The following is a 47,946-nucleotide window of genomic DNA, read 5'->3' as shown; positions in this document are numbered from 1 at the left end:
ACTCACCCGTCCGCCGCTAGCTTACCCCGAAGGGTAAACCCGCTCGACTTGCATGTATTAGGCACGCCGCCAGCGTTCGTCCTGAGCCAGGATCAAACTCTCCATAATAGTTTGGACAATTGCTTGTCCGTATATCTGAAAGCTTAATTGCTCATTTGCGTTGCTAGCGAGATTTTGCAATCTCTTTTTGAACGATTTCTCGTTCGTGCTTACTCACTCGTTGTTCAGTTTTCAAAGATCAATTTCTTTCACTCACTGCCGTGTTACCGAAGCAGCGAGAAGTAATATACCACAGAACGTTTCTCAATTGCAAGCATTTTTTTCTTGTCAATTGTTGTCGGTGTCTGTCGGAAAGTCATCTTACCATACCTCATTGTCGGAAAGCAAGTCCACTTTCATTTCGTTCGTGGTTGTTTGCTTCAGAACAACGAGGACTAATGTACCATGCCTACAAATCAATTACAACCCCTTTGGAAAAGTTCCACTATTGCCATTGTTTCGAATTGTTCCTACAAGTATTCGGAACTAAAAAAGGATGCCTGCACGGCACCCTCTCCCCATTTAATATTCCATTGTGATAATTGGTGTCCCTACGGTTATACGCCAGAGTCCTGAAGTCGTATCTAGATGAAGTGCGATTTGGACATTCACCTTTTGGTTACCACTTTGTATAGAAGCTTCGAATTCAGATGAAGCAAGCGACGTACTGAAGGTCGTGGCATCTTCGTAGCTTTCAACAACGTTTCCTTTATAAGCATGAACTAGCTCAGCTAGGAATTCCTTGGGGCTATTTTGTAATGAGATATCCTCAGCAGTATTTCCTTGTGTCATCACATTCCATATGCCTTGAATACCCTGTTCCTTTAATTGTGTGCTCATTTGCTCCTGCCATTTCAAAAGGCGGTCCTGTTCCACATTTCCCAAAGCATCCAATCGCAACACAGCATAACAAGCTGATTGACCCACAGGACTGGCAACCGTTAGTGTCATCACCGCGCCTGCTTCAACTTCTGATTTTACTGAATAGATACCGCGTTGGGAGGAAAGTTGCTCCTTATTCATTGGCATAAAGCCCAGATCTTGCGACAAGCTTTCGCCAGCGGCCATTACCTTGGCATCCACACCATCACACGTTCCAAAATAGCCTGTATATTTAAAGGTAATATGTTGATTCGATTTCATAAACGGCTTTGCCACACTCAGTAATAACCGCGCATCTTGTTCGGCCTGAGCATCTACATGACGGATCCACCCGAAGAAGAGGCCAAGGATGGTTGCACCTATCAACATTTGTGTCCAAACCTTTGACATGAAAAAAGCACCTCTTCGCTAGAATCTATCACTCTAGTAAAAGGATGCCCTAATCTAGCAAATGCTAAACCTATCCACGCGTTGATTGGAAAAATTCAATTCGCTCGCCATCTAACCCATTAAAGAAGAAATACCTAGAACCGTTCGGCAGTGTTGTAATTTCCGTATCCAGCTGATTGACCTCTAGGCCTTGAATTCTTGCGAATTCGGCTTCCACATCATCTACAGTAAAAGCCAAGTGATGCACTTTGCCTTCCTGCGGCAGGTTGGCATTATACCCTTCGATCAGTTCAACTTCCGTTTCACCTTGATTATCAAAACCAAGAAACCCAAGTCTAATTACGCCATTGGTATGAAGCAACGTATCTTTGTGCTTAAGTCCGATCACATTTTCATAAAATGCAATAGATGCCTCTAAGTTTGCTACCATGACACCCACATGCTCTAATTTCATTACCGCCATAAGTAAGTACCAACCTCCTTAATCTAACCCTCTTCATTGTAGCGAAAAATAGTGAGAAGGGCTAGACGGCGATCATGTCATTAAAATTGTCTCCATTTCTCCGTTCAGAGAGAAGAGGGTTACCTCGGTATTCGTTGTGTGAACTAATCCCAGGTTATCAAATACGCTCCTCACCTGAGCATTCGTGAGATGTTTCGTTATGGTTTCTACGGCTCGCTGTGAATACTCTTGGTACATAGATTCGAAAAAAATGAGAACTTCTTTTTCCCCGATTAACACTTTTGTGTGTAGCATCTAGCAGCACCTCCGATTCTGATAAGTCAATTGTATAATTTGGGAACTAGGAAAGTATGAGGACTTCTTTAGGTTTATGTTAGGTTTTCAATCTTCGCAAAAAAAGAGGTGTCCGTGTATAATAAATACGAAAGCAAAGACGGGAGGGCTCCAGCATGAGGTTGTTAAAGCTACTGCAAATCTATGAGGTGGATGGGATTACCCCCAAGCATCGGTCAGATCGATTCGATTTCGATGAGATTCAAGGGCAAACATTTCTTGAAGTGAACCCGACCGAAGTTGGATGTCCAATGACATTATCCGGGGTTAGGCAACCTACACCATTCAAAACAACACGCGTGCAAGCGATCGATCAAGACGGACTGGATTTCCGAGTATTGACGCGCAACACCATTTACCATTTTGAGGTTCATACAGAACGAAATGTGCTGTGACACAAAAGACCTTTGACTACTCCCTAAGTGGAAGTTATTCAAAGGTCTTTCTGTTTCTATTTACTCAACCAAACATGCATAAGAGTGAGCAGTTGGCTTACATGCAGCGGCTTGCTAATATAATCGGAAGCACCAGCCTGCAAGCAGATTTCCCTGTCCTGTTTCATGGCCTTGGCAGTGAGGGCAATGATTGGGACCTCGGCATATTGCTGATTTTTCCTAATCAAACGCATCGCTTCATACCCATCCATAACCGGCATCATGATATCCATGAGGATTAGCTCAATGCGATGCTCCTTTGCCAACAGTTCAAGGCACTCTTGTCCGTTCTGAGCAACGCTCACAATGATGCCCATTCGCTCAAATGCATTACAGAGCGCAAATACGTTACGCACATCGTCATCAACAACAAGCACTCTGCGATCTTTAAAAAGCTTGCTATTCTCAATGTCAGAGCATTCCTGACCGGAGTCCCGAAGCAAATATTCACTGATTGTGGCCGTGGATGCAGCGGCAGCTTCCAAATGCATGGAGGTGGTTTCCCCCAACAGATGCGGTAAAGACGGCACAAGTACAGTAAAGGTGCTGCCTTTGCCTTCCTCACTTTGCATATAGATGCAGCCTCCAAGAAGCCTCGCCAACTCTCGGCTAATCGACAAGCCCAAGCCTGTCCCTCCATATTTCCGATTCGTTGTGCCATCCGCTTGACGGAACGGTTCGAAGATAACCTCTTGCTTCTCAAGCGGTATACCTATACCGGTATCCCTGACGGTAATAGCCATAACCTGTGTGGGCTGAATTGAAGGCAGCAGCTCCTCAATTTGATCCACACTGCACAGCCGAATATCCACTTGTACAGAGCCATCATGGGTGAACTTAAATGCGTTGGAGAGCAGGTTTTTCATAATTTGACTGAGTCTCTGTTCATCTGTATAGAAGATTTTCGGGAGATGAGTATCCAATTCAATCTGAAATTTAAGCTTTCGCTGTTCGGCTATTTTCTCAAATTGACTTTGCATCAGCTCCGGAAGCCAGTTAATATGCAGCTCGCTAATATGAATATCCAATTTACCTGCTTCAACTTTGGACAAATCTAGAATATCATTGATCAGCAGCAGTAAATCGTTCCCTGAAGAATGAATAACTCGGGCATACTCCTTCTCGTCCTGTGTCAGGGTTCGATGATTGTTCTCTTGGAGCATCTGGGAAAGGATCAGGATACTGTTAAGCGGCGTACGCAGCTCATGGGACATGTTAGCCAAAAACTCCGATTTGTATCGCGAGCTCATCTCCAATTGAATAGCATGTTCTTCAAAGGAGGCTTTCATGTGCTCCAGCTCCCTCGACCTTTCATCTGCGTAGCGATTTCTTTCCTCCAATTGTTCATTGGTTTTATGCAGTTCTTCTTGCTGACATTGAAGCTCCTCGGTCATGACCTGATACTCTCTCAGGAGCCGCTCCAACTCAACACGTGTTTGCACGCTATGTACGATCGTTCCTAACACTTCTAGAATATCATCCAGCAAACTTAACTGAAGTGACGTAAATTTCTCAAAAGAAGCCAGCTCCATAATGGCAATGACTTCTTGATTATGGATAATCGGAACAATAAGCACACTTTGCGGGCTTGCCGACCCCAATCCTGATTTCAAGCTGATATAGGTTTCAGGAACGTGTGTAAGATGAACGATTCGCTTCTCAATCGCACACTGACCAACTAAGCCTTCCCCAAACTGGAAATACGGTTTCCCTGCTTCAGCACTCTCGCCCATCGCCGCATAGGCCGCCAACCTCATCATACTTTCCTTATCTTCGTGTACGCTTCGAATGTAGAATACACCGAAGGATGCACCAAACAATTCCGCCGCTTTGCGGATAAAGGATGTTCCTAACGTTTCCAAATCAGAAATACCTTGCAGCATATGGACCACTTCTGTCAACTTCCGCTGCTGCCACTCGATCTCTTCTTGACTCTCCAGCAAGACGTTCGTGGCGTCAGCCAAATCTTTCACTTCATCATTCATCGTGACATGAATGCGCTTCGAACGATCCCGCTTCATGGAACTGAGCTTGATGATGCTCTTGGTGACCTGCTTAATCGTCCCAACAATCGATCGCGAGATAACGATCGCGGTAATCAATGAGAAAATGAGTACGAGTCCCAGCATGACAAATAACGAGTTGGTGAGCATCTCATTCTGTGCATCAAGATGTGCCGCCCGATCCCTGACATACCCCATTTCCAGGGTGCGAAATCGACTTAATTGCGAGCGAATATCGAGAATATTTTGATGGGTGACAAAGAATGTAAATTTAAAATAACTCTCGTTTTCCAAACCATTTCTCATCGTGGGGATAGTCCCACCTGTTTGTATAAGCCAATTTTCAATCGAGTGTTTGAGGGTGGCCAGATTCTTCTCCTGCACAGGATTATCATTCGTTAATTCTTCTAATCGGTTATAAGAATCTCTCCACTTGACCTCTCCAGTGGTATAGGGTTCTAAACATTTAACATCCCCTGTGAGTGAGTAGCCTCTTTGCGCATTTTCCATATCCATGACATATTTCTCAAGAAGATTCGATTCTCTACTGACGGCAAAGTCGTGCTCGATCACATAGTTGCGATCTCTTTGCATGGAGGCCAACTGATGATTAACAAGTACAAATGATAGCGTTAAACAGAAAATGATGAATGCATATCCAATCATAATTTTGGCACGAATACCGAATCTCATCTTCCTCATCCTGCTGCCATCCCTTCTCTATGAAGAACACCTATAATTTGTATCATATACCAAACTACCATTAACTGGGTACGCAAACTTTTCACTTTACTACTTTACCAAGTTAATGTACTATCTAAATAAAGTAATTTAAAGAGAAGGAGCGGTGCATATGAAAGGTCCAGGTATCGAAAATATCAAGACCCGCAGCATTTTATCTTCAATGAAACCCTACACGCCCGGTAAACCTATTTGGGAGGTTCAACGCGAATTCGGGGTCACACAGGTTACGAAATTAGCCTCTAATGAAAATCCATTAGGCCCTTCCCCTCTTGCTCTGGAGGCTATTCAATCTTATGTATGTGACATTCATCGCTATCCGGATGCGGAGACTGTTCAACTTCGAGAGGTTATTGCAGAAAAACGCGGATTCACGCCTGATCAGGTTCTGGTTACCAATGGAGGAGATGAACTGATAACACTTCTCTCCGAAACTTATTTAGAGCCTGGCGATGAGGTCATTGTTCCCTCACCGACATTTAGCGAGTACGAATTTGGAGCCAACTTACTTGGAGCTAGCATTATTCGCGTACCTCTTGGTGAGAACTATCGCTATGAAGTAGAAGCTATTCTCGAAGCCGTAACTGAACGCACCAAAATGCTCTATATTTGTTCTCCAAACAATCCGACAGGCACATATATTGCAAAAACAGACTTGCACCGACTTGTAAAAAGTCTTCCCTCTCATGTACTTGTGATCTTCGATGGCGCGTATAGCCATTTCGTAACCGCTGAAGATTACTGCGATGGCCTTACGCTAGTCCGTGAAGGCTTTCCGGTTGTCGTGCTGCAAACTTTTTCCAAAATATATGGCTTGGCAGGCATACGAGCGGGCTACGGCATCGCCGATGCTGGTATTCTGGAGCGAATTCGTCAGGTCAAAGAGCCTTTCAATGTAAACATGCTCGCACAGGTTGCCGCTGCTGCAGCCATCAAGGATGATCAGCATCTCGAGTCAACACGTTCGAATAATGTAAAGGTGAAGGAAGAACTCTATACCGAATTGCGCGCACTATCTATCCCTTTCACGCCAAGCATGAGTAATTTTGTACTCGTCGATCTGGGGCCGCAAGCCAAAACCATATATGACAATTTGATGCGTCGCGGGGTTATTGTACGATATGCCGGGGGCTGGAATCTTCCGAATCATGTTCGGATTTCGATTGGGACTTCCGAAGAGAATGCTGTGCTTGTTCAAGCTTTGAAGGAGATTATTGGTGTGAGGGTGTAGGCAGGGCACGTCCGAGGGTAGATTAGGCACATATGAACCCCTTTCTATTATAAAAAATCGTCCCAAAAATCGGTTAGAGCGCATTTGTTTGGGCTCTATCAACTATGGTACAATGCTATCAATCATAGTCTCATGGGGGTACATCATGCTAAAAGAATTCAAAGATTTTGCATTCAAAGGAAACATGCTCGACCTTGCAGTCGGGGTTATTATCGGCGGGGCTTTCGGTAAAGTCATAACGTCAATTGTGAATGATTTGGTCATGCCGCTCGTTGGTTTGCTTATTGGTAAAGTGAATTTCAATAATTTGTTTTTCGCATTAAATGGGGAACATTACGCTACATTGGCAGACGCTATTAAGGCTGAAGCTCCTGTTTTTAAATACGGTCAATTCCTATCAACCTTCTTAGATTTCCTGATCGTAGCGTTCGTTATTTTCATGGTTGTTCGTCAAATCGGCAAGTTCCGCAAGAAGGAAGCACCGAAGGAAAAAGCAGTTACAACCAAAGATTGTCCTCATTGTTTATCTGAAATACCTGCGCAGGCTTCACGCTGCAAGTTCTGTACCTCTGAGCTTTCGGCTGGAGGCAAGGTTAGCGGCAGCATTCAATAGATACGTAGAGAGAGAGAGCCCGTGTCGGATTACGACACGGGCTCTTTGGTGCGCAAGTCGGCGACCTCGCCTTGTTGGAATGCGTTCGCTTGCAGCAAGTACAACAGCTGCTTAGCGGTATCTTCGGGTAAGCGCAGCTCGCCTTGCTTTTTGAGCTGGACGAACCGGCCCACCTGCGGGAAGTCCTCTTCCGAAGCAGCGCGAATCTCCCGCTGCATATCCGTGTCTACCACACCCGGTGCCACGGAACAGATCAGCACAGGGTGTTGCTCACGCGCTTGCTCGGTGCCGACGCAGCGCGTGAGCATGTCCAACCCGGCTTTGGCGGTGCAGTAGGCACCCCAGCCGGGGTAGGGCTTGCGCCCCGCGCCCGAGGAAATGCCGACGACCCGCTTCATGATCGGCCACGCTTGCGTGAGCCGAATGAAGCTATTCGTCAGCACCGCGAGTGAGACGAGATTGACCTGCAAGCTGCGCTGCAGGTCGCCTGTGGCTGCTCGGCCGATCGACGTCATCGGCTCGAGCATGCCCGCGTTGTTGATGAGCGTGACGGATGCCACGCCATCCTGTTTGGAGAGGATTCGCTCCATGAGCGAATCGAGGCCTTCGGTTTGCGCCAAGTCGTAAGCGTGGAAGGTCAGCTGACCTTCCACGCGCAGCGCCTCTTGGTGCAAGGTCTCGTTCTCGCTGCGGGAAATGTAATGGACCGCAGCTCCTTGCTCTAGCAGCTGCCGGATGAGGGCAGCGCCGAGGCCTTTGGAACCGCCAGTAATGATGTAGGTATGCATGTATGCCTTCCATTCCTTTTGAGATGAGTCTACTATATCGTAGCCTTGCTCTTAAATTGCTTGTTTAATCCTATTCATGCTGGCTTATTGGCAGAAAGCTATTATCCGCAGCTCACTGTGCCAACTCCACTTTTACCGACTTATACTTCGTGAAATCGCCCTTGCCAACAAACACCGCAAAAGGCATGATTCCCCGAGGCTTCTCCACCCCTAGCGTCGTGGTTGCCGTCCCCAGAACACCGCCCTTTTCATCATAAAACGTAACAGCAATCGGTTTATTCGCAGGTATCTCCTTGTCTACCACACTGTCTAAAAAGCCCCTAACAATGGTATATTCCCCACTCTTCAGAACATCAACCAAACCAAAGGTGACCTTATTGGAAGTATCCTGAATGAAAGCTGGCGCTGTATACCCAGGCATACGTGCAGGAGAAGGCGTGTTGCTTTCTAATGTAACCATTTTATAAGCAGAAATATCGGTTTGACTCGTTGTTTGGAAAGAAATGATTTGCTCCTTCAGTATCGGTATTTGATTGATCACATAAGGTAACTTCTCCATCAACTCGCCTTTATCGTTCCAGAAAGCAAGGTTGCCTGCTGCATCTGTTTTGCTTAAATCGACACCTGGATTCAATGACTGATAAGCTTCAATATACTTATAATCCCATGCATCATGGCCGATAAACAGTTGTCCCTTAATGACTGAATGGGTACCCTCTTTCTGAATAGATATGTGCCCTGCACTCATCCCAGGATTATTAATATCCAGAATCGTAAAGCCGTCATCGACAACTATGGTTTGCGTTGCTTCATCGTAGGCCACTTTATTCCCCATGTTCTCCGCAATAAATCGTACAGGAACGTACACATGCCCATCATAATTCAACGTTTGATAGCCATCCGTACTTTTCTTTTCACCATGAATGATGAACTTAGCTGGAAAAAGGTACGTCTGCACCATATCCGACGCATACACACCCGTAGCCGCAGTCAACCCAATCCCGCATGCTAAGCCTAGAATAAACTTTTTCATTTCAACACTCCTGTTCATGCTATCTCTATTTCAAATCTGTTCTGACTTAGACGTTAGAGACCCCGTGCAAGTTGCGTAGTCTATGTACGACAACCACTAGCTAATGACTTTCCTCTTTTTACATAAGCCTCTATACTTTCCCTATACACTTCCCCCACCACTTCAGGCAAATGGTGCACATCAAAATATCGCAAATCCCTGCTTTCAGCTGTTTCTATAGCTAACTCACCTGTAGCTTCACTTGCCATATAGGCCACGGTTACCGCAAAAAATTCATCACCATTCGAAAGGGTGCAATGATACTTAGGGCCAGAAAACACATCAACTAATGACAACTCACCAAGTGTCAAACCAGTTTCTTCAAAAAATTCGCGCCTAGCTGTATCTTCAAAGGACTCTCCCAAGTCCATAAGCCCTCCTGGCAACCCCCAGGTTTCATTCGGCCTTTGCTGCAAGAGAACTTCCCCAAGCTCATTGACCAAGATCACGACTGCTCCAGGCAAAATGATGGGATTATGCCCAACGAACTGTCTAAGCTGCTTGTAATACTCCACGATAGCCACGCCTCCAACCGCAAGGATTTGAAAATATTCCCTTATTTTAACATAGTGTGCATCCGTATAAATAAGAAAAGCTGCTATTGAAGCCCTTCGAGGATGAGTGACCGCGCTTTAAAGCGGAGAGACTTTGGTCTCCGACCAAAGATCCCTATATATGGTAGTATTGAGGCAGGCAACCTCCAAGCTGCAAACGACAACCAGCTTACTCTTTCTATCGGCTGAGAAATGCAAAAGTGCATCTTTTCTCTATCAAATACACGATTTCAGATTAAATTGATGCAAAAAGGCATCAATTTCTGTATTTTCCGCTCTGATTAATCTTTTACGACCCCAAAAGATGCCTTTTTGCATTTATTCAAAACGTTGAAGTGAATTCCTCTGAAAAGGATGCTCTATTGCATTTTTGCCATCACATATGAACCGAACATAATGAGAAAAACTTCTATCGAAGCCCTTCGAGGATGAGCGACCGCGTTTTAAAGCGGAGAGACTTTGGTCTCCAACCAAAGATCCCTATATATGGTAGTTTTTATCGCCAATAAGAATATGTTCTTCCGAGTACCGGAAACTTATAAATTCTTATGTGGTAAAGTAGGGAAAGCTTTGCTTACCCCAAAAACTTATAAATTCCGAGATGTCAAAAAAAATCTGCTGCGCATCGCAACAGATTCCCTTCAGCTTTCGCTCAATTATATACACCCAAGCTGCTAAGCTCGGCTTCCATCTCTTGTTTGAACATGATTTTATCGCACTTTCCCATAAAAGCCGCCTCCACACCATTCATGATAAGCTTCACTAGCTCCGGTGTTGTAAAAGCAAATCGCTCCGCGAGCGCACGATACTCATTGGTTATATTAGTACCGGATACGCTTGGATTATCGGTATTAATCGTTACGATCAGCCCTTGATCCAAGTACTCCCGGATCGGGTAAGCCTCCCACGAAGCTACGGCCTTCGTTTGGATATTGGAGATCGGACACATCTCTAGCGGGATACGGCGATCCTTAACCATTTCCAAAATTTCCGCATTCTCCTTCAGCCTCACCCCATGCCCGATGCGTGTGGCACCCAGATGTGTGACCGCCTCGTAGACGTTAATCGCACCTGCCGCTTCACCTGCATGAATGGTAACAGGAATGCCCAGTTTATGTGATCTAGCGAACACTTCTCGGAAAAATTCAGGAGGATAAGTCGCCTCATCGCCAGCCAAATCAACAGCAACGACGCCCTTTCCTACAAACTTTGCCGCTGCTTCAATAACTTCCAAGTTATCGGCACAAGCGTGATTTCGCATACAAATGGCAATGACACCGAATCTCGTTCCAAAATCGCGTTGCGCACGCTTCAACCCTTGGGTAACGTAGTGGAACGTCTCTTCCAAAGTTAACCCCATGTTGCGATGCAGCTGAGGCGCGAAACGAACCTCAACATATCGACAATTGTGCTCCACGGATTGCTCTACCACTTCATAAGCAACACGTTCTAAGGCTGCCCCTGTTTGCAGGAACTTTGTCGTAAAATCGAATTTACCTAAGTATTCAATAAGACTGCCGCAATTGTCAGTCACTCGCATATGCGGGATGAGTCCATCTTTATCGTAAACAGGTAATGATATGCCTTGTTGGAGAGCGAGCTCCAGAATCGTCTCGGGCTTCACACTTCCATCCAAGTGTAAATGAAGATCCACCTTAGGTAATCTCGCTAACAAATCAGTTGTTCGCATGTGAGCCATCTCCCATCTCTCCCTTTGCCTCTCTGTGGCGCCAGCACGCTAGAGAAGAATTTTAATTACTTTAAACGAATGTTAGAATTATGTCAATATATATGACAATTAATTTATTGTTTTAGTATATGCGTCATGTTATCTAACATTTACATTAGATTTATGAAAATAAAAAAAATCCACAGCAGGCTGGTAGGCCCACTGTGGATTTCTATGTTTTGCCTCTTACGAAGCCCTCTTACGAAGCCCTCGTCCGAACTAGTAAATACAGAAAATAAGGCGCTCCGATTACAGCGGCTACGATACCTGTCGGAACCTCTGTTGGCTGAAACATCCCTCGCGCGATCGTATCCGCGACAATAAGCAGCAGCCCACCTGTGAGTGCGGAGGCTGGAATTAAATATTGATGCTTGGGTCCAACTAGCCTTCTGGCCAGATGGGGACCAGTCAATCCTACGAAGCCTATTCCACCGCCGACAGCCACACATGCACCTGCAAGAGCAACGGCTGCAGCCAATAATCCAAGTCGTTCCCGCTCCATCCGTATTCCTAAGCCAATGGACGTCATCTCCCCTAGGTTCAGCACATTCAGCACATTCGCTTTGAACATGACGTAAGGAATGAGGATGACAATCCACGGTAATAAGGCCAGTACAAACTTCCAATTCGTACCCCATATACTTCCGGCTAACCAGACCTGTACGAACTGATAATCCGTCGGATCCAAGCGAATGCTGAGCAGCAGCATCAGGGAAGCAATACCCGCGGAAACTGCGATCCCGACAAGGAGTAGACGGGATGACGAGATGCCTTTACCTTTTATGTACGAAAGGGTATAAATCAATAGCGCGGCCAAGCCTGCCCCCAGCATCGCGATCATCGGCATGAAGAACAATGGACCTGAGGCATTATTTTTATAAAAGGATACGACCAGAATGATCGCAAGTCCCGCTCCTGCATTGATACCTAGTATCCCTGGGTCGGCCAGCATATTTCGCGAGATTCCTTGCAGGATGGCGCCAGAAACCGCTAGCCCCGCTCCAACTAATATCGAAATGACGATACGCGGCAACCGGAAATCAAAAAGGATAATCCCCTGCTTTGCAGTCCCGCCTCCAACGAACGTTCGCAGCACCTCAAGAGGGCTCAAACGTATGACGCCTGTGTTCATACTTATAATAAAAACAATGATAATAAGTACAGCTAATACCGACATGACCGTAATTGCTTTTGCCGATCTTGTTTTTTTCATGCTTGCATGCTGCATCGTTGTCATGATTAATCCCTCCCCTTTGTACGCGCAAGGTAGAGGAAGAAGGGCACACCAATCAGAGCAATAATGGCACCAATCGGCGTCTCAAAAGGAGGATTCACCATACGGGCTCCAATATCTGCCGCCACGACCAACAACGCGCCTAATACAGCCGAGGTCGGAATAATCCAGCGATAATCAACGCCAACGAGGTAGCGAACAATGTGCGGAATAATAAGACCAATGAATCCAATCGCTCCTACGGCTGCTACAGACGCACCAGCCAGAACTAGAACTAGCACGAATGCCGCTAGCTTAACAAGCCCGGTCCGTAAACCAAGGCCAGTTGCAACATCTTCCCCCATACTTAACACCGTAACCCAAGGTGAGATGACAAAAGCGAATAATAAAGCACCGAGAATCCAAGGTGCCATGATGTCAACCTGGGGCCATTTCGTACCCGCAACACCGCCGGCAAGCCAAAAAGCGAGATCCTGGCCGATATGGTGAGTAATCGCAATCCCTTCACTTAGCGCCAGCAGCAAAGCACTGACGGCTGAACCTGCCAGAACGATGCGAACAGGCGTAACGCCTCCCCTAGCGATCGCGCTGATGCCATATACAAGCCCCGTTCCTATTGCAGCCCCGAGAAAGCAAAATAGAATGACGTAGTGAAACGGAAGCTGCGGTAAAAAGGCAAAACACAGGGCAAGCGTAAAGCCTGCACCTGCGTTTATACCTAGTATACCCGGGTCTGATAAAGGATTGCGCGTCACACCTTGCATAATCGCTCCTGCTACAGCAAAAGCTGCTCCAACCAACGCTCCTGCAATCGCTCGCGGAAGCCTTAATTGTTGAATAATCAAGTGCTGTGTGGAATCAGAATTAAAATGAAAGATGGCTTGCCATACCTCACCGAAGGAGATATCTGCCGCCCCTACCGAAATAGAAGCAATAAGGCTAATCAGCAGCAAAGCCAGCCCGCCTAAAATAATACCTGAAGCAGCTAAAGGACGCGATTTCAATGGGGAATTGGCTGAGGCAACTTGACTTTTTGACCCCATCATATATTAGCCCCCAATTTATTTAATGACTTTAACGATATCGTCCATAACACGCTCGCCTGCGATTACACCGTTGTATAACCAGCTGCTCTTCGTATCCATTTCAAATACTTTTCCTGCTTTAACTGCAGGGATGTTCTTCCAAAGCGGATCTTCCAAGTTACCAGCTTGACCTTTATCGCTATTCACCAAGAACAAGTAGTCTGCATCCAATTGTGCAAGCTTCTCTAGGGAAATCGCTGTCCAGTTCGCTTTAGCATCTGGTAAGACAGCCAAAATGTTAGGCATTTTCAAACCAAGATCGCCATAAGCAACCGCACCGCTCGCTACTTTACCGTTAACAACATAGAACGCTTTGTTCGTTAACCAAAGGATGGCAACTTTTTTATCGCCAACGGTTGCTGCCAATTTTGCTTTTGTTTCTGTTACTTTTTGATCATATTTTTTAAGAGCTGCATTCGCTGCATCTGTTTTGTTGAGAAGTTCGCCAATTTTCAAAAGCGTTTTACGGTAGTCAGCTGTTACTTCGCTGCCCAATACGTATGTCGGAACGACTTTGGAGTATTGATCGTAAAGACCTTTCTCAACTGCTGATTCGTTGCCTACGATCATGAAATCAGGAGTTGCTTTTAAAACCTGTTCAACTGGAAGATCGTAACCAATCGTTGGTACACCAGCTAGTTGTGTTTGCAGGTAATCTTGAACCGTTGTACCCTTTACGGACCATTGAACTACTGGTTTAACACCAAGTGCAAGTAGCGGATCTTCCAAGTAGGAAGCGATAACAGCTTTCGGGCTTGCAGGAACTTTAACATCATGTCCCATGATATCTTTAACAACTTTATCAACAGCTGGAGCTGGTGTCGCTGTAGCCGCTGCCGTAGCTGCTGGGGCAGTTGAAGTTGCTGGTGTAGTAGTGCTTGCTGCATCCTTATTACTTCCACAAGCTGTTACAAGTAGTGCTGCCATACACACTGAAAGGACAGTGAAAGAGACTTTAGTTGTATTTTGTTTGTTGAAACGAAGCATGGTGAACCCTCCTGAGTATCTATGTATGATATTGATTCTCAGTACATGATAATGAAAATGATTATCAATGTCAAACGTTTTCAGGAAACTTTCAGCTACGTTCCAATATTTGGTTGCTTTTGTATTACCTTCAGCGCTTCTCGTACGCTTAGCGGTGATAATGCTGATCTGTCAACGAACGTTTGTACCGCCGCCGCATCCGTCTTGGAATACTCGCGCAGCGCCCATCCAATCGCTTTGCGGATGAAAAACTCCTTCGAGTGAGCCATCGTCGTAATGCAGTGAAACAGCAGCGGTACGTCGGTCTTCTTTTTATACTTCAACTGAAATAAAATCGCGGTACGCTGCAGCCACATGTTATCTGACGCCAACCATTTCTCCACATATGCGGGAATTAGCTCAGGAAATCGTTGCAGATGAAAGCCAATCAAGTGATCTGCAATGGTGTCGACAGTATCCCACCAGGATTGGGTTACAATGAAGGGCTCCAACAGGTCAATATGCTCAGCACTCACTGTTTTTCTCACTTGCAACAACATCATAATCGCCGTGTAGTGGAACTCCCGCTCTGGTAGTCCCCAGAGCTCTTCGGCGACGCGAACTGCCTCCTCCCCTTTCGGAAAGCCATGCTCCTTCGTGAATTGCTTGGTTATCGCCACGCGCTCCGGATTTTTAATACCAAGAAAAGGAAAATGATTCTTCATATAAGCTTCCATACTGGGGGCATTCGCCGCGTTAGCATGGGCTCTAAGCCATTTCTCCATGTCATTCGTGTAAGCTGATGTCATCGTGAAAGTGCCTCCTTTTAGCTATCTTCTATGCGCTCATTGTAGCAATTCTCTAGCAATTCGGGTATGCTATTAGCAGAATTTTAATAGAGATGACGAATAGGATCGGTGAGAAACATGACGTATAAATTAGTTGCTGCTGACTTAGATGATACGCTGCTGCGTGATGATTTGACGATATCGCAAGAGACGGTAGATGCCATGCATCAAGCCGTTGCCAAAGGTGTCACGGTCACCATCGCCACAGGAAGAAGCTTCCCTTCCGCTGCCAAAATTGCCAATCGCATCGGACTCAACGTCCCGATTATTACGTATCAAGGGGCTTTGATCAAAAATCTGCTAGACGAAGAAGTGCTCTATGAGCGTACCGTGCCTGTAGAGAGCGCACGCTTCCTGCTCGATTACTGTGAGAAGAACAACTATCATCTTCAGCTTTACCATGGGGACGAGCTTTATGCAGCTGAGGATAACGATAAGATTAAAAAGTACGTGAGCTTGTCCAAAACGCCTTATATCATCGGGGATTTGCGTCAATGGATTCATATTCCGCAGCCTAAGATGCTGATTGTTGATAAACCAGAGGTTTGTGATCAAATCCGTGAGGAGCTCCTTCCCCTGCTGGGTGACCAACTGCACATCACGAAGTCCAAGCCGCACTATTTGGAGTTCATGCACAAGGAAGGTACGAAGGGGCATGCGATTACGTTCCTTGCTGAGCACATTGGTTGCACATTAGATGAAGTGATCGCTCTAGGCGATGCATGGAATGATCGGGAAATGCTTGAAGTCGCTGGCCTAGGCGTTGCGATGGAGAATGCGCTGCCTGAGCTTAAAGCTTTGGCGAACTTCGTGACGAAGAGCAATAACGAGGATGGCGTGAGGCATGTGCTGGAGACGTTTGTTTTGGCGGAGTAAATGAGGGAATGCGATGAGGGGAGGTCGATGGAGACCTCCTTTTTTGTCGTTTGCGAAAATGGGCCACATGAGGAACCTCAGGTAACGATCGAGCCTCCATTGACGAACATAATCTGCCCAGATATGTAGGAAGCATCGTCTGAAGCCAGCAATACATAAGCAGGAGCCAACTCAAAGGGTTGCCCCGGACGTTTCAGAGGTACCTCGGTTCCAAAGGTTGTTACTTCTTCAGCCGTAAATGCAGATGGAATTAATGGTGTCCAAGTCGGTCCCGGCGCTACTGCGTTTACTCGAATGCCTTGATCGGCTAGCGAGAGTGATAAAGAACGCGTAAAGGATACAATTGCTCCCTTGGAGGCCGTGTAATCAATCATAAAGCTCATTCCTGAAAAAGCGGTATCCGATGTCGTATTAATGATCGAGCTTCCAGCACGAAGATGGGGCAAAGCGGCTTTGGTCATATCAAAAAATGAAATAATATTCGTTTGGAACGTATTCATCAGCTGCTCTTTTGTAATATCCATGATGCTTTTCTGGTGAAACTGCACACCGTGATTGTTAACCAGAACATCCAAGTGTCCATAGGTTTGGATTGTTGCGTTCACAACTGCATGACAGTTAGCCTCCTCCCTTAGATCTGCAGGAATAAGCAAACACTGTCGGCCAAGATTGGTGATGATTTGTTTCGTCTCAGCCGCATCCTGGTGTTCGTCGAGATAGACGATTGCTAGATCAGCCCCCTCTTTAGCAAAAGCTATGGCAACAGCCCGTCCAATCCCACTGTCGCCGCCTGTGATAATCGCCACTTTATTTTTCAACTTTCCACTGCCGACATAGGCAGGATTCTCAGATATGGGGCGTGGATTCATCGGATACTCAAAGCCTGGATGTCGATTCTGGTGTTGCGGGGGAAAGACAATAGGAACATTGGTGCATTGTTGCTTCCAGCCGATATACGGATACATGAAATAAGTCATCGCTCTCTCATCCTCTCGGATTCCTTTTCAACACACTTTATTCCAAGGGATTTTAATAAATGCCTGCTGTTTCTTCTAATAAAAAAGAGACCTCCAGCAACACACTGAAGGTCTCCACTATAATGAACTCATAATTCCAATGTCATGAATGAACTATTCGGGTCTAAGGTGTAGTCCGCGAATGGCTCACAATAGATAAATCCAAAATTTTCATATAATTTTCTAGCTGGTTCAAAAGCTTCCATTGAGCCCGTTTCCAAGCTCATCCTTGTATAGCCGCGTCGCTTAGCTTCATTAATAATGTGTTCCAGAATTCGCTTTGCGACTCCCTTTCTGTGATGTGCCGCGGCAGTTCGCATTGATTTTAACTCGCCATGCTGAGGATCCAGCTCTTTCATAGCCCCGCAGCCGACTAATTCACCTTGCTCCCACCCACTCCAAAATGTCACATCCGGTCTCTTCAATCCATCTAGATTTAGGGCATGTGTACTTTCTGGCGGGGATAACGATTGCATATGCAAAAGATGCTCCATAATGAGCGCTCCTACTTCGGGACCGGATAAATCATCCACTTTAATCTCCACGATTGCCACTCCTCTGTCTCTAATTTTTAATCAATAGAATACAACATTACAATGGTCAGTTTCAACTGTTCTTGGGATTCTGCACAACATGAAGTGCAATGATTGTGCACCGTGACAATGCGTCTATTGGTACTGGACAGTAGGGTTGCTGGTATGAGAACATGAATTATCGGCATCAATGTAAGCGCTATCCATAGCATGAAGGGCATAAAGATTTCATGAGACTAATATCCATACCCAGTAGGTAAAATAAACGACTACCCTGTCCGTCAAGGACGGGAGCGTTAATGGAAAAATATAGCCTACTTATTAAGTGAAACATATAACTCTATATTTCAAAAAGGAGCGTGAATTCTATGTTCGATGGAGCATTACTCCAGGATAAAGTTGTTCTAATTACTGGCGGTGGTACAGGACTTGGCCGTGCAATGGGCGAGAAATTCCTATCGCTCGGAGCTAAGCTGGCTATTACGAGCAGGCGTGAAGAAGTATTAGCCCAAGCTGCGGCTGAAATGAGCACTAACGGCGGGGATGTATTCTACCATCCCTGCGATGTGCGTGATCCGCAGCAGGTTGCTGCCATGATCACTGCGGTGGAGCAGCACTTCGGTCGCATCGACGTGCTGATTAATAATGCGGCGGGCAACTTTGCCAGCCCGACCGCGAACTTATCACCGCGAGCGGTCGATGCGGTGCTGAACATTGTGCTCCACGGGACGTTCTACACCACGTTGGAGCTGGGTAAAAGGTGGATCGAGCAAGGCGTAGGAGGTACGATGCTGAACATCGTCACCTCCTATGCCTCCACCGGATCCGCCTTTGTTGTGCCCTCCGCCGCCGCGAAGGCCGGCGTGCTCGCCCTCACCCGCTCACTCGCCGTCGAGTGGGCGCGGTACGGGATCCGGCAAGTCGCCATCGCGCCGGGGCTGTTCCCGACCGACGGCGCGTGGAGCCGACTGGCTCCCACGCCCGAGCTGTCGCAGAAGCTCTTGAACCGCGTCCCCATGGGGCGCGTTGGGGAAAAAGATGAGCTGGCGAACCTCGCCGCTTATCTGATTTCGGACTTCGCCGCCTATATTAACGGCGAAGTGATCACGATTGACGGCGGCGAGTGGCTGCAAGGCGCCGGGCAGTTCAACGACCTGCTCGAGGTGACCGATGAGCAGTGGGTTTCCCTTGCGGAGATGACCCGCAAGGGGAAATCGTAGCTCGCAAAGGTAGCTAGGAGCTCGCTTCTCCGGCAGTCGAGTTAGTCGGATTGCTCCCTCAACGCCCAATAGTCCGAATATATCGAATTAATCTCACGATCTGCGTTATTAATTCTTAGTTAGTTCGAAATAGCCCAACAAAATCGACCCAAACAACCCCAACGCAAGGAAAATGGGTATTTTAGTTCGGCAGAATCTGACTATTTTACCCTTTTATAAAGAAGTCCTCTTTTTTATTCGGGGATATCGGACTAAATCGGCACGGACTGCGACTAGTGCACTATCCCCGCCGCTCAGGTCACCGATCAATACATGACGATCTGAGCCTCCGGGATAGTGCTGACAGAACGAAAAGCAACCTCGGACTTTACTAGTCGGAGGTTGCTTCTTTTTAACTTTATAATCCCACAGCCGCACCTTTTTCCAGCCGCAGAATCTGCTTCTCACCCGTTTCCGCTAATTCACGGAATTGTGTAATCGTTTCACGCATTTTCGGGAGCGCCTCTTGCTTATAGGTACTGATTGCATGCAAGGCTTCAAAGCTATCTGCGAATGCCTTCTTGAGAGAGTCTGCTGAAATACTGGCCTCAATAGCACCTTTTTGAATGTCCACACCTTGCTGCTTCAGCATCTGCCCCGTATGTTCAATGAACGTATTCGTTGTGGTGTATAGTGCATTGAGTTGGTTGAGCACCACTCGTTGGTTGGCCAATGCACTGGCCGCCGTGACTGCGACGCGTAACGCCGCTACCGTTACTGTGCTTGCACGATCAACCCCACGAATAAGCTCCTTATTATTTCGGATTACGACCTCGAAGGTAATGAATCCTTGTTGATTAACTGCCATCATGGCTTGCATATCCAGTGTCCTCTGACGAAGCGGAAATAGAACCTCTTCTGTAATGAATTTGATTTTCTCAGGGTCATCATTTCGGGCTTTGGCGAGCGTGATTTGCGTTTCAATGGTTTCATCCATATAAGTGGCTAATTGGATCTCTTTACGAAGCTTCTTGGTAAGATCACGAAGTGCGTGCTGTTCGAGAAGAAGTGTCGTATTGTCATCCTTCAAACCTAATTTCCCTTTATTCAGTGTTTCCATAATTTCGGCGATGACCATATCCGCTTTATCGAACTGATGGAAGTAGGACCTGAGCGGGTTAAAAAACTTCCCTAGAAACCCGCGTTTGGCGAAGTCGATCCCGCTTGGATCGAGATCCTTCATTTGCAGCTGAAGCTCCCCAAGCCCTTTCGCCACGATCCCTCCCTCATCACCAGACTTCGAAAGCTTCCCTATCGTGACTTGGAGTAAAGCATTTTTCTGTGAGGATGCTCGCATCGTCTCAATGCCGAAGTTTTCTACCGCTGCCAAAATATTTTTGCGTTTCTCCAGCGAATCGAGATCGATCTCCATGATTGTTTGCACATTCTGTTCCGCCTGCGCTTTCAGTTTAACAACTTCCTCTGGAACTGGCTTCACTTGTTCCTCTACAACAGCCTTAAGCTCTTCTTCTCCAACGATCTCCATCGAAAATGACATGGCGGCTCCCCCTTCGAACGGTAAATTCACCCTACATCTGGACGTTAAGCAGGTTACTTATTTTATAAACAACATCATCCGTGTCCGCATTGATGCTCGCTGCCTCATTAATACTCGAAATGCTCTGAAGCGCTTGAATATCTGCGTTGTAACCAATCGTGTAGATGGGTATTTGATACGTCTCAATCAGCCCTCTAATGTCTTTCAGTGAGTGTCCTGCATTCGTTTCGCCGTCACTTAAGACGAAAATAAGCGGCTTTACATTAGGCTCCGCAGCCATATAGTCTTCCAGCATTTTCATGGCAACAACAATGGCATCGAACGTCGCTGTCCCTCCACCTGCTTGGAGGCCGCCTACGGTCCCCACAAACAGGGATTGCTGATTCGTATCATACTTAGCAATGGGGAGATTAATCGTTACTCCATTCGAATAGGAGACAAGACCAATCCTATTTTCTTTGCCCAGGTATTTCTGCCCTTTGAGCAGGGATTCTTTCAATCGAGTAATGGGTTTACCATCCATGCTGCCAGATACATCTGTGACAAAAACAGCTGCAAGTGGTTTACTGCCATTCTTCTTTTCTTTCCAGACCTTTTGTGCAGATGAAAGTGTGTTTCCATCAATGGCTGCAAGTTCACTCTTGTAATTTTCGAGACCATTAAACCCCTTATCCTTGGCTGTTTGTTGATATTTCGCTTGTGCCACAAATTCGGCAAATCGTTTAATCAAATCCAGTTTCACAATCGGGAGATCACCAATGGCATAGAGCGGGCTATCGTGTCTATAACCAAAAGGGGTAAAGACATAGTCATTGCTAAGCTCCGCCGCATTCTGAAAGGTCTGGTATTCCAGCACGAACCCATCCAACATCCCGGATTTAGCCGCATCTCGCATTTGAATCGTTGTAGACGCGATAAAGGGCACGTTTGTTTGGAATTTCTCAAATTGTTGAACAGCTTTCTCACTGATTGGATTTTTATTATCAAATGTACTTAATGCCGTTACAAGGAAATTGAGGCCTGTTGAGCTCGCGAACGGGTCTGTATAGCCCATGGCAAATTCGTTATTTGAAATAGCTTCCGTTACGGTATTTACATTAATGGAGCCGTACTTCGCAACGAGAGCATCATACTTTTTCTTAGAAATCACGATGCCAGGAACATTGCCGACAAGACGATTCGTGACTAGTTGTATTTTCGTGCCGCCCGCTTTGATCATCTCCCCCCACAACTCGTTCGAAGGTGTAAAGGCATCTGGCATATACTTACCCGACTTGATATAGTCCGTCGCCGTCCCAGAAGCAATATTACGAATCTTCACCGATGCGGGCAGTCCGTTCACCAGAATGTGCGCTTTATTAAATTCATTCGCTACATCTGTTAACCAACCATCCACACCACTACCGGACTTCTCCGTCGAAGAGAAAATCTCCACGAAATAATCCGTCGTATTATTCACCGTAATTGGAAATTTCGAAATATCTGGCAAAGACGAAGCTACATCGGCTGGATTAATATCAATCTGACCTTTGACTGGCGTTCCGTTCACCACGGAGATCTTCTCGTAAATCTTGTTTAATTGCTTTGCGGCATTCTCCGCTGTCACTTGATCTTGAGATTTGCCAAAATTAGCTGTGAAGGAAACGCCGGCATAGACACCGATAAATACAATAATCACAATAAGCAGCGATATAAAGAAGAACTTCGTTTTGTTCATGTTCTGAGCACCACCTCTACTGTTTGTAGAATTGTGTTTGCTTTATCAAAGCATCAATCTCTTGCATACCTGACATTTGCCCAATATCACCAATCTCCAAGCTATCCAGTCGAGAAATTTCTAACAGCAACTTATCCAGTTTGAGCAAAATTTCTTCATTCATATGTAAAGAGGTTTTAACAAATGAAATATGTGCTTTATAAAGGCTTCTTTTTTCTTGAAAAAGCTCGGGGGACAACTGGCTCGTGTTCTGTTTAGCGATACTTTGAAACTCGTCTTCGTCAAACACACGGAGACGGTTTATCATACTCCGTATATTGTGAAAAAATAACTTCTCCACCTCTTGCGTCGTAGAGGCAAATTTCTGAAAGCTAAGTCCGCTCGGTTCAAACCTCTGGATGAGGACGCTTCGTAACGTCTCTTGTTTTTTATGCATGCGCTCCAATTGATGCAAGGCAAGCGCAATTTCCTGTGCTAAAGATTTCACACCTTTGAATTGTTTCAAAGCACCTTCCAAGTCCTCAGGGCTCTTCATTTGTCTTGCGGGAAGTCGAACGCTTTGCTTCATAAGAATGCTATGGATGCCGAATAGTAAGCCTAGTGTACTTGCTAGCAGAATAGATACGGTTAATGCCGTTTGCAACGCACGATTACCGACCGTTATACCCAGAAAACCTGGAGAAAGCACAAGAATATCCAACACAACGACCCCACCCGTAATCACAAACAATTTCATTATTTTATTTGCGGTTACAATCAAAGGGACTATCTCCTCTCTTATCGATCTCGACTCTCCTATTTCCCAAGAAAACGTCTGTTAGTTTGTTATCGTACGAAGAATGCTGATATGGGATTATATGCAGGACACACAGTACATATCTGCATCTTCTTGGTCATTATGAAAGGAAAGATGTCCTTGAGCCATCAAATGCTCGTACTGAAATGACAAAAGGGCTGTCCCTCGTAAGCAGATAAATCTACTTAAGGGCAGCCCATATTGGGATAAGAAATTAATCTTTCGCATGATCAACTGTAAAAACTTGCATTGTGTTCGTATCTATAATTAGATTCGCAGTTTGGATAAAGTCAAATCCAAGGATTCCATCAATCTCCATGCCGTAATCCATATTTCCGACCTCAACTAGGTGATTTTTTATGCAAATACCATTAAGATTGATAGCCTCAAAAGTCTTTGTATACACGTACAACGCCACCGACGCCTCGAATCGTATCAACGATATCATCGGATTCAGGGAGAACTCCAATTTCCCCAATTACATTACCATTAAAAATGGTCCCCGCAGACCCCGTATCTAATAGTATTTTCTCCAATATTAGTCTCTTTCCACGAAATTGAACGCTAACAGTTACAAAAGGGAGGCCAAATTGTACATGATACTTCATCTAGGTCCTCGTATCCCAACGTATCTTTCACGGGCTACTAGAGTCGATCGAGAAGTATGAAAAAAGCAGTACTCACGTTGAGGATCTTGCTTATGCAATTCACTATATCGACGCATTGCTGCCATTGAGTCATTGAACTTATCAATTACCACAACTTCTTTAATATAACGACTACCTTTTTCAGAATGTGCCTTCGTTGCTTCTAATACCACCCATTCATTCGGAAATCTCTCTTGCACTTCTTCCCAACGCATCTCATCACCTCCTACTAATATCCGTACCTTAATTATATCATATAGAAATTCACAGGGAACAACCCTCACAGGTAATTCAGGCCCCCAGCTACGCAATATTCAGCAAGTGAAACTTTCCCTTCTGTACCCAGTAAATGTGGTCAGATACTGGCTTAGGCATCACCAAATAGCTTCTGCGAACAACATCCATAAACTTTGCTTTCTTCGCCAATTTGATGGCAGTAGCCTCCGAATCGATCGCCTCAGTTGAACGCATGACAAGCGTCTGTTTACGATTCGTAAAGGCAATTAGAAAATTCTCCGGCATATATTCCTTTATCCAACCCTGATTCAGAAATTGGCATTCGAAGGGAAAAGGATTGTCTATAAACACATCAACCGTACAGGTCTTCCTAGCTGGGCTTACCAGCACTAACCTTGGCTTTGTCCAACCCTCCGACCTTAGATTTCGGTATCCGATTCTTTTGACCTTCTCCTCCGTTAACACGGGATTCGCTTCTAATAAACTCCTAGTCACAATTTTGTTATTCTCCGTCTTGATCTCAAGAAAAAGAACACGCATACCTGGAATAATCTCATCTACGATCATGTGTAATCCTTTCCCTGCTTCTTCTACATAGCGTGCATCCCGTAGTACTGGATAAATATACGAAGAATCAAGCTCCATGACTTCCTCTTGCTTTTGGCAATACGCCGTAGCACTTATAATGCCATTCAAATAAGCGATCGCAGGATTTATATCTCCTGAATTATGATAGGTTTGAAATACACTGTGAAGACTTACTTCCGTTTCCTCACCTGCTTCCATTATAATTCTCAATAAAAGCGGATCATTCTCGTGATCCTTCATCTGGATTCGCAGGCCTAAACTCTCTTCTAAATGTCTAATCATCATACAAGCAAACTCCTCAGGTGTTTCATACAGCAACACATGCTTCATCCTTCCACTTCCTCCTTGTGAAGGCAGATGAATGCAAAAACCCCTGACTGGCAGGCGTATAAACTACGCTTACCAATCAGGGGTGTTCTTCACCGCCATTTGATTATTTCGATTATACTATATATGTAAAAATATGGGTAGTTGTTTTCACACCCGAAACCTCCCAATCAACCCCTGCAGCTCCGCAGCCATGCTGCTCAGCACCGTCGCGGAGGACACGATCTCCTCCATGCTCGCGTATTGTCCCTCGATGTTGGCGGAGACGTTCTTCGCACCCGCAGCGGTCTGCCCCGCGACCTCGTCGATAGCGCGAATTACGCCAACGGCAACGAGCGTCTTCTCGGAGATCGCCTCCGAGCAGCCCGCCACTTCCTCGATCTGCCGCGCGACCTCGTCCATCGCAGAACGAATGCGGCGGAACGTCGCTCCCGCTTCGCCGACAACCTCAAGCCCCGTCTCCACCTCACGGCTGCCCGCCTCGGTGGATCGTATAACGCCCCTCGTTTCCTCTTGGATACTCGTCACGAGAGAAGCCACTTCTTCCGCCGCTGCGCCGGTCTGCATGGATAGCTTGCGGACTTCCTCGGCAACCACGGCAAACCCTTTGCCTGCAGCGCCTGCGCGTGCCGCTTCAATCGAAGCATTGAGCGCCAGCATATTCGTCTGCCGCGCAATACCAGCGATCATCGCATTCGCATTGACGATTTTCTCCGAACGGCCGCTTAGCCGATGTACGGATTCTGCAAGTTCATTCATCTTCTGATGGATGGCTTTCATTTGCACCATGGCCGTTTCAATCGCCGCAGTACCTTCTCCCGCCTCCTGCTGCGCAAACAAAGACTGCTTATTCGCCGTCTGTGTCACACTCGCAATTTGCGTGACCGCTGCTGACATTTCTTCCATGATCGAAACGCCTTGATGTACACTGCTCACCTGCGCGTTCGTGCCTTGCGAGATCACCTGAATCGTGCCTGTGATCCGTTCCGATAACTCACTAACCTGATTGGAATTCGCACTAAGCTCTTCCGAAGCCGAAGCTACCTGCTCCGCGCTGCTGCCAACTTGACGAATCAAGCCTTGCAGGTTGCCTTTCATCTGATTGAACGCATTAGCCAGATCACGCAGCTCGTCGCGGCTTTTCACCCCAATATCGCCTACCGATAGGTCGCAATTCGCAATTCGCTCTGCCGCTTTCACCATGGTTCGCACAGGTTTAACGATCGAGCGCGACACGAAGATTCCCAAAGCTAACGCGAAAAGCAATGCGCCGCAGCTCACCCAAATCAACGTCGTGATCGTCGACACAACGGTCGTATGGTTCTGAGCAGAAGCATCCGCCTGGATGACCGCCTCAAGCTCTTCAATTTTAGCCGCCGCCTGCGTCAAGGTTTCCGTCGTTGGGATCGCCCACTGCATGGCTTCCGCCTTTGCTAAGGAGGTATCTCCTTTTTCTCCGTAAGCAACCACTTTTTGAACGAGCCTAGCAAAAGTTTGGTTCGCCTCCAGCATAGCCCCGACTGCGTATTGCTCCTCCTCGTTCCCATCCTTATCTTTCATTTTGGTAATGATCGAGGAAAGCGTCGTATTCATATCCGTCAAACGTTTTTCCCTGTCTTTCGTCGGATCCAGCACATAACCAAACAATAAACTCGTCTGCATCTGTGTTTTTTCTTTGATTTCGGCAACATCCTGAAGCAGCCTCACATTCGTATCGAGTAACTTCGTATAGGAGTTGTCCACTTTTTTAATATACATATAAGACAGTCCGCTAGTGATCCCAACGAGTAAAGAGACGAGAACAAATGCCCCCACCAGTTTCGTTTGTAATGAAATAAATAAAAGCCGCTTCTTCCAGTCATGCCTATCGTGATTTGTGATCAAAGGTAGACCTCCCGCTCTATAGGTAAACGCTTACATCATATTCGATTATAAAAGGCTGCCGATAATGTCGACAGCCTCTTAAGCTTACTTCGAATTCATATATTTCCGCATATCAAACGCTACCGCGGCAACGATGATGACACCTTTGATAATCAACTGCCAGTATGGGCTAATTCCGATAAACGTCAAACCGTAGTTGATAACGCTGAAAATCAATACCCCTGCAAGAACACCCGGAACCGTTCCGATACCACCGGAAGTCGATACGCCACCGACGACGCAAGCTGCGATCGCATCAAGCTCGTACATGTTTCCGTAGTTATTCGTTGCTCCACCCGTTCTTGCTGCTTCCAATACCCCTGCAAGTCCATAAAGCGCACCCGCAATTGCATAGATATAGATCAAGTAACGATTTACGTTAATACCAGAAACGACAGCGGCGTGAATGTTGCCGCCAATTGCGTACATATATTTACCAAGCTTTGTTTTATTAAATACGATCCAAACAATAATGGAAACGACAATCGCGAAGATGACGATATAAGGAATGGAGTAAGTTGAGCTTGACCCAATTGCTCCAGTTCCCAGGTTGCCAAAGTCCGGTCTCAAACCACCGATAGGTTGGGATTGGTTCGGTTTCATATCGAAGTACAAGGAGTTCGCACCATACACGGCAACCATCGTACCTAAGGTAGCGATAAATGGCGGGACTCGAAACTTAGCGACGACAATCCCATTAATTAACCCCACTAATAAACCGGCTACAACAGCAATCAAAATCGGAATAAACATTGGCAATTGCGGTAAGTCAGGGAAAAATCTTCTACCATACTCCTCTGTTTGGAGCATAGATGCGGAGATAACCGCCGATAAACCAACGATCCGCCCTGCGGACAAATCCGTTCCGCCGGTGATAAGAATGAACGCTGCGCCCAACGCGATAATGACACGTGTGGAAGACTGCAATAAGATATCACGCAGGATACTTACGGATAAAAAGCGTGGATCATAGATCGCGATCCCAATGACTAGAACAACTAGTACGATGTAGATGGCATATTTGGTAATGAACCCGCTAAGGTCTCTGGATTTTAATGTTTCTGTTTTGGTAGTCATGGTTCTTGGCCCCCTCCATTATGCCATATGCTGTGCAGCAAGGCGCATAATCTCTTCTTCTGTTGCTTTATTTCCTTCTACAATGCCCGTAAGACGTCCCTCACACATAACCATAATTCGGTCTGACATCCCAAGAAGCTCGGGCATTTCAGAAGAGATCATGATAATACTTTTCCCTTGCTTCGCAAGGTCAGCAATGATGGAGTAAATCTCAAATTTCGCTCCTACGTCAATTCCCCGAGTCGGTTCATCGAGAAGGAGTACATCAGGCTCTGTTAACAGCCATCTAGCCAGCAAAACCTTTTGTTGGTTACCACCGGACAAGTTCTTAATGAGGGCATGCATATTCGGCGTTTTCACGCGCAGCATTTCAATACTTTGTTTGACTTCTTCTTTACGCTTCGCTTCTTGAATGAAGCCAAATGGATTCATGTATCGTCCCAGATTGGCGATGACCGTATTCTCCAAAACCGATAGCACCGGGAAAATCCCCGTTACACGGCGCTCTTCCGTCAGCAAAGCAATCTTCTGCTTAATCGCATCCATCGGTGACTTCAGCTTCACAGGCTTCCCGTGAATAGAGATGCTTCCTGAAGCGATACCTCTCATCCCGAATAAGGATTCAATCAATTCCGTCCGCTGCGCGCCGACAAGACCGCCAACACCTAGAATTTCACCCTTTTTCAGCTCAAAAGATACATTCTTGAACGATTTCGGAACGACCGAAGTCAGGTCCTCAACCTTCATCAATACACCTTCAGGTACATTGCTGCGCTCAGGGAAACGCTCTTTCAAATCACGTCCAACCATCTTCGAGATGATCATATCTGTGGTAAGCTCGGAAGAGGCCCATGTACCAATCTTGGTACCATCACGCATAATCGTTACTTCATCCGAAATTTCCAAAATCTCTTCCATTTTATGTGAAATATAGATGATCGAAACACCGCGGCTCTTCAGATCGCGAATGATGCGAAACAACTGCTCAACTTCATTACCCGTAAGCGATGAAGTCGGCTCATCCATAACAATAACTTTCGAATTGAAAGAAACAGCCTTGGCAATTTCAATGGATTGCACTTTGGATACCGACAAGGTACCTACCAAAGTATCCGGTTTAATGTCCATTTGGAGTTGTTTGAACAAACTCTCAGTATCTGTACGCATTTTCTTGTGATCCACTAATTTCAAAGGTCCGATACCCTTTAGCGGAAATCTGCCTAACCAAATGTTCTCCATCACGTTGCGATGAGGAACAGGGTGAAGCTCCTGATGAATCATGGAAATGCCATTCGCTAATGCATCTTTGGAGTTCGTAATCGAAGCTACTTCTCCGTTAAGCTTGATTTCTCCACCATCGGGCTTATAAATACCAAACAGGCATTTCATCAGCGTCGATTTTCCTGCTCCATTCTCTCCCATCAGCGCATGTACGCTTCCTGGGCGAACTTTGAGGGTGACGTTATCCAGCGCCTTCACGCCGGGGAACTCTTTGGAGATTTGATTCATTTCCAATAAATAGTCATGTACAGTCATGGTAACTCCCCCTACAGCTCACGATAATCCCCACAAAGTGAAGCCTTTATTCGAAGCTTATTTCTCTTTATCTTGGCACGGGTTTCTTATTCTTATATTTCCAAAAAAGGAAGGCAAAAGCGCGATTGTGATTCACATATCGCCTCTCTTGCCCGTTCTCACAATTACTTCGCTTCGTTCATGTTAGCTTTTGTGATTTTTTTGTAGGAAATCCAAACATATTTACCATCCGTTACATCATAGCCAGTTGTTTCTTTGCTTGGTACTAGACCGTTAGCAAGAGCTGCTGCTACGCTTGTCGTTGCTGCACCTTGGTTTTTCGCATCGTTTAGAACTGTTCCAAGAAGCGTTCCATCCGTAAGTGCTTGTAGTGCTGGAGCTGTTGCATCTACACCAACAACTGGAAGGAATTTGTTATCTTTGAAATAGCCTTTTGCTTTCAAAGCTTCGATCGCACCAAGCGCCATATCATCGTTGTTCGCAAGAACAGCTTCGATTTTGCTTTCGCTGGAAGCTAGGAATGCTGCCATTTTCTCTTGACCTTTAACGCGGTCCCACATAGCTGTATCTTCTGCTACTTTTTCTACACCTAAACCAGCATCTGTAATCGCTTGGATGGAGAATTTCGTACGAAGCTCAGCATCTTGGTGTCCTGGCTCGCCTTTAAGCATTACGTATTGGATTTTTCCGTCTTTGTTTTTGTCAGCTTCTGGGTGAGCTTTGAAGTAGTCAACCAACAGTTGGCCTTCCATTGTACCGGATTGCTCAGCTTTAGCGCCTACGTAGTAAACTTTGTCCCATTTCTTCATGTCATCAGCAAGTGGCTCACGGTTCAAGAAGACAACTGGAATGTTAGCTGTTTTTGCTTTATCGATGATAACGCCAGCAGCTGTACGGTCAACCGCGTTGATCGCTAGTGCATTTACTTTTTTCGTGATGAAAAGGTCAACTTTATCGTTTTGTGTTGGTTGTGAGTTTTGGCTGTCTACGATATCAACAGTAGCTTTATCTTTCGCGCTATCTGTGATCGCTGCACGAACACCAGACATGAACGTATCGTCAAATTTATAGATGGCAACACCGATTGTTGGTTTTTTACCAGCTGCTGGTGCTGTAGTTGCTGCTGCACCTGTGGAAGCTGCTGGAGCTGTTGATGCTGCTGGAGTTTCTGTTTTATTTCCACAACCTGCTACGGTTGCGACCAATGCGCCTGCTACGGCAAGTGTAAGTAATTTTTTCAATGTAAGACCCTCCCTAAAAGGTATGTTGTTTGTTTACATTCCTTACTATAATGGTTCAAAGAACATAAACAAATGCAATATCCTCATGTCTTCTATCGAAATTCTCATCACTTTTCTATCACTTAACAAATGGAAATAGCAGTTTTTGATTGTCCGACCAGAACATATTACTCAGATCAATCGCCTTAATCCCTGTTTCCACACGCTTTGGCACGTGTTTACCATCGACCGCTTCGACAGCACTTTTGACCCCCAAATAGCCGATGCTAAACGGATTTTGAATGATTGTCGCTTGAATAATCCCCTCTTGCAGCAGCTCCAGCTCTTCAGAGGTACTGTCAAAGGTGATGATTTTCACTTTCTCCTGCAAATTCCGACTCTGAACCGCGCTAGCCACGCCGCTTGATGAAATTTCATTCAAAGCTACAATCCCATCCAGCTGTGGATGGTTGTCGATAACGGTATACGTTAGTTGGGCAGCCAGCTCCCGATCCGTCAAGCTGTACACCTTATCGATCACCTGTACCTCGGGATATTTTGAAATTTCGTCCAGCAGTCCCTTTTCCCGCAGTTCCGTATTTCGCTCCCCTTGTTTAAAGCTCACGATCGCAATCTGTCCGCTCTTACCGATCAGTTTAATCAGTTGTTTCCCTGCTAATTGACCCGCTTCGTAGTTATTCGCGCCAATAAAGCTCTGCACGTTCTTCGTCTCGACCTCAGAGTCGATCGTAATGACTGGAATGTTTGCTTTATCCGCTTCATCAACAACCGATGACAGCTCTTTATAATCATTGGCCGCCAGGACAATCGCATCCGGACTGCTCGAAATGGACTGCTCCATAAGGGCAATCTGCCCTTTTACATCAGCCTCATCACCTGGTGCTCTGAAATCCAAGGCAACATCAAATTCCTTCGCCGCAACCTCTGCTCCCATCTTCACTGTTTTCCAATAGTCGCCTTCTTGACTACGAAGAATAACCTCCAGGTGCTTCTTCTGCTCCGTAGGCATCGTTTCATCACGCTCTGTACACGAGGACATCGACAGTAAAGCGACGAGGACAGCAATCATCATTGGTTTCAATCTCATCGCCCTATCCCCCTTCCTCATCTAGAATGGCTGGAATCGTAATCTTGACGATCGTTCCCTCCTCGAGCTCACTGCTAACTTGTACCCCGTAGTCCATGCCAAAATATAACTGTATCCGCTCATGCACATTTCGCAATCCGACACCCGAGCCTTTGTCACTCTTCACCTGACCAGAAATAATGTTCTTGAGCGTTTCCTCCGACATCCCGACCCCGTTGTCTCGAATCTCGAACAGAATCTTCCCCTTCTCCATCGTGACCGATAGCTCTATGAGCCCTTCGTCCACCATATACTCAATCCCGTGATAGAGCGCATTTTCCACAAAAGGCTGAAGAATCAGCTTGAGCGTTTTGTAGGGAAGCACCTCTTCAGGAACCCGGATCTCGTATTCAAACTTGTCCTTATAGCGCATTTTCTGGATGATCAAATAGTTGCGAATATGCTCGATCTCTTCCCCGATCGTAATAATATTCTTTCCTTTGCTTAGCGATATCCGGAAAAACTTAGACAGAGACGTGATCGTTGTTACAACCTCTTCATTCCTCCCGTTGCCAACCATACGAACGACCGAATTGAGTGTATTGTATAAAAAATGCGGATTAATCTGCGATTGCAGAACCTCCAGCTCGTTCTTTCGCTTAATCTCCTGCTCCTCGATACTCTGATCCATGAGCTCCCGTACCCTGGAAACCATCAGATTAAATCGCCGCGACAACTGTTCTACCTCATCCGCACCACGAACATGTATATAGGTATCAAAATGTCCTTTCTCCACCATTTCCATCGACTTCTTCAGTCGTTTAATAGGCTGCGAAATACGTGCGGACATGAAGGAGGAAATCAACAAAATAAAGAGCAAAACGATCACGAGCAGCCAAATCATGAACGTTGAGATTTCCTTACGGGTCGTCACCATTTCATCCATATAGGAGACCCCGATAATTTTCCAGCCGATATTGTTGACTGTCCGCACAACATTCAAGCGCGACTCTCCCTCGCTCACATCCATATAGCGGCCATACGAAAATTTGAGCGCCTGCTCCACATTTTCATATTTCAGACCAATGTATATAAGCTGCTGCTGTGGATGATACACAATGCTGCCAGCCGAATCGTCGATGATATAAACATACCCCTTCTTCCCCAGCGAAACCGTGCGGAACACATCGTCCAGCGTTTTGAAATTAATATCCACCAAAATAACCGCATCCACCATGTTCCCATTCTGCTCGATCGTGACCCCCTTACTCATGGAAACCACCCACTTGTAGGGATCTTTGAATAGGTTCTGGATATGCGGCAAGGAAAACGTAAGATGGTTAGGGTTATCCAGGGCAGACCTAAACCACGGCTGCTCGAGCAGCCGTGTATTTTTGCGCATCTCTGTCGATGGCACACCCGTGACTAATCCGCCATCCGCGGTAAAAAGATGAATAGACACAATATCCTCACGCGTACTCGCGATGGTGTCTAGCTGTTCAAGCAGCTTGTCCGACGGGATGCCGCGGCTCCTTGCAATTTTGGCATCCACGACCTCAAACGTATCCGACATCCCCTTGATATACTGCTCCAAGTTGAATTGCACCTGCTCAATGACCTGTGCTGTGTTTAGAAAGGCGCTCTCTTCTGCCGTTTTGGAGAACTTGTTATAGAGCACCAAGGACACGACGAGCATAACCGTCACGGTAATAAGGATAAATGACAATGTAATCGTAAACTGAATACTTTTAACCCGCATCGTGTCAAGTATAACGTTATATAAAGCCCTTAGCAGCGCACTCACTCTGCGTTTCAAAGCGATTCTCCCCTTTCTAGTTGCTACAGCCCTTTGGCGCTGTTATTGCGATACTCCTTCGGGGAAACACCAACATTTTTGCGGAACGAGAAACTGAAATAATTCGCATCCGCATAGCCCACCTTCTCCGCTATTTCCAGCGCTTTCATGTCCGTAGAACGCAACAGCTCTTTCGCTGCCTCCATCCGAATCTGATTCAGATAGTTAACGAAGGTCATTTTCGTTTCTTTTTTGAAAATAGAGCTGAAATACCCCGCACTGATATGCAGATGTCCGCACACCTTATTGATGTTGATATCGCCCTCATGAAAATGGCTTTTCGTGTAATCCTTCGCTAGATCCACGAGGTTTTTGTACGTATATTGACGATCCGTTGCAATATGATTCATCATGCTCGCACACAGCTCGGCCAACCAATGCTTCGCTTCCTCCAAGGAGGTGAACTTATTAATCTCGGTAAAAGGAATAAAACTCTCGCCAAATACCTCGTCGACATTCAGGTTTGAGTCCTTCGCTGCTTTCAGAATGCAAGTAAGAATTTCTAGCAAATAAATCTGATAATCCTTGACCGACACGCCAGCCTCAATGCCCTGAAACAGCTCATCAATCGTCTCTCGGATCTCTTGCATCGTGCCTACTTTGATACAACGCGTCAACGTGTGTTCTTTCACATCATCGAACCGAATTTTGTCAACGCTGCGCTTCTCCACATCATCAATATAAATCATCCGATTGCTGCCCAGAATGAGCCTGTAATCGAGGGAAAGTACCGCATCTTCATACGAATAGCTGATCTTTGTGACATCCTTCATCACACTTCCGACCCCAACTGTCAGGGTGAATTTCAAATATTTTTCCACACTCTGCCGAATTTCTTCCAACACCCGCATCGTTTCTTGCAGCGCCGCTTCCTTGTCTCTATTCTCACTCGCCGCTAACAACACAACCTGATCATTATGCATAAAAACAAGGCCAAGCCCGCGCTTATTGGCTATTTCCTCGGTAATATTTAAGAGGGCAAAATATTTCAACGCCTGATCCTCGGAATATTTCAGTGACAGCGACTTCGAGATCTCTTCTCGATTCTCCGAATCCTCTTCCGAAATAACGATCCCATCGATGCTCAAAACGGCCACCACATAGCTATTTCCGCTAAGCTCAATCCCATAGTTCGCTGCCTTCTCAAACACCTCGTCCCGCGGGAGCTTGCGATTCATTAATGTCGCTAAGAAATTCTCCTTGAGCACTGGCATGCTCTTGCGGTAATGCTCCTTGAGCAGCTGCACATCCTCGCGATGCGCAACCTCCTCTTGCACCTGGGCCTTCACCTTCAGCAAGGCATTCACTATCTCCTGCGCGGAAAAAGGCTTCAGCACATATTCATCAATATGCAGCTTTATCGCTCGCTGGGCGTACTCAAACTCATCATGCCCTGTTAGAATGATGAGCTTAATCGTGGGAAAGCGCTCTCTAATTGCTTCAGCCAGCTGCAAGCCATTCATGAAAGGCATCTGAATGTCCGTCACAACCACATCTGGCTGCAGACGTTCGACCATTTCCAACGCTTCTTTCCCATTCTCCGCCTTGTCGACGACTTCAAAGCCAATCGCTTCCCAATTTATTTCACGGACGACGCCTTCGCGCACATCCTCTTCATCATCCACTAACAAAAGCTTGTACATGCCTGACCTCCTAGGACTCCCCAATTTAGAAGTATCTCTCGTAGCATTTTCTCATTATCACCATCATTGTACTCACTGCCCCTCGAATATACAAATAGAAATCGATCGCTACTCGAAGGAAGATGCAAATAGCATCGAGTGTGGTCCGAGTAAGAATACAAATGGATTCCATAGCTGTCCGAGGAAACATTGGTAAAAATCCCCTAAGGGATGTTAAAATTGGGGGAGAACATATGTAAATCTTGACACCCCCCGAGGAACCAAGAGCCCACATGCCTAAACCAGCCATGGCAACCGAATGGGAAACCACATACCCAAACCACCCACACCGACAACGAAAGGGAACCTCAGTGCGCTATTTTCTCTAAATAGCCTATTTTCGTGTCCTAAGGGAACAAGGTTAAGCTATATAAGCGAAATTGGAGGTTTGGTGCTCTTTTCCCCTGGAATAGCGGATCTACGTTCCCTTCAAACGCTAAAAAATAGCAAGGTTGGCGAAATAGCGGAACAACGTTCCCCTTAAGCAAACTTACAGCCTCTACATGATCTCATTAGCGCTATGCATGTTTACCATCGTCAATCGCACTCATTCGCATCATTCATTATTTAGGAGGTTAACCATTTTGAATATCGCACCCATTGGACGTATCGCTTCCCTCATCAAAGAAAACGTTAGTCACGTTATTATAGGCAAAGACGACACCGTCGAACTCTTGGTCATCGCGCTGATCGCCTCTGGACACGTGCTGCTTGAAGATGTACCCGGCACCGGCAAAACCCAGTTGGCCAAAGCGCTAGCCCGCTCCCTCGATGGCACCATGAAGCGGATCCAGTTCACGCCCGATCTGCTGCCATCCGATGTAAGCGGCATCAATTTCTTCAACCAGAAGCTGGGCGAATTCGAATTCCGCCCAGGCCCGCTCTTCGCGCACATCGTGCTCGCCGATGAGATTAATCGCGCGACGCCGCGCACGCAGTCCAGCTTGCTGGAGAGCATGGAGGAGCGCCAGGTCAGCATCGACGGGGAAACGCGCAAGCTGGAAGCGCCGTTCCTCGTCATCGCCACGCAGAACCCTGTCGAGAATCAGGGGACCTTTCCCCTGCCGGAAGCGCAGCTCGACCGCTTCCTGATGAAGCTGTCGCTCGGCTATCCGACGGCAGCCGAGCAGATCTTGATCTTGCAGCGCTACCAGCAGCAGGATCCGCTGGATCAGCTGCTGCCGGTCGTGAGCCGCGCGGAGCTGCTCGAAGCGCAGCTGCTGTTCACGCAGGTGCGCGTCAGCGACGACCTGCTGCGCTACATCGTGCAGCTCGCGGAAGCGACGCGCACGCATGCGGACTCGGCGCTCGGCGTCAGCCCGCGCGCGGTTCGCGCCTTGATGAAGGCGGCGCAGGTGTACGCGGCGCTGCGCGGCCGCGATTACGTGCTGCCGGACGACGTCAAGGCGCTGGTGGCGCCTGTCTGGGCGCATCGCATACTGCTGCGCCCACGCTCGCGTGGGCAGGATCAGCAAGTGCTTGCGCTGCTGACTAACATACTTGCCGCTACCCCCGTTCCTACGGAAGTGAAGCTGGGTTAACGATGAGCATAAGCTGGATTGTAATCATCGCCGCCCTGCTGTTCTTCCTCCAGTTTCAGTTCTTTGCCCGCTGGGGGTTTCGCGGACTTCGAATTGAACGAGCCTTTAATACGGCCCATTGCCATGTCGGCGATGATATTCTCATGATCGAAACGATCGTAAACCGTAAGCTCGCCCCCATACCTTGGCTGCGCCTGGAATCAACGATTCATGCGGGGCTTCGCTTCAACCAAATGAATAATCTGGAAGTGAGCAGCGGCTCCCTTTTTCAAAATCATCGCAGCCTGTTCAGCCTCATGCCCTATACCCGTATCGTACGGCGTCACGGCGTGCATGCGGCCAAACGCGGTTGGTATAAGCTGGAGACCATTGCGGCTACCATGGGTGATTTCGTAGGTTTACAAGCGGCCTCTACCACGCATTCCATGCATGTCGAGTTGCTGGTGTACCCGCGTCTGGTGAATCGCGATGATATTCCGCTCCTTTCTAGCCGGTGGCAAGGCGACGTGACGGTTCAGCGCTGGATTATGCCGGATCCGTTTCTTGTTTCGGGTGCTAGAGAATACCGCTATGGCGATACGATGAACAGCATTCATTGGAAAGCAACGGCGCGCAGCCAGCGGCTTCAGGTCTACAACAGGGAGTTCACGGCCGATCCCCGCTTACTTATTGTTGTTAATAGCCAAGTGACCCCAACGATGTGGGATGCCGTCACGGACCCTGAACTCGTCGAAAAAGCGCTCTCCTACGCAGCCACTTTAGCCGAGCATGCGGTCAGTCGAGGGGTTCCGGTTGGTTTTGGTTATAACGGTTGGCTGCTGAATGAGCCGGGGGCTCCTGTTTACTGCGCTCCGGAAGGCGGCTGGTCGCAGTTAGAGCATCTTTTTCAAACTATGGCGAAGCTCGCGATCTCTTGTGCCCGCTCCTGTGAGGACTTTCTCGATTACGGTATCGACGTGGAAGGCGAGGCTCTAGACATCATCCTGCTGACGGCCTTCGTCTCCGAGGGGATGGCTCGCAGCATCGAACGACTAGAAGCTTTAGGACATTCCGTCTTCATTGTTCCTTTGCAGCATAACCTTCTGGACGTCATCAGTGATAAGGAGGTGGCTCCATCTGACGCTCAAGCCCTTGCTTAACCAAACAATGTCTCGGCCAAATCGTTTATATTACTTCCTACGCATAGTCGGACTTGCACTCTTATTCGGTATCGTCGAGTTAGTAATCTTTGCCCCGCTAATCACATTAGCTCAAGTCTATGTATTTGACAGTATGCTTGGACTAACTTGTATACAGCTGCTGCTCTGCTTCGTGATCGGTGCCTATTTCGGACAGTTCAAATGGCTATCTCGCAAAGGTTATGAGTTCCTTGTCTGTGTAGCCGCAGGTTATGGTGTATCCTATCTACTTCAACTGTCTCCTTTGCACGTTGCTTTATGTGCGGCAATCGGAGCTTTGCTCGTCTATAGGGGTATACGGTACACCAAAGACGGGTGGCTCTCCCTTTATCCACCTGGGATTTTCGTAATTTCTGGGGTGATGTACTTTATTGGTGTGCCAATTATGACTCGTACTGATCTTATGCATCCGTACAAAATAGCTTTAAACGGGCTCGGATTCGGTACCCTGATCCTCTTCTTCTTTGTGACGAATCGCGCTCAGCTCCTTATCGCTACTTTAGCAGGTAATGATCGTGCCGCCGCCTCATCGCTGTCTCAAACCGTGAAACGCTACAGTCGTATTTGGTTGGTCGTCTTTATTGCCGTTATCGCTGCTGTCGCTTACTTTCAGCAAGTGAAGCAAGGCTTTCTTCGCCTTCTGCATGGAATCATGGCTTGGTTACTGGGATTGATGACATCTGAAGCACCGCCTGATGCCCCTGAAGCCAGTTCGGCGCCGCCGCCTATGGCGCTCCCGCCAGCTGATCCTCATGAACCAGGCTGGTTTGGCATTCTCATGCAGATTATTGTGCAAATTGTGGGCTATGTCCTTGTGATTGCACTAGTTCTATGCTGCCTCTATTTGCTCCTGATGAAGCTTGCACCAGCCCTGCTCGCGTTCATTCGGCGCTTTTGGAAGCGATCGTTACGACGCGAACAAGGTGATGTAACGGTAGGCTTCACAGATGAGAAAGAAGCCCTTCTCAACTGGAGGGAGCTTCCTAATCTTTGGTGGCGAAAAGCAAGCTCTACACTGTGGCCTGCGTCCGCTCGCGAGCCCTCCTGGTCACAACTACCGAACAATCAGGAGCGGATCCGCTACCTTTACCGATTATTGATTGGGCAGGCTAGCAAGAGCGGCTACACCTTTAAGAGATCCTTAACACCCAACGAAACAGGCAGGGAGCTCACACATCAAACACAACTCTCAGAAGCTTCCGTTCACGCGCTTACTACTGCCTATAATCGGGTACGCTACGGACGAGAGACCATTTCCGACGAGCAGCTTGCTCAGGTGCTCCAGACCATCGATCCGAGCATACGCAGCCAGTTAAAATGAACCTGATGCACTCATCCTCACATGCAAAAAAAAGTATCCTTGGTGATTCCACCATGGATACTTTTTGGCATCTGTTCTCGTTCTTCGAGCGATTTCATTAACCACATTAAAAGAATGCTTCAGGATACACCAACTCACCTTTCAACGGTAGAACTCCATCCTCTTCTTTTAATTCACACACCATAAATACATCATCAGGCACCTGAAACTGCTTCAGCTCAAACCCGCGCGTTCCTGCTGGCTTAAATCCGAATTTGGGATAGTACGAGGGATGTCCAATTAAGAATACATAGGCATACCCCCATGCCTCACAACGCTGCAGCCCTGCGCGAATCAGCTTGCTTCCGATGTGCTGCTTTTGATGACTTGGCAATACTGCAATAGGCGCGAGCACAATGACTTCCTGTTTGTTCTCCCCATCAACAACCTCAGCTTTACTCAATAGAACGTGCCCAACAATGTGCCCGTTCTCTTCAGCGACTAGCGACAATTCCGGTATGAAGCCAGCTGAACTCCGAATTCTTTCGATCAATTTGGACTCATCTTCTCTGTTCCCAAATGCCAAATAATTCAGCTGAAACACCTCTTCGTAGTCCCGACTTTGCTCCATTCTTATTTGAACCATACCATGATCCTCCTCCCGTTTTCTTATACAAGCCTAAAGAAAAATGTAAACCGATTTTGACTAAATGGTGCAAAAAAATGATGTTTCCTTTCCTTATGAAAGCATTTTGAAAATAACCGTCACATATTTTCAAAAATTCGCATATACATAATTGTTTGAATACATTCGATTGAGGTGGTTTTGAGATGTTAGCATTAAAAACCGGATCTGCAAAAGAAGAAGTGCTTCACACGCTTTACGAAATGGGCTTGGATCAAATTGCGAAATGGATCCTCGTATTACCTGAAGACAGGTGGGAAAGCATGTTCCTCTCTACATGGCCAACACTTGCCAAAAAATGCGGCTTTCACAGATAGCTGCTTTTACATACAGAGAGGTGGATGAGTAAAGTAATCATTTGAAAACGCTCTGCACCATCACGGTACAGAGCGTTATTTGTGTTTTATTCTCTCTCTATAACTCGTTCAACCTTCTGTTGACAGGTTTTACAAATGCCGTCTAGTACGATACCGATTTTCTCCAGATTCACCGAATAGTCGATGATCGTCGTTTCACCCTTACATTTTACGCAATAAACATTCGATAACAGACGCGTGCGAAATGTTTCCGGAATCGCAAGCCATTCTTTCATCGCTGCAAATGATTGCACATTATTTTTCTTACTCACGGGACGACCACCTCTTTAGTTTCGGAATATTTCTGGTGAATAGACCCGTGAGAAACTTTGGAAAACCAAACTCTACCAGCTTCGACTTCACTATTTCCTTCATTTGCTCTGCCGTTAAATCCGGTGACGTAAATGCTCCGTCTTGATAGCAATGGCTGCAATACATTTTACTCTTAATACCAGATTTCTCGGTACCTCCGCCTTGCTCATCACGAGCGAGAGGCATTCCACAGCTCTGACAGTTTTTGTACGTAGCTTCCATATTCATTTAATCCCCCTACTACTTTTCCTCTAATCATACCAACTTAACTTGCAAAAGCAATGAAAAGCTATGAAATGCTATTTACACTGGGTTCAAGCGCTTTCATTGCAGGATTGTTAATACCATTAAGAGAATCTAGTAGAGATAGCAATGTAAATTACTATTCACACATATGTATGCACAACTCGAAGGAGGATCTCCCGTTTGAAGCCTGTTACTGTGAAGGACTTAGTTGATCGCTTTTCGCTCGAAATTCTCGCTGGCCATACGGAGCTCCATCGCCCTATCACCAAAACCAAGGCACACCGCCCGGGGCTGGAATTTGTCGGCTATTTTGAATATTTCCCACAAGCACATGTACAGCTATTAGGTCGCAAAGAAATCACTTACTTGCATAAGCTCAGCGAAAATGAAAGAAATTTGCACATCGGTAATATTGTCAAATACCATCCGCCTTGTTTCGTCGTAACGAGAAACCAAGAAGGCTTGAAATACTTAACCAAATACTGCGAAGAAGAGAAAATCCCCCTTCTCCGTACCAGTGCCGCAACAAGTAAATTTCAGGACTTAGTCGATTTATATTTGAGTAAATCGCTGGCACAGGAGATCGCCGTCCACGGTGTTTGCGTCAATGTTTCAGGGATTGGCATCCTCCTGCGCGGGAAATCCGGTGTTGGCAAAAGCGAAACAGCCCACACACTGATCCGCAGAGGCCACCGACTTGTCGCTGATGATATTGTGGTGCTGAAGAAGATTAGCCCTGAAACATTACTCGGTACCCACAATGGCAAAACGAAGGAATTCCTCGCGCTGCGCAGCGTCGGACTGATTAATGTTTCACGGCTCTATGGCCGCAAGGCTTTTCAGGACGAAACACGCATCGTGCTCGATATCGAGCTAACGAAGTGGCAAGAGCATGCTCTGAACAATGACCTGGAGCTGGAACCCACTTTCACAGACTATATGGATATTTCGATTCCACATATTGAAATCCAGTTACAGCCTGGGCGCGATGTGGCCGGTCTGATTGAAGCCGCCGCCAACAGCTGGTATCTGCGCCAGCAAGGCTACAGTGCAGCTGAAGAATTCATGCAGCGTCTGCAGTCCGACACAGACTAGTCAGCTCAACCATTTACAAGGCAGATTTGCATGTACCGTCCTAAAACCTCCCTTCGCCTCGAAAGCTGTTAGCGGAGGTGTTTAGGATGCAAAAAAAAATAAAACTCACAATTATAGCTGCTGTAGTAGCTACCCTGATGCTCTGCGGTTGGACAGCTTATGCTTCAACGTCATCCAACGCAACAACGTCAACAACTATCCATGGCAAACTGACAGCCCTGACGACGGATACGATTTCTTTACATACGGATGCTGGTGATCAGACCATTCCTTTAGCTTCATCCGTCTGGGTGTACCTTAATGACCAGAAGGCTCAACCCAGTGATTTAAAGACTGGGAATGAGATTGAAGTCATTCTGAATAACAAAAAGCAGGCCGCTTATGTGAAGGGAACTTCCGAAACTGCGGTTGCTCCATCAACAGCACCGTCGCCAACCCCGGTGCCAAGTGAGCTGCCTGCTCCTGTCCAAGAAACTCCTAGTCCATCTGCTGGGCCAACTACTACGCCTTCGAAACCTGCGGACAGTACGCCAAAGGCGACTCCGACAGGCAAGGAATCTGACTTAACGGATATGGATGTAAGCGTAGATGGACAGCATTTCAACCTGCATATTAAACTGATGACCAAGGGAGCGCAAGGGTTTCAATGCGATCTAAGAGTCCAATCTCCTCATGCCGGCAATATTCATCTGACAGGCGCTCAAGCTCAGGCTTGGATCGCTAACCTGCTTGGTGCTCTTGACTTAAGCTCCCCTGATGCAAAGAGATTACTTGGTCAGCAGCTCGCTAAACAATACAACCTTGATGCTGCTAAGTTGAATGTTCATCTAAACATGCATTCCAAAGATCATGAAAATGATGATGACAAAAAAGATGATCAAAAAGAAATTCAAAAAGAAATTCAAAAAGAAAATGACAAAGACCGTGACAAGGATAATAACAGAGAGTTCAATAAGGACAGAGATAAAACTATAGAAAAAAGCAAAGATAAATACGAAGATCGAAACAAAGAGAATGAGAAAAACGAGAAGAAGCACGGGAACGACAACAAACGTGACTAAGAAGTTAAAACAAAGCCCTCGTCATCCTTAATGGATAGCGAGGGCTTCTTTCTATCTGTTCTTGTCTTTACCATGTCCTTTACCGTGTTCAGCTGGCTTCTTAGGCTCCTTATCCTTATCAGGGTTCTCGGGAGATATGTCCCCATAAGCCGGTGCACCTGGGTCTTCCTTCTGCGGCTTATCTACCACACTCATCGGTATATCAAAAGGAACAACAGGTGTTTGAGCTAATGCACGACTCAACATTTCACGGAATAATACGGCAGGCACAGCCCCGCCTGAGGTTGTTAAATAATGTGTCGCGTCCGTGCGGTCATATCCGACCCATACCGCAGCCGTCAACTCCGGCGTGTAGCCGACGAACCAAGCATCCTTGGCGCTACCACTGCCAATGCCCTCAAATTCCTTCGTCGCTGGCAGCTGTGTCGTCCCCGATTTCCCCGCTACGGGACGGTTCATAGCCGCATTTTTCCCGGTGCCCTGCGCAACTGCCGTCTGCAGCATAGCTGTCATGGCATTCGCTGTTTCAGCGCGCATCACGGATAGCCCCTTCCCTTTCGCCTCAACAAGAAGGTGTCCATCGTTGGTCTCAATCTTAGAGATCAGATGAGCGGGATTCAGAACTCCTTTCGCTGCAAAAGCACTAAAAGCCTGCGCCATCTGCAGCGGAGATACGCCCTCCGAAAGCCCGCCCAGCGCGATCCCCAGCTGCCTGTCTTGCGCTGGTAGACTTATCCCCAATGACTTCGCAAACTGCAAGCCATTATCGATCCCAATCTCATGTAAAAGCCAGACCGCTGGTATATTCCAGGAAGAAGTAATCGCCTCTTGCATCGATACCTGCCCCCTCGACTGGTGGTCCCAATCCTGAGGCTTATAGCCCCCGATATTGAGTGGACCATCAAACAGCATCGATGAAGGCTTGTAGCCTCTTTCCAGTGCTGGTCCATAGACAGCGATGGGCTTGAAGGCCGATCCTGGCTGTCTTCGTAACTGGGTCGCACGGCTGAAGCCTCGAAATACGCCCTCACCTCGTCCACCAGACAGCGCCCTAACGCCGCCTGTTCGCTGATCGACAAGAACAGCCCCGCTTTGAATCAGCTGATCCGGCTTACTGCTTGGAAATAAGCTCTCATCGTTATAGACATCTGTGACTGCTTTTTGAACCGCAGGATCCAGCTCAGTGGTGATGCGCAAGCCGCCTGTCAGCAGTTGTTCTTCCGTAAAGCCATAGAGGGATACAGCCTCCTCAATAACGGCATCCACATAAGCGCGATATCTCCCTTTAGCCTCATCCGTATTGACCGTCTTCACAGCTCCGAGTGCTGACGCTGCAGCTTTCTCGTAATCCTGTTGCGATATTTTGCCTTCCTTCTGCATCAGTTTAAGGACCGTGTTTCTTCGTTCTAGTGCCTGTTCCTCATTCTGAAAAGGGGAATAATGGCTAGGCGCCTTAGGTAATGCAGCCAGCACCGCCGCTTCAGCCAGGTTGAGGTCTGTCACATTTTTATTAAAATACGTTTTAGCAGCCCCTTGCACACCCCAACTGCCTTCCCCGAAATAGATCTTGTTCAGATACATTTCCAGAATGTCATCCTTACTGTAACTGGTCTCTATTTTGATGGCATAAGCAGCTTCTCGCAATTTACGACCTACCGTTTTATCCGCAGTAAGAAAAAGGTTACGAGCTAACTGCTGCGTAATCGTACTGGCGCCCTCAGAATAGCTCCCTTTCAGCACATCGCGGGCAACAGCGCGGAAAATAGACTTCACATCAACGCCCTTATGCTCATAGAACCGTCTATCTTCCACGGCAACAATGGCATCTACCAGCACCTGTGGGATTTCATTAAAAGGGACAGCATTAATCTTTGACGCAGACAACTGGGAAGCGATTTGGCCATTCCTATCGAGCACGATGGATGCCTCTGGAAGCGGCTGATTCAACAGAGATACATCAAGTCTTTTTATGTAAAAATAGCTCATTAACGTCATTCCTACACTTACGACTAGGACTATGCCAACACAAGCTTGCCAGAAGCGTCGAGGTATTGCCTTTAATTTAATCATGTTCCATGCCTCCTAACGTACCTAATAGCTATTCGTAAGGCACCTCCTTTAAGTGTCGTATACGTGCGGAAGACACAAAAAAGCCTTCAACCCAACAGGGTGAAGGCTCTTCCTATTAAACACATTAAGCGATCGACGTCGGCGCTCCAAAAACACTCGTATACCCACTAATCCCGCTCAGGATCCGCTCCATTTCGTCCTTGTTCATCGTCCCATAGCGCTCTACGGCATCCACGATTTTGGGAAATAAATGCACATCCCCTGCACTCGCAAATCCACACACGCTTGGGAACGACAGCACGAAGTACACACAAGCATCAATGATCTGCTGCTGATCAAAAGGCTCATACCACGTCGCATAAGGACGCTCCGCCCCTTCTATCCATGGCGCCTTCGCAATGGCTTTGATCACTCGAATCGCAGTCTGCTGCTTATTCGCTTCCTCCATCAAGGCATCTACGGCCTCACGATACTCCGGCAACCCGTACATATAATAGTTCAACGGAAAGAGGATCGTTGCAAATGGGAACCTACGCAAAGCCTCCAAATGAACAGCAGGCGCCTCATGCCCATGACCTGTAATCCCAATCTCTTTCACGATGCCTTCGCTTTGCGCTTCCAGAGCCGCTTCCAACGCTCCGCCCTTAGCCGTGCAGCGATCTAATTCCGCCATCGATCCTACCGCATGCAGCTGGAGCAAATCGACCGAATCTACCTTCATCCGTTCCAAGGAGCGGTATATCTCATCCTTCGCTTCCTTTTTCGTTCTTTGCCCTGTTTTGGTAGCTAAAAAAATGTCATTCCGCACCCGGCTGATCGTCGGGCCCATCCGCACTTCTGCATCTCCATAGCTCGCCGCTGTATCAAAATGATCCACGCCATGTGCTAACGCGTAGGCGATCGAGGCATCTGCCTCTTCCTGTGTTACCTGACCTAGACTAGCTGCTCCAAACATCACAACAGAGGTTTCCTTGTTCAAACGTCCTAACGTTCTCTTCAACATCTCTGATTTGCTCCTTTTGTGTTCGAGTTTTATATTCTCTTGTATTAACCAATCTATCCCCTTTGAAACCTCAGTCTGCCGACAGCTGTTTCATTTGTTTTCTAAGATTGATTTGCAGCCAACCAGCAGCTAGAAGCAGCGAGCATCCCGTCAGTAAAAATACAGAATGAATCCCTATCCAGCCGCCTAAAAAACCACCAATCAAAGGACCCACCATCATTCCCAATTGGTTCGATGTTTGATTTAAGCTCATCGCTCGCCCTCGAAAATCAGCGTCTGAATATTTCACAATAAGCGCGCTCAGTGCTGGATAGACCGCGGCAAAAAACAACCCATAACTGAAACGAAGCACACCAAAAGCGATCAAATTATGCGCAGCCAATTGCAGCAAATTCCCAATACCGCCACCGATTAAGCCAATGAGCAGTGTTTTGTCGTAGCCGATTCTCTGCCCGATAATGCCCCATCTTGATCCCATGATGACGGTCGCTACGCCTGCAGCCGAGAAAATAATGCCTGAGCTCAGTGAAGCCCCCTTGGCGCTCCCACCGATTTGTACCACATAAATCGTTAAAAGCGGTTCTAAAATCATCACCGAGGTTGCTACCAATACGGTTAATCCAAAAATGGATAATAACTGCTTATTTGCGGTTGCTTGCTTAATGTCCTGAAGCACACTTGGACGTGCGCCTGCTTTCTTGTGATGCACTTCCTTCACACCGACCACCGCAATCACAGCCGATATCAGTACAATGAAGCCTGAGGCTAGGAAGCACTCTCTTGTCCCGACCCAATGGCTGAGCATACCGCCAAACAAAGGTCCTAGAATGCTTCCAGCTGCCGTTGCCGTTGACATGACACTTAGAGCATAACCAACGTGCTTCTCTGGTGTATTCGTGCTGACCAAAGCCATCGAGGCTGGGATGTAGCCCGCCATAAGACCCTGCAGAACTCGGACTATAATAAATGTATAGGGATCATTCACGAAATAATTAAGAAAATAGACAGCACTCAAGCTTAACCCTGAGCGAAGCAGCATCGGTTTTCTGCCATATTTGTCAGCTAGAGAGCCCCAATACGGTGCAATTAACGCGCTCGCCAGAAAGCTCACTGAGAACGTAATTCCCGACCAAGCCTCCAAACCGCTATGTATACCCAAGTCCTCCTGCAAAAATATAGGGATAAACGGGATCGAGAGTGTGTACGCCATCGCGCAAAAGAATGCTCCAATCCATAATATAAATAGATTCCTTCTCCAGCGTAATTCCATGTTGTAACCTCCTCTTCCCTGTCTACTATACACCAATGGAAACTTGATGCCCAGAAAATAGTAAATGCCGGTCAAACGGAGAATAAACGAAAAAAGCATAGAATCTATCAGCATCAAGCTGACAATCTATGCTTTCTTACTTGATCGGGATGACACGATTTGAACATGCGACCCCCTGCTCCCAAAGCAGGTGCTCTACCAAGCTGAGCTACATCCCGATACAATTGTGATAAAATGGCGCGCCCTGAGAGATTCGAACTCCCGACCTTTTGATTCGTAGTCAAATACTCTATCCAGCTGAGCTAAGGGCGCTTAATAAAAAATGGAGCGGAAGACGGGGATCGAACCCGCGACCCTCGCCTTGGCAAGGCGATGCTCTACCGCTGAGCCACTTCCGCATAGGGATCCCCAAGCCGTAAGTTACGACTTGGGGATGATTGATGCGCGTAGAGGGACTTGAACCCCCACGGTCGCCCGCTAGATCCTAAGTCTAGTGCGTCTGCCAATTCCGCCATACGCGCATGCTGTAAATAAGGCAAATGGTGAGTCA

General features: G+C 46.8%; 42 protein-coding genes, 4 tRNA genes, 1 rRNA gene and 1 pseudogene. 11 read left to right on the top strand and 37 right to left on the bottom strand.

Annotated elements, in window-relative coordinates; translation table 11 throughout:
- The 3 genes from AC58QO_RS32905 to AC58QO_RS32895 form a co-directional block, all read right to left on the bottom strand.
- Window positions 1-108: ribosomal RNA gene (locus AC58QO_RS32905) — 16S ribosomal RNA — on the bottom strand; the annotation flags it as partial.
- Between the two features lie 453 nt (window positions 109-561).
- Window positions 562-1,311 (bottom strand): YwmB family TATA-box binding protein, encoded by a 750-nt coding sequence (locus AC58QO_RS32900; RefSeq protein ID WP_497272997.1) that lies wholly within the window; start codon window positions 1,309-1,311, stop codon window positions 562-564.
- 70 nt (window positions 1,312-1,381) lie between these two features.
- On the bottom strand, window positions 1,382-1,774 hold the full coding sequence (locus AC58QO_RS32895; protein WP_497272995.1) for a VOC family protein: 393 nt from the start codon (window positions 1,772-1,774) through the stop codon (window positions 1,382-1,384).
- 449 nt (window positions 1,775-2,223) lie between these two features.
- On the opposite strand from AC58QO_RS32895, the gene AC58QO_RS32890 reads away from it, so the two are divergent.
- Complete coding sequence (locus AC58QO_RS32890; RefSeq protein ID WP_497272993.1) at window positions 2,224-2,502, top strand: hypothetical protein; 279 nt, start codon at window positions 2,224-2,226, stop codon at window positions 2,500-2,502.
- Window positions 2,503-2,594: 92 nt separating this feature from the next.
- Here the strand turns inward: AC58QO_RS32890 and AC58QO_RS32885 are convergent.
- Window positions 2,595-5,246 (bottom strand): annotated as a pseudogene (locus AC58QO_RS32885) (ATP-binding protein); the annotation flags it as partial.
- 151 nt (window positions 5,247-5,397) lie between these two features.
- On the opposite strand from AC58QO_RS32885, the gene hisC reads away from it, so the two are divergent.
- Both hisC and mscL read left to right on the top strand, forming a co-directional pair.
- Window positions 5,398-6,516 carry a histidinol-phosphate transaminase gene (gene hisC / locus AC58QO_RS32880; RefSeq protein ID WP_497272991.1) on the top strand — a complete coding sequence of 373 codons (1,119 nt, stop codon included), beginning with the start codon at window positions 5,398-5,400 and terminating at the stop codon, window positions 6,514-6,516.
- 145 nt (window positions 6,517-6,661) lie between these two features.
- Complete coding sequence (mscL, locus tag AC58QO_RS32875; protein ID WP_497272989.1) at window positions 6,662-7,129, top strand: large conductance mechanosensitive channel protein MscL; 468 nt, start codon at window positions 6,662-6,664, stop codon at window positions 7,127-7,129.
- Window positions 7,130-7,158: 29 nt separating this feature from the next.
- Here the strand turns inward: mscL and AC58QO_RS32870 are convergent, their stop codons facing one another.
- The 8 genes from AC58QO_RS32870 to AC58QO_RS32835 all read right to left on the bottom strand — a co-directional run bounded on the left by AC58QO_RS32870 (window position 7,159) and on the right by AC58QO_RS32835 (window position 15,366).
- Entirely contained in the window at window positions 7,159-7,917 is a 759-nt protein-coding gene (locus AC58QO_RS32870; protein ID WP_497272987.1) for a (S)-benzoin forming benzil reductase, read from the bottom strand.
- A 112-nt stretch (window positions 7,918-8,029) separates the two neighbouring features.
- On the bottom strand, window positions 8,030-8,950 hold the full coding sequence (locus AC58QO_RS32865; RefSeq protein ID WP_497272985.1) for a stalk domain-containing protein: 921 nt from the start codon (window positions 8,948-8,950) through the stop codon (window positions 8,030-8,032).
- Between the two features lie 80 nt (window positions 8,951-9,030).
- Window positions 9,031-9,504: an NUDIX hydrolase gene (locus AC58QO_RS32860; protein WP_497272983.1), complete on the bottom strand. Its 474-nt coding sequence runs from the start codon at window positions 9,502-9,504 to the stop codon at window positions 9,031-9,033.
- A gap of 691 nt (window positions 9,505-10,195) precedes the next feature.
- Window positions 10,196-11,233 carry an adenosine deaminase gene (gene add / locus AC58QO_RS32855; protein ID WP_497272981.1) on the bottom strand — a complete coding sequence of 346 codons (1,038 nt, stop codon included), beginning with the start codon at window positions 11,231-11,233 and terminating at the stop codon, window positions 10,196-10,198.
- Window positions 11,234-11,471: 238 nt separating this feature from the next.
- A complete protein-coding gene (locus AC58QO_RS32850) occupies window positions 11,472-12,509 on the bottom strand; it encodes a FecCD family ABC transporter permease (RefSeq protein WP_497272979.1) in 1,038 nt (345 codons plus the stop codon).
- A 2-nt stretch (window positions 12,510-12,511) separates the two neighbouring features.
- The gene (locus tag AC58QO_RS32845; RefSeq protein WP_497273001.1) at window positions 12,512-13,549 is read right to left on the bottom strand and encodes a FecCD family ABC transporter permease; all 1,038 of its coding nucleotides are present in this window, start codon (window positions 13,547-13,549) and stop codon (window positions 12,512-12,514) included.
- A gap of 18 nt (window positions 13,550-13,567) precedes the next feature.
- Window positions 13,568-14,578, bottom strand: coding sequence for an ABC transporter substrate-binding protein (locus tag AC58QO_RS32840; protein WP_497272977.1), 1,011 nt, complete (start codon window positions 14,576-14,578; stop codon window positions 13,568-13,570).
- 95 nt (window positions 14,579-14,673) lie between these two features.
- Window positions 14,674-15,366 (bottom strand): DNA alkylation repair protein, encoded by a 693-nt coding sequence (locus AC58QO_RS32835; RefSeq protein WP_497272975.1) that lies wholly within the window; start codon window positions 15,364-15,366, stop codon window positions 14,674-14,676.
- Window positions 15,367-15,483: 117 nt separating this feature from the next.
- On the opposite strand from AC58QO_RS32835, the gene AC58QO_RS32830 reads away from it, so the two are divergent.
- Window positions 15,484-16,281: a Cof-type HAD-IIB family hydrolase gene (locus tag AC58QO_RS32830; protein WP_497272973.1), complete on the top strand. Its 798-nt coding sequence runs from the start codon at window positions 15,484-15,486 to the stop codon at window positions 16,279-16,281.
- A 77-nt stretch (window positions 16,282-16,358) separates the two neighbouring features.
- Here the strand turns inward: AC58QO_RS32830 and AC58QO_RS32825 are convergent, their stop codons facing one another.
- On the bottom strand, window positions 16,359-17,258 hold the full coding sequence (locus AC58QO_RS32825; RefSeq protein ID WP_497272971.1) for an SDR family oxidoreductase: 900 nt from the start codon (window positions 17,256-17,258) through the stop codon (window positions 16,359-16,361).
- 128 nt (window positions 17,259-17,386) lie between these two features.
- On the bottom strand, window positions 17,387-17,842 hold the full coding sequence (locus AC58QO_RS32820) for a GNAT family N-acetyltransferase (protein ID WP_497272969.1): 456 nt from the start codon (window positions 17,840-17,842) through the stop codon (window positions 17,387-17,389).
- A 356-nt stretch (window positions 17,843-18,198) separates the two neighbouring features.
- On the opposite strand from AC58QO_RS32820, the gene AC58QO_RS32815 reads away from it, so the two are divergent.
- Entirely contained in the window at window positions 18,199-19,050 is an 852-nt protein-coding gene (locus tag AC58QO_RS32815; RefSeq protein WP_497272967.1) for an SDR family oxidoreductase, read from the top strand.
- Window positions 19,051-19,447: 397 nt separating this feature from the next.
- Here AC58QO_RS32815 and AC58QO_RS32810 read toward each other — a convergent pair whose 3' ends face one another.
- From AC58QO_RS32810 to AC58QO_RS32750, 13 genes are all read right to left on the bottom strand, one after another.
- Window positions 19,448-20,587: a toxic anion resistance protein gene (locus tag AC58QO_RS32810; protein WP_497272965.1), complete on the bottom strand. Its 1,140-nt coding sequence runs from the start codon at window positions 20,585-20,587 to the stop codon at window positions 19,448-19,450.
- A 31-nt stretch (window positions 20,588-20,618) separates the two neighbouring features.
- On the bottom strand, window positions 20,619-22,304 hold the full coding sequence (locus AC58QO_RS32805; RefSeq protein WP_497272963.1) for a vWA domain-containing protein: 1,686 nt from the start codon (window positions 22,302-22,304) through the stop codon (window positions 20,619-20,621).
- Window positions 22,305-22,320: 16 nt separating this feature from the next.
- Window positions 22,321-23,064 carry a hypothetical protein gene (locus AC58QO_RS32800; protein ID WP_497272961.1) on the bottom strand — a complete coding sequence of 248 codons (744 nt, stop codon included), beginning with the start codon at window positions 23,062-23,064 and terminating at the stop codon, window positions 22,321-22,323.
- 422 nt (window positions 23,065-23,486) lie between these two features.
- Window positions 23,487-23,708: a hypothetical protein gene (locus AC58QO_RS32795; RefSeq protein WP_497272959.1), complete on the bottom strand. Its 222-nt coding sequence runs from the start codon at window positions 23,706-23,708 to the stop codon at window positions 23,487-23,489.
- Window positions 23,705-23,962, bottom strand: coding sequence for a hypothetical protein (locus AC58QO_RS32790; RefSeq protein WP_497272957.1), 258 nt, complete (start codon window positions 23,960-23,962; stop codon window positions 23,705-23,707). The genes AC58QO_RS32795 and AC58QO_RS32790 overlap by 4 nt, the downstream gene beginning before the upstream one ends.
- An 88-nt stretch (window positions 23,963-24,050) precedes the next feature.
- Window positions 24,051-24,902 carry a DUF1444 family protein gene (locus tag AC58QO_RS32785; protein ID WP_497272955.1) on the bottom strand — a complete coding sequence of 284 codons (852 nt, stop codon included), beginning with the start codon at window positions 24,900-24,902 and terminating at the stop codon, window positions 24,051-24,053.
- Between the two features lie 147 nt (window positions 24,903-25,049).
- Window positions 25,050-26,783 carry a methyl-accepting chemotaxis protein gene (locus AC58QO_RS32780; protein WP_497272953.1) on the bottom strand — a complete coding sequence of 578 codons (1,734 nt, stop codon included), beginning with the start codon at window positions 26,781-26,783 and terminating at the stop codon, window positions 25,050-25,052.
- 84 nt (window positions 26,784-26,867) lie between these two features.
- A complete protein-coding gene (gene mglC / locus AC58QO_RS32775) occupies window positions 26,868-27,899 on the bottom strand; it encodes a galactose/methyl galactoside ABC transporter permease MglC (RefSeq protein WP_497272951.1) in 1,032 nt (343 codons plus the stop codon).
- An 18-nt stretch (window positions 27,900-27,917) separates the two neighbouring features.
- On the bottom strand, window positions 27,918-29,435 hold the full coding sequence (locus AC58QO_RS32770) for a sugar ABC transporter ATP-binding protein (protein ID WP_171634407.1): 1,518 nt from the start codon (window positions 29,433-29,435) through the stop codon (window positions 27,918-27,920).
- A 164-nt stretch (window positions 29,436-29,599) separates the two neighbouring features.
- Window positions 29,600-30,676, bottom strand: a complete 1,077-nt coding sequence (locus tag AC58QO_RS32765) for a galactose ABC transporter substrate-binding protein (RefSeq protein WP_497272949.1) — start codon at window positions 30,674-30,676, stop codon at window positions 29,600-29,602.
- A gap of 118 nt (window positions 30,677-30,794) precedes the next feature.
- Window positions 30,795-31,763, bottom strand: a complete 969-nt coding sequence (locus tag AC58QO_RS32760; RefSeq protein ID WP_497272947.1) for a substrate-binding domain-containing protein — start codon at window positions 31,761-31,763, stop codon at window positions 30,795-30,797.
- A 4-nt stretch (window positions 31,764-31,767) separates the two neighbouring features.
- Entirely contained in the window at window positions 31,768-33,501 is a 1,734-nt protein-coding gene (locus AC58QO_RS32755; protein ID WP_497272999.1) for a sensor histidine kinase family protein, read from the bottom strand.
- 80 nt (window positions 33,502-33,581) lie between these two features.
- Window positions 33,582-35,240, bottom strand: a complete 1,659-nt coding sequence (locus tag AC58QO_RS32750) for a response regulator (RefSeq protein ID WP_497272945.1) — start codon at window positions 35,238-35,240, stop codon at window positions 33,582-33,584.
- Window positions 35,241-35,863: 623 nt separating this feature from the next.
- On the opposite strand from AC58QO_RS32750, the gene AC58QO_RS32745 reads away from it, so the two are divergent.
- The 3 genes from AC58QO_RS32745 to AC58QO_RS32735 are packed head-to-tail and all read left to right on the top strand — an operon-like array spanning window position 35,864 to window position 39,319.
- Window positions 35,864-36,820, top strand: coding sequence for an AAA family ATPase (locus AC58QO_RS32745; RefSeq protein WP_497272943.1), 957 nt, complete (start codon window positions 35,864-35,866; stop codon window positions 36,818-36,820).
- 2 nt (window positions 36,821-36,822) lie between these two features.
- A complete protein-coding gene (locus AC58QO_RS32740) occupies window positions 36,823-37,959 on the top strand; it encodes a DUF58 domain-containing protein (RefSeq protein WP_497272941.1) in 1,137 nt (378 codons plus the stop codon).
- Entirely contained in the window at window positions 37,916-39,319 is a 1,404-nt protein-coding gene (locus AC58QO_RS32735) for a DUF4129 domain-containing protein (RefSeq protein ID WP_497272939.1), read from the top strand. The genes AC58QO_RS32740 and AC58QO_RS32735 overlap by 44 nt, the downstream gene beginning before the upstream one ends.
- A gap of 106 nt (window positions 39,320-39,425) precedes the next feature.
- On the opposite strand, the gene AC58QO_RS32730 is transcribed toward AC58QO_RS32735, so the two are convergent.
- Window positions 39,426-39,944 carry a GNAT family N-acetyltransferase gene (locus tag AC58QO_RS32730; protein WP_497272937.1) on the bottom strand — a complete coding sequence of 173 codons (519 nt, stop codon included), beginning with the start codon at window positions 39,942-39,944 and terminating at the stop codon, window positions 39,426-39,428.
- A 185-nt stretch (window positions 39,945-40,129) separates the two neighbouring features.
- Here AC58QO_RS32730 and AC58QO_RS32725 point away from each other — a divergent pair, with 185 nt between their 5' ends.
- A complete protein-coding gene (locus AC58QO_RS32725) occupies window positions 40,130-40,300 on the top strand; it encodes a hypothetical protein (RefSeq protein WP_497272936.1) in 171 nt (56 codons plus the stop codon).
- 86 nt (window positions 40,301-40,386) lie between these two features.
- On the opposite strand, the gene AC58QO_RS32720 is transcribed toward AC58QO_RS32725, so the two are convergent.
- Together AC58QO_RS32720 and AC58QO_RS32715 are read right to left on the bottom strand one after the other, a co-directional pair.
- The gene (locus AC58QO_RS32720; RefSeq protein WP_497272934.1) at window positions 40,387-40,611 is read right to left on the bottom strand and encodes a hypothetical protein; all 225 of its coding nucleotides are present in this window, start codon (window positions 40,609-40,611) and stop codon (window positions 40,387-40,389) included.
- On the bottom strand, window positions 40,604-40,879 hold the full coding sequence (locus AC58QO_RS32715; protein WP_497272932.1) for a zinc ribbon domain-containing protein: 276 nt from the start codon (window positions 40,877-40,879) through the stop codon (window positions 40,604-40,606). The genes AC58QO_RS32720 and AC58QO_RS32715 overlap by 8 nt, the downstream gene beginning before the upstream one ends.
- 198 nt (window positions 40,880-41,077) lie before the next feature.
- Here AC58QO_RS32715 and hprK point away from each other — a divergent pair, with 198 nt between their 5' ends.
- Both hprK and AC58QO_RS32705 read left to right on the top strand, forming a co-directional pair.
- Complete coding sequence (hprK, locus tag AC58QO_RS32710; RefSeq protein WP_497272930.1) at window positions 41,078-41,992, top strand: HPr(Ser) kinase/phosphatase; 915 nt, start codon at window positions 41,078-41,080, stop codon at window positions 41,990-41,992.
- 86 nt (window positions 41,993-42,078) lie between these two features.
- Window positions 42,079-43,053, top strand: a complete 975-nt coding sequence (locus tag AC58QO_RS32705; RefSeq protein ID WP_497272928.1) for a hypothetical protein — start codon at window positions 42,079-42,081, stop codon at window positions 43,051-43,053.
- Between the two features lie 51 nt (window positions 43,054-43,104).
- On the opposite strand, the gene AC58QO_RS32700 is transcribed toward AC58QO_RS32705, so the two are convergent.
- The 7 genes from AC58QO_RS32700 to AC58QO_RS32670 all read right to left on the bottom strand — a co-directional run bounded on the left by AC58QO_RS32700 (window position 43,105) and on the right by AC58QO_RS32670 (window position 47,917).
- The gene (locus AC58QO_RS32700; protein WP_497272926.1) at window positions 43,105-45,123 is read right to left on the bottom strand and encodes a transglycosylase domain-containing protein; all 2,019 of its coding nucleotides are present in this window, start codon (window positions 45,121-45,123) and stop codon (window positions 43,105-43,107) included.
- A 124-nt stretch (window positions 45,124-45,247) separates the two neighbouring features.
- Entirely contained in the window at window positions 45,248-46,126 is an 879-nt protein-coding gene (locus tag AC58QO_RS32695) for an aldo/keto reductase (protein ID WP_497272924.1), read from the bottom strand.
- Between the two features lie 70 nt (window positions 46,127-46,196).
- Entirely contained in the window at window positions 46,197-47,396 is a 1,200-nt protein-coding gene (locus AC58QO_RS32690; protein WP_497272922.1) for an MFS transporter, read from the bottom strand.
- 144 nt (window positions 47,397-47,540) lie between these two features.
- A tRNA-Pro gene (locus tag AC58QO_RS32685) sits at window positions 47,541-47,614 on the bottom strand.
- Window positions 47,615-47,631: 17 nt separating this feature from the next.
- A tRNA-Arg gene (locus tag AC58QO_RS32680) sits at window positions 47,632-47,708 on the bottom strand.
- Between the two features lie 11 nt (window positions 47,709-47,719).
- Window positions 47,720-47,794 (bottom strand) — tRNA-Gly (locus AC58QO_RS32675).
- Window positions 47,795-47,837: 43 nt separating this feature from the next.
- Window positions 47,838-47,917: transfer RNA gene (locus AC58QO_RS32670), tRNA-Leu, on the bottom strand.
- Between the last annotated feature and the right edge of the window lie 29 nt (window positions 47,918-47,946).

This window comes from Paenibacillus sp. J31R30 (assembly GCF_059692115.1).
Note: the sequence above shows the minus strand (reverse complement) of the source record. Positions and strands in the feature narration are given on the sequence as shown.

What these genes read in the sequence shown, in the direction of transcription:
- AC58QO_RS32830 (WP_497272973.1), top strand. Translation starts at nt 15,484, where the DNA reads ATGACGTATAAATTAGTTGCTGCTGACTTAGATGATACGCTGCTGCGT.
- AC58QO_RS32845 (WP_497273001.1), bottom strand. Translation starts at nt 13,549, where the DNA reads ATGGGGTCAAAAAGTCAAGTTGCCTCAGCCAATTCCCCATTGAAATCG.
- add (WP_497272981.1), bottom strand. Translation starts at nt 11,233, where the DNA reads ATGCGAACAACTGATTTGTTAGCGAGATTACCTAAGGTGGATCTTCAT.
- AC58QO_RS32835 (WP_497272975.1), bottom strand. Translation starts at nt 15,366, where the DNA reads ATGACATCAGCTTACACGAATGACATGGAGAAATGGCTTAGAGCCCAT.
- AC58QO_RS32690 (WP_497272922.1), bottom strand. Translation starts at nt 47,396, where the DNA reads ATGGAATTACGCTGGAGAAGGAATCTATTTATATTATGGATTGGAGCA.
- AC58QO_RS32865 (WP_497272985.1), bottom strand. Translation starts at nt 8,950, where the DNA reads ATGAAAAAGTTTATTCTAGGCTTAGCATGCGGGATTGGGTTGACTGCG.
- AC58QO_RS32870 (WP_497272987.1), bottom strand. Translation starts at nt 7,917, where the DNA reads ATGCATACCTACATCATTACTGGCGGTTCCAAAGGCCTCGGCGCTGCC.
- AC58QO_RS32770 (WP_171634407.1), bottom strand. Translation starts at nt 29,435, where the DNA reads ATGACTGTACATGACTATTTATTGGAAATGAATCAAATCTCCAAAGAG.
- AC58QO_RS32750 (WP_497272945.1), bottom strand. Translation starts at nt 35,240, where the DNA reads ATGTACAAGCTTTTGTTAGTGGATGATGAAGAGGATGTGCGCGAAGGC.
- AC58QO_RS32850 (WP_497272979.1), bottom strand. Translation starts at nt 12,509, where the DNA reads ATGACAACGATGCAGCATGCAAGCATGAAAAAAACAAGATCGGCAAAA.
- AC58QO_RS32825 (WP_497272971.1), bottom strand. Translation starts at nt 17,258, where the DNA reads ATGACTTATTTCATGTATCCGTATATCGGCTGGAAGCAACAATGCACC.
- AC58QO_RS32895 (WP_497272995.1), bottom strand. Translation starts at nt 1,774, where the DNA reads ATGGCGGTAATGAAATTAGAGCATGTGGGTGTCATGGTAGCAAACTTA.
- AC58QO_RS32725 (WP_497272936.1), top strand. Translation starts at nt 40,130, where the DNA reads ATGTTAGCATTAAAAACCGGATCTGCAAAAGAAGAAGTGCTTCACACG.
- AC58QO_RS32730 (WP_497272937.1), bottom strand. Translation starts at nt 39,944, where the DNA reads ATGGTTCAAATAAGAATGGAGCAAAGTCGGGACTACGAAGAGGTGTTT.
- AC58QO_RS32890 (WP_497272993.1), top strand. Translation starts at nt 2,224, where the DNA reads ATGAGGTTGTTAAAGCTACTGCAAATCTATGAGGTGGATGGGATTACC.
- AC58QO_RS32715 (WP_497272932.1), bottom strand. Translation starts at nt 40,879, where the DNA reads ATGAATATGGAAGCTACGTACAAAAACTGTCAGAGCTGTGGAATGCCT.
- AC58QO_RS32695 (WP_497272924.1), bottom strand. Translation starts at nt 46,126, where the DNA reads ATGTTGAAGAGAACGTTAGGACGTTTGAACAAGGAAACCTCTGTTGTG.
- AC58QO_RS32815 (WP_497272967.1), top strand. Translation starts at nt 18,199, where the DNA reads ATGTTCGATGGAGCATTACTCCAGGATAAAGTTGTTCTAATTACTGGC.
- AC58QO_RS32900 (WP_497272997.1), bottom strand. Translation starts at nt 1,311, where the DNA reads ATGTCAAAGGTTTGGACACAAATGTTGATAGGTGCAACCATCCTTGGC.
- AC58QO_RS32740 (WP_497272941.1), top strand. Translation starts at nt 36,823, where the DNA reads ATGAGCATAAGCTGGATTGTAATCATCGCCGCCCTGCTGTTCTTCCTC.
- AC58QO_RS32795 (WP_497272959.1), bottom strand. Translation starts at nt 23,708, where the DNA reads ATGAAGTATCATGTACAATTTGGCCTCCCTTTTGTAACTGTTAGCGTT.
- AC58QO_RS32790 (WP_497272957.1), bottom strand. Translation starts at nt 23,962, where the DNA reads ATGCGTTGGGAAGAAGTGCAAGAGAGATTTCCGAATGAATGGGTGGTA.
- AC58QO_RS32840 (WP_497272977.1), bottom strand. Translation starts at nt 14,578, where the DNA reads ATGCTTCGTTTCAACAAACAAAATACAACTAAAGTCTCTTTCACTGTC.
- AC58QO_RS32755 (WP_497272999.1), bottom strand. Translation starts at nt 33,501, where the DNA reads ATGCGGGTTAAAAGTATTCAGTTTACGATTACATTGTCATTTATCCTT.
- AC58QO_RS32805 (WP_497272963.1), bottom strand. Translation starts at nt 22,304, where the DNA reads ATGAACAAAACGAAGTTCTTCTTTATATCGCTGCTTATTGTGATTATT.
- AC58QO_RS32810 (WP_497272965.1), bottom strand. Translation starts at nt 20,587, where the DNA reads ATGTCATTTTCGATGGAGATCGTTGGAGAAGAAGAGCTTAAGGCTGTT.
- AC58QO_RS32760 (WP_497272947.1), bottom strand. Translation starts at nt 31,763, where the DNA reads ATGAGATTGAAACCAATGATGATTGCTGTCCTCGTCGCTTTACTGTCG.
- mglC (WP_497272951.1), bottom strand. Translation starts at nt 27,899, where the DNA reads ATGACTACCAAAACAGAAACATTAAAATCCAGAGACCTTAGCGGGTTC.
- AC58QO_RS32700 (WP_497272926.1), bottom strand. Translation starts at nt 45,123, where the DNA reads ATGATTAAATTAAAGGCAATACCTCGACGCTTCTGGCAAGCTTGTGTT.
- hisC (WP_497272991.1), top strand. Translation starts at nt 5,398, where the DNA reads ATGAAAGGTCCAGGTATCGAAAATATCAAGACCCGCAGCATTTTATCT.
- AC58QO_RS32705 (WP_497272928.1), top strand. Translation starts at nt 42,079, where the DNA reads ATGCAAAAAAAAATAAAACTCACAATTATAGCTGCTGTAGTAGCTACC.
- mscL (WP_497272989.1), top strand. Translation starts at nt 6,662, where the DNA reads ATGCTAAAAGAATTCAAAGATTTTGCATTCAAAGGAAACATGCTCGAC.
- AC58QO_RS32785 (WP_497272955.1), bottom strand. Translation starts at nt 24,902, where the DNA reads ATGAAGCATGTGTTGCTGTATGAAACACCTGAGGAGTTTGCTTGTATG.